This window comes from Shewanella sp. 1180_01 (assembly GCF_052850535.1).
The window spans coordinates 1-52,822 of sequence record NZ_VXCT01000036.1 but is presented as its reverse complement, the minus strand read 5'-3'; the positions used below and the strand labels follow the sequence as shown (position 1 = coordinate 52,822).

47 protein-coding genes, 1 other RNA gene and 1 riboswitch are annotated in these 52,822 nt (G+C 47.0%); of the genes, 17 read left to right on the top strand and 31 right to left on the bottom strand.

Annotated elements, in window-relative coordinates; all coding sequences use genetic code 11:
- Positions 1–448: 448 nt before the first annotated feature.
- The 7 genes from thrS to FW758_RS16930 form a co-directional block, all read right to left on the bottom strand.
- On the bottom strand, positions 449–1,648 hold the full coding sequence (gene thrS / locus FW758_RS16960; protein ID WP_413471838.1) for a threonine--tRNA ligase: 1,200 nt from the start codon (positions 1,646–1,648) through the stop codon (positions 449–451).
- A gap of 667 nt (positions 1,649–2,315) precedes the next feature.
- Positions 2,316–5,204: an aminomethyl-transferring glycine dehydrogenase gene (gene gcvP / locus FW758_RS16955; protein ID WP_071939925.1), complete on the bottom strand. Its 2,889-nt coding sequence runs from the start codon at positions 5,202–5,204 to the stop codon at positions 2,316–2,318.
- Between the two features lie 122 nt (positions 5,205–5,326).
- On the bottom strand, positions 5,327–5,716 hold the full coding sequence (gcvH, locus tag FW758_RS16950; protein WP_006080188.1) for a glycine cleavage system protein GcvH: 390 nt from the start codon (positions 5,714–5,716) through the stop codon (positions 5,327–5,329).
- A 25-nt stretch (positions 5,717–5,741) separates the two neighbouring features.
- Positions 5,742–6,836, bottom strand: a complete 1,095-nt coding sequence (gene gcvT, locus FW758_RS16945) for a glycine cleavage system aminomethyltransferase GcvT (protein ID WP_259482970.1) — start codon at positions 6,834–6,836, stop codon at positions 5,742–5,744.
- A 254-nt stretch (positions 6,837–7,090) separates the two neighbouring features.
- Positions 7,091–8,314, bottom strand: a complete 1,224-nt coding sequence (locus tag FW758_RS16940; RefSeq protein ID WP_446445990.1) for an FAD-dependent monooxygenase — start codon at positions 8,312–8,314, stop codon at positions 7,091–7,093.
- 44 nt (positions 8,315–8,358) lie between these two features.
- The gene (ubiH, locus tag FW758_RS16935; protein WP_446445989.1) at positions 8,359–9,585 is read right to left on the bottom strand and encodes a 2-octaprenyl-6-methoxyphenyl hydroxylase; all 1,227 of its coding nucleotides are present in this window, start codon (positions 9,583–9,585) and stop codon (positions 8,359–8,361) included.
- Between the two features lie 212 nt (positions 9,586–9,797).
- Positions 9,798–10,373, bottom strand: coding sequence for a UPF0149 family protein (locus tag FW758_RS16930; protein ID WP_006080183.1), 576 nt, complete (start codon positions 10,371–10,373; stop codon positions 9,798–9,800).
- Between the two features lie 235 nt (positions 10,374–10,608).
- On the opposite strand from FW758_RS16930, the gene FW758_RS16925 reads away from it, so the two are divergent.
- The 3 genes from FW758_RS16925 to FW758_RS16915 all read left to right on the top strand — a co-directional run bounded on the left by FW758_RS16925 (position 10,609) and on the right by FW758_RS16915 (position 11,925).
- Positions 10,609–10,911, top strand: coding sequence for a cell division protein ZapA (locus FW758_RS16925; RefSeq protein WP_006080182.1), 303 nt, complete (start codon positions 10,609–10,611; stop codon positions 10,909–10,911).
- 117 nt (positions 10,912–11,028) lie between these two features.
- Positions 11,029–11,209: non-coding RNA, 6S RNA (gene ssrS / locus FW758_RS16920), on the top strand.
- Positions 11,210–11,217: 8 nt separating this feature from the next.
- A complete protein-coding gene (locus FW758_RS16915) occupies positions 11,218–11,925 on the top strand; it encodes a 5-formyltetrahydrofolate cyclo-ligase (protein ID WP_446445988.1) in 708 nt (235 codons plus the stop codon).
- 31 nt (positions 11,926–11,956) lie between these two features.
- On the opposite strand, the gene folM is transcribed toward FW758_RS16915, so the two are convergent.
- Positions 11,957–12,703 (bottom strand): dihydromonapterin reductase, encoded by a 747-nt coding sequence (gene folM / locus FW758_RS16910; protein ID WP_446445987.1) that lies wholly within the window; start codon positions 12,701–12,703, stop codon positions 11,957–11,959.
- Between the two features lie 254 nt (positions 12,704–12,957).
- Between folM and FW758_RS16905 the strand changes: the two genes are divergently transcribed.
- Positions 12,958–13,356, top strand: a complete 399-nt coding sequence (locus FW758_RS16905) for a thiol-disulfide oxidoreductase DCC family protein (protein WP_446445986.1) — start codon at positions 12,958–12,960, stop codon at positions 13,354–13,356.
- 104 nt (positions 13,357–13,460) lie between these two features.
- Here FW758_RS16905 and mdh read toward each other — a convergent pair whose 3' ends face one another.
- On the bottom strand, positions 13,461–14,396 hold the full coding sequence (gene mdh, locus FW758_RS16900) for a malate dehydrogenase (RefSeq protein ID WP_011845758.1): 936 nt from the start codon (positions 14,394–14,396) through the stop codon (positions 13,461–13,463).
- A gap of 294 nt (positions 14,397–14,690) precedes the next feature.
- Between mdh and argR the strand changes: the two genes are divergently transcribed.
- On the top strand, positions 14,691–15,161 hold the full coding sequence (gene argR / locus FW758_RS16895) for a transcriptional regulator ArgR (RefSeq protein ID WP_006080175.1): 471 nt from the start codon (positions 14,691–14,693) through the stop codon (positions 15,159–15,161).
- Positions 15,162–15,301: 140 nt separating this feature from the next.
- Here argR and FW758_RS16890 read toward each other — a convergent pair whose 3' ends face one another.
- Complete coding sequence (locus tag FW758_RS16890) at positions 15,302–15,934, bottom strand: NAD(P)-dependent oxidoreductase (protein WP_259214836.1); 633 nt, start codon at positions 15,932–15,934, stop codon at positions 15,302–15,304.
- A gap of 106 nt (positions 15,935–16,040) precedes the next feature.
- On the opposite strand from FW758_RS16890, the gene FW758_RS16885 reads away from it, so the two are divergent.
- A complete protein-coding gene (locus tag FW758_RS16885; protein ID WP_012588568.1) occupies positions 16,041–16,943 on the top strand; it encodes a LysR family transcriptional regulator in 903 nt (300 codons plus the stop codon).
- Between the two features lie 72 nt (positions 16,944–17,015).
- Here FW758_RS16885 and FW758_RS16880 read toward each other — a convergent pair whose 3' ends face one another.
- The 5 genes from FW758_RS16880 to FW758_RS16860 all read right to left on the bottom strand — a co-directional run bounded on the left by FW758_RS16880 (position 17,016) and on the right by FW758_RS16860 (position 23,859).
- Positions 17,016–17,951, bottom strand: a complete 936-nt coding sequence (locus FW758_RS16880) for a Dyp-type peroxidase (RefSeq protein WP_446445985.1) — start codon at positions 17,949–17,951, stop codon at positions 17,016–17,018.
- Between the two features lie 246 nt (positions 17,952–18,197).
- Positions 18,198–19,910 carry a gamma-glutamyltransferase gene (gene ggt / locus FW758_RS16875; protein WP_446445984.1) on the bottom strand — a complete coding sequence of 571 codons (1,713 nt, stop codon included), beginning with the start codon at positions 19,908–19,910 and terminating at the stop codon, positions 18,198–18,200.
- Between the two features lie 177 nt (positions 19,911–20,087).
- Positions 20,088–21,137 (bottom strand): ABC transporter ATP-binding protein, encoded by a 1,050-nt coding sequence (locus tag FW758_RS16870; protein WP_446445983.1) that lies wholly within the window; start codon positions 21,135–21,137, stop codon positions 20,088–20,090.
- Positions 21,137–22,768 (bottom strand): ABC transporter permease, encoded by a 1,632-nt coding sequence (locus FW758_RS16865; RefSeq protein ID WP_446445982.1) that lies wholly within the window; start codon positions 22,766–22,768, stop codon positions 21,137–21,139. The genes FW758_RS16870 and FW758_RS16865 overlap by 1 nt, the downstream gene beginning before the upstream one ends.
- A gap of 83 nt (positions 22,769–22,851) precedes the next feature.
- Positions 22,852–23,859 carry a Fe(3+) ABC transporter substrate-binding protein gene (locus FW758_RS16860; RefSeq protein ID WP_446445981.1) on the bottom strand — a complete coding sequence of 336 codons (1,008 nt, stop codon included), beginning with the start codon at positions 23,857–23,859 and terminating at the stop codon, positions 22,852–22,854.
- Positions 23,860–24,078: 219 nt separating this feature from the next.
- Here FW758_RS16860 and FW758_RS16855 point away from each other — a divergent pair, with 219 nt between their 5' ends.
- Positions 24,079–24,489: a hypothetical protein gene (locus FW758_RS16855; RefSeq protein WP_446445980.1), complete on the top strand. Its 411-nt coding sequence runs from the start codon at positions 24,079–24,081 to the stop codon at positions 24,487–24,489.
- A gap of 14 nt (positions 24,490–24,503) precedes the next feature.
- Here FW758_RS16855 and FW758_RS16850 read toward each other — a convergent pair whose 3' ends face one another.
- From FW758_RS16850 to FW758_RS16840, 3 genes are all read right to left on the bottom strand, one after another.
- Positions 24,504–25,100, bottom strand: coding sequence for a glutathione S-transferase N-terminal domain-containing protein (locus FW758_RS16850; RefSeq protein ID WP_011845907.1), 597 nt, complete (start codon positions 25,098–25,100; stop codon positions 24,504–24,506).
- Positions 25,101–25,184: 84 nt separating this feature from the next.
- A complete protein-coding gene (locus FW758_RS16845) occupies positions 25,185–25,934 on the bottom strand; it encodes a ferredoxin--NADP reductase (RefSeq protein WP_259514235.1) in 750 nt (249 codons plus the stop codon).
- Positions 25,935–26,047: 113 nt separating this feature from the next.
- Entirely contained in the window at positions 26,048–26,674 is a 627-nt protein-coding gene (locus FW758_RS16840; protein WP_446445979.1) for a DUF5610 domain-containing protein, read from the bottom strand.
- A 226-nt stretch (positions 26,675–26,900) separates the two neighbouring features.
- On the opposite strand from FW758_RS16840, the gene FW758_RS16835 reads away from it, so the two are divergent.
- From FW758_RS16835 to FW758_RS16825, 3 genes are all read left to right on the top strand, one after another.
- On the top strand, positions 26,901–27,518 hold the full coding sequence (locus FW758_RS16835; protein WP_446445978.1) for a histidine phosphatase family protein: 618 nt from the start codon (positions 26,901–26,903) through the stop codon (positions 27,516–27,518).
- Positions 27,519–27,529: 11 nt separating this feature from the next.
- Complete coding sequence (locus tag FW758_RS16830; protein WP_446445977.1) at positions 27,530–29,020, top strand: FMN-binding glutamate synthase family protein; 1,491 nt, start codon at positions 27,530–27,532, stop codon at positions 29,018–29,020.
- 151 nt (positions 29,021–29,171) lie between these two features.
- The gene (locus FW758_RS16825) at positions 29,172–29,381 is read left to right on the top strand and encodes a hypothetical protein (RefSeq protein ID WP_006080153.1); all 210 of its coding nucleotides are present in this window, start codon (positions 29,172–29,174) and stop codon (positions 29,379–29,381) included.
- Between the two features lie 157 nt (positions 29,382–29,538).
- On the opposite strand, the gene FW758_RS16820 is transcribed toward FW758_RS16825, so the two are convergent.
- Both FW758_RS16820 and FW758_RS16815 read right to left on the bottom strand, forming a co-directional pair.
- Positions 29,539–29,799 (bottom strand): hypothetical protein, encoded by a 261-nt coding sequence (locus FW758_RS16820; RefSeq protein ID WP_259563388.1) that lies wholly within the window; start codon positions 29,797–29,799, stop codon positions 29,539–29,541.
- A gap of 80 nt (positions 29,800–29,879) precedes the next feature.
- Positions 29,880–31,676, bottom strand: coding sequence for an ABCB family ABC transporter ATP-binding protein/permease (locus tag FW758_RS16815; RefSeq protein WP_446445976.1), 1,797 nt, complete (start codon positions 31,674–31,676; stop codon positions 29,880–29,882).
- Between the two features lie 483 nt (positions 31,677–32,159).
- Here FW758_RS16815 and FW758_RS16810 point away from each other — a divergent pair, with 483 nt between their 5' ends.
- Positions 32,160–32,336 carry a hypothetical protein gene (locus FW758_RS16810; protein WP_006080150.1) on the top strand — a complete coding sequence of 59 codons (177 nt, stop codon included), beginning with the start codon at positions 32,160–32,162 and terminating at the stop codon, positions 32,334–32,336.
- Between the two features lie 103 nt (positions 32,337–32,439).
- Here FW758_RS16810 and aroG read toward each other — a convergent pair whose 3' ends face one another.
- From aroG to FW758_RS16785, 5 genes are all read right to left on the bottom strand, one after another.
- The gene (aroG, locus tag FW758_RS16805; RefSeq protein ID WP_446445975.1) at positions 32,440–33,495 is read right to left on the bottom strand and encodes a 3-deoxy-7-phosphoheptulonate synthase AroG; all 1,056 of its coding nucleotides are present in this window, start codon (positions 33,493–33,495) and stop codon (positions 32,440–32,442) included.
- Between the two features lie 376 nt (positions 33,496–33,871).
- Entirely contained in the window at positions 33,872–35,065 is a 1,194-nt protein-coding gene (locus FW758_RS16800; RefSeq protein WP_446445974.1) for a tetratricopeptide repeat protein, read from the bottom strand.
- A gap of 126 nt (positions 35,066–35,191) precedes the next feature.
- The gene (locus FW758_RS16795; RefSeq protein ID WP_446445973.1) at positions 35,192–35,530 is read right to left on the bottom strand and encodes a hypothetical protein; all 339 of its coding nucleotides are present in this window, start codon (positions 35,528–35,530) and stop codon (positions 35,192–35,194) included.
- 214 nt (positions 35,531–35,744) lie between these two features.
- Complete coding sequence (locus FW758_RS16790; RefSeq protein ID WP_259574983.1) at positions 35,745–36,995, bottom strand: ammonium transporter; 1,251 nt, start codon at positions 36,993–36,995, stop codon at positions 35,745–35,747.
- 10 nt (positions 36,996–37,005) lie between these two features.
- Positions 37,006–37,344 (bottom strand): P-II family nitrogen regulator, encoded by a 339-nt coding sequence (locus FW758_RS16785; RefSeq protein ID WP_006080143.1) that lies wholly within the window; start codon positions 37,342–37,344, stop codon positions 37,006–37,008.
- Between the two features lie 344 nt (positions 37,345–37,688).
- On the opposite strand from FW758_RS16785, the gene FW758_RS16780 reads away from it, so the two are divergent.
- Positions 37,689–38,231, top strand: coding sequence for a hydrolase (locus FW758_RS16780; protein WP_427650234.1), 543 nt, complete (start codon positions 37,689–37,691; stop codon positions 38,229–38,231).
- 149 nt (positions 38,232–38,380) lie between these two features.
- On the opposite strand, the gene nrfA is transcribed toward FW758_RS16780, so the two are convergent.
- Positions 38,381–39,784, bottom strand: a complete 1,404-nt coding sequence (gene nrfA, locus FW758_RS16775) for an ammonia-forming nitrite reductase cytochrome c552 subunit (protein ID WP_259583250.1) — start codon at positions 39,782–39,784, stop codon at positions 38,381–38,383.
- Positions 39,785–40,009: 225 nt separating this feature from the next.
- On the opposite strand from nrfA, the gene narQ reads away from it, so the two are divergent.
- The gene (gene narQ, locus FW758_RS16770) at positions 40,010–41,845 is read left to right on the top strand and encodes a nitrate/nitrite two-component system sensor histidine kinase NarQ (protein WP_311905942.1); all 1,836 of its coding nucleotides are present in this window, start codon (positions 40,010–40,012) and stop codon (positions 41,843–41,845) included.
- Positions 41,838–42,467 carry a response regulator gene (locus tag FW758_RS16765; RefSeq protein WP_006084162.1) on the top strand — a complete coding sequence of 210 codons (630 nt, stop codon included), beginning with the start codon at positions 41,838–41,840 and terminating at the stop codon, positions 42,465–42,467. Before narQ ends, FW758_RS16765 begins: the two co-directional genes overlap by 8 nt.
- Positions 42,468–42,557: 90 nt before the next feature.
- Here the strand turns inward: FW758_RS16765 and FW758_RS16760 are convergent, their stop codons facing one another.
- Positions 42,558–42,932 carry a YacL family protein gene (locus tag FW758_RS16760; protein WP_006084163.1) on the bottom strand — a complete coding sequence of 125 codons (375 nt, stop codon included), beginning with the start codon at positions 42,930–42,932 and terminating at the stop codon, positions 42,558–42,560.
- A gap of 197 nt (positions 42,933–43,129) precedes the next feature.
- On the opposite strand from FW758_RS16760, the gene FW758_RS16755 reads away from it, so the two are divergent.
- Positions 43,130–44,095 carry a zinc transporter ZntB gene (locus tag FW758_RS16755; RefSeq protein ID WP_446445972.1) on the top strand — a complete coding sequence of 322 codons (966 nt, stop codon included), beginning with the start codon at positions 43,130–43,132 and terminating at the stop codon, positions 44,093–44,095.
- A 102-nt stretch (positions 44,096–44,197) separates the two neighbouring features.
- Here the strand turns inward: FW758_RS16755 and FW758_RS16750 are convergent, their stop codons facing one another.
- From FW758_RS16750 to FW758_RS16740, 3 genes are all read right to left on the bottom strand, one after another.
- Complete coding sequence (locus FW758_RS16750; protein WP_446445971.1) at positions 44,198–45,319, bottom strand: succinylglutamate desuccinylase/aspartoacylase family protein; 1,122 nt, start codon at positions 45,317–45,319, stop codon at positions 44,198–44,200.
- A gap of 1 nt (position 45,320) precedes the next feature.
- Positions 45,321–46,676, bottom strand: a complete 1,356-nt coding sequence (lysC, locus tag FW758_RS16745) for a lysine-sensitive aspartokinase 3 (protein ID WP_446445970.1) — start codon at positions 46,674–46,676, stop codon at positions 45,321–45,323.
- Between the two features lie 150 nt (positions 46,677–46,826).
- A riboswitch (Lysine riboswitch) is annotated at positions 46,827–47,001 on the bottom strand.
- Positions 47,002–47,102: 101 nt separating this feature from the next.
- Positions 47,103–47,537, bottom strand: a complete 435-nt coding sequence (locus FW758_RS16740) for a DUF3293 domain-containing protein (RefSeq protein WP_006080129.1) — start codon at positions 47,535–47,537, stop codon at positions 47,103–47,105.
- A 588-nt stretch (positions 47,538–48,125) separates the two neighbouring features.
- Between FW758_RS16740 and arcA the strand changes: the two genes are divergently transcribed.
- Positions 48,126–48,842 (top strand): two-component system response regulator ArcA, encoded by a 717-nt coding sequence (gene arcA, locus FW758_RS16735; RefSeq protein WP_006080127.1) that lies wholly within the window; start codon positions 48,126–48,128, stop codon positions 48,840–48,842.
- 98 nt (positions 48,843–48,940) lie between these two features.
- Here the strand turns inward: arcA and FW758_RS16730 are convergent, their stop codons facing one another.
- Positions 48,941–51,256, bottom strand: coding sequence for a S9 family peptidase (locus FW758_RS16730; RefSeq protein ID WP_446445969.1), 2,316 nt, complete (start codon positions 51,254–51,256; stop codon positions 48,941–48,943).
- Between the two features lie 266 nt (positions 51,257–51,522).
- On the opposite strand from FW758_RS16730, the gene FW758_RS16725 reads away from it, so the two are divergent.
- Entirely contained in the window at positions 51,523–52,515 is a 993-nt protein-coding gene (locus tag FW758_RS16725) for a class 1 fructose-bisphosphatase (protein ID WP_446445968.1), read from the top strand.
- Positions 52,516–52,822: the final 307 nt, after the last annotated feature.

Sequence of the window (52,822 nt, the reverse complement as noted above, 5' to 3'; positions counted from 1 at the left end):
TTACAGGGGCGATTTTATTTAAACATAAGTACGGCGTGTCACTGGTGTAACTAATATAAGAGAATGCGAAAGCCTGCGGCAGGCAATTGGGAAATACCGTTGCCCAAAGCTACGATAAAACCATTTCGCACCACTCAATTCTGCAGAATTAAAACTCAGGCAATAAAAAAGCAAACCGCCAAGGGTTCGCTTTTCATCAAACGTTAGAACTAAATAACGTCGCTATTCAGCCCTTACATAATCGCGTCGCAGCCGAAGCTAACCCCCAATAAGGTCTTGCAGTCGCAAGCCCAATGATCAACTGAATTCGAGTTGGAAACTCACTAGGTCAGCAGTGTCACTGCCCCTTTAATGAGCCAACTCATTGTTAAGCAGAGTAACAAAATGAGTAAAGGCTAGCCACGGAAACCATGGCTAGCCCTAGGTAACAAACACAGTCTTCCTTAGGTTATAGCTTGCCTTCTAGCTTATCCGCAAGATAGTCACCTAACTCAGCAAGAGGGACGTGAGTAATGACGCCGTCTTTTCGGCACCTAACTGAAACCCTATTTTCAACTTCTTCCTTATCCCCAACAGTTAAGATGTAAGGCACTTTTTGCTTGTGAAAGCGTTTCATTTTGCGGGCAACTGAGTTTTGACTGATATCAACCAACACTCGCATGTCACGTGCTAAACATAATGCGGCTAACTGACGGACAAATTGGCTGTTTGACTCATTCACTGAGGCGATAGCAACAGGCACAGGATGCAACCAATCCGGCAGGTTGCCCTGTGATACTTCCAAGAGAATACCAATCCAACGTTCGATAGAGCCATACATAGCTTGATGCATAATCACTGGCCGTTCGAATTCACCTTGCTCATTTGTGTAGTGAACATCGAATCTTTCAGGCAAATTAAAATCAAACTGAATTGTTCCACACTGCCAACGTCTTCCCATAGAATCTGTCAGTGACAGTTCAATTTTGGGACCATAGAAAGCCCCTTCACCAGCTTGATACTCGGCATCAAAGCCCTCACTATGGCAGGCTGAATCCAATAGCTTTTGTGCTCGACACCATTGCTCATCGCTGCCTAATGCCTTCTCAGGTTTAGTCGATATTTTTACGTCTAAATTATGGTAGCCGTAATCACCATAAACCTGCTTTGCCCGTTGGAGAAAACCACGTATCTCCTCCTCTGCCTGAGACCAGCAGCAAAAAACATGGGCATCATCCTGAGTGAACTGGCGTGCGCGCAGGCAACCATTTAACGAGCCTGAGGATTCATTACGGTGCACCAAGCCAAACTCAAATAGTCGCAGTGGCAAATCTCTATGGCTATGTACCCCGCGCTTAAACAGCAAAATATGGGCAGGACAAGACATGGGTTTTAACACATATTCATCGATGTTTTCCTTTCCGCCACCGAAAAACATGTTCTCTGCAAACATGTCCATATGCCCAGACGTTTGCCATAACTCCTTCTTCATAAAAACAGGCGTGTTCACCTCTTCAAAACCATTTCGACGGTACACGCGCCTCATGTGCTCTTGAATATCTCTGAATAACGCCCAGCCATTCGGGTGCCAAAAAATCATGCCTGGTGCCTGTGGTTCAGAGTGAAACAGGTCAAGTTGTTCTGCAATTTCGCGATGTGTTTTCATCATTCTCTCCTGAGTTAAATCTGAGCGAAATACAAAACCAAGGTATAAAAAAACCCTCTGGCGATGTCGCTCAGAGGGTTTTTTTAAAGACGCAAAAAACTACCCCCCGAGAATTCTCGTGGTGGTAGTGGTGGTGTTAATTGCGCTTACGTATATTTTGTTCATGCGTCAGTAATAACAAATCATCCATATTGCGGCAAGCATTTTGTTTAGAAATTCCACAATATCGCGTTAGCTTCTAGTCACTTGCCTGTTGCCAATAAAACACAGGGCATCGCACATGAGTATTGACAAGTGACCGTTGGCGGCATGGCCGCTCATTCACATCCATATGATCGCGGCATTCGCATATCCATATGCAGCAGATGCCGCCGTCGAGCCCTCTGGGATGCTTCTTGTGAAATAAAGGGGGGGCGTGTCACAGGAATGCCAGTCCTTAATCATTGGGACTAGGTCATAGAACCTTTAAGACATAAAAAAAGCGACCTTTCGGTCGCTGTTTAATGCTTCAAATTCGCTGAAGCCAACTACACCATAATTGCGTTGCTGGCGAAGCTAATGCAAGGCGGATTGAAAGCTTTCGCGCGGAGTTGACTGCTGTCAAACTCTCGATTTCGAGCTATGCGAAAGCCTCATTCAACGCCGCAGTAGCTAGCCTAAGCAGCAATTATTATTCGTAGTCTGATAATGGTGCACAGCTACACATTAGGTTGCGGTCACCATAGACATCATCAATACGATTCACGGTTGGCCAGAACTTGTTAGTGCGTACTGCTGCACTTGGGAACACGGCCACTTCGCGGCTGTATGGACGCGTATCAAACTCTGGGTCCATGATATCGGCCATAGTGTGCGGTGCGTTGTGCAGCGGGTTGTTGTCCACTGGCCATTCACCTGATTCCACTTTGGCGATTTCAGCGCGGATTGACACCATAGCGTCGATGAAACGATCGAGTTCCACCTTAGATTCAGATTCCGTCGGCTCAATCATCAGGGTTCCCGCAACAGGGAAGCTCATGGTTGGTGCGTGGAAACCGTAGTCATTCAAACGCTTAGCGATATCCATTTCGGTCACGCCTGAGGCTTCTTTCAGTGGGCGTAAGTCGATAATACATTCGTGCGCCACGCGATCGTTACGGCCACGGAACAATACTGGGTAGTGTTCAGACAGCTTCTTCATCACGTAGTTAGCGTTTAACAGCGCAGTTTGGGTCGACTTTTTCAGGCCTTGTGAACCTAACAGCTTAATGTACATCCAGCTGATAGGCAGAATGCCCGCGCTACCGTAAGGTGCAGCAGATACGGCACCGTTGTGGTCACTTTCACGGCCCGGTTTAACCACAACGTGGCCCGCAACGAATGGGGCTAAGTGCGATTTCACGCCGATTGGGCCCATACCTGGACCACCGCCGCCGTGTGGAATAGCGAAGGTTTTATGCAAGTTAAGGTGTGATACGTCGGCACCAATAAAGCCAGGAGACGTTAAGCCAACCTGCGCGTTCATGTTAGCGCCGTCTAAGTACACTTGACCGCCGTGCTGATGCACTATGTCGCAGATTTCGCGGATAGATTCTTCATACACACCGTGGGTCGATGGGTAAGTGATCATGATGCAAGACAGGTTTCCAGCCACTTCGGCGGCTTTAGTCTTTAGATCTTCTAAATCGACGTTACCTTGCTTGTCACACGCCGTCACCACCACTTGCATACCGGCTAATTGCGCCGATGCAGGGTTAGTACCGTGGGCAGATTGCGGGATCAAACAGATGTTTCTGTGCGCATCGCCGCGTGACTCATGGTATTTCTTGATGGCTAACAAGCCAGCATATTCACCTTGAGCGCCTGAGTTAGGTTGGATACACACAGCGTCGTAGCCTGTGATATTCACTAACCAAGTCGACAACTCTTCAATCAACTGGGTGTAACCTTTGGCTTGATCCAGTGGGCTGAATGGGTGCATGTTGGCAAATTCTGGCCAGCTCACAGGGAGCATTTCAACCGCTGCGTTTAACTTCATGGTGCATGAGCCCAGTGAAATCATCGAGTAGTTAAGTGCTAAGTCTTTGCTTTCGAGACGTTTGATATAACGCATCATCTCGGTTTCGCTTTGATAGCGATTGAAGGTTGGGTGGCTTAAAATCGCATCTTGGCGCACGAGTGCAGCAGGAATCGATTGGCTACCTTGGCTCACGATTTGCGCGTCTAATGCGGCAACATCTAAACCATGGCCAGCGCCTAAGATCACATCAAACAGCGCGTCGATATCTGTGCGCAATGTGGTTTCGTCTAAGCTCACGCCCACTGTGCCGTCGGCATCGAAACGTAGGTTCATTTCAGCAGCCAGTGCGCGTGCATTAACGGCAGCAACATCTAAGCCTTTGATGCTGATGGTATCAAACCAAGTGCTGTTGACTAAGCTCACGCCCTTCGCTTGCAAACCAGCCGCTAAAATATCGGCGAAACGGTTAATGCGTGATGCGATGGTTTTCAAGCCATCTGGGCCGTGGAATACGGCGTAGAAAGACGCCATGTTCGCTAACAGAATTTGTGCAGTACAAATGTTTGAGTTGGCTTTTTCGCGGCGGATATGTTGTTCGCGAGTTTGCATCGCCATACGCAGTGCGCGGTTACCACGGGCGTCTTTTGACACACCAATGATACGGCCAGGCATAGAACGTTTGTGTTCGTCACGGGCAACAAAGAAAGCCGCGTGTGGACCACCAAAGCCCATTGGCACGCCAAAACGCTGTGCACTACCAAATACCACATCGGCGCCCATAGAGCCCGGTGATTTCAGTAATACCAAAGACATAATGTCGGCTGCCACAGTCACAATCACATTCTTCGCACGCAGAGTTGCGAATAATTCGGTGAAGTCAGTGATTTGACCGAAACGGTTAGTATATTGGAACAAAGCACCAAACAGCTCGTAGTTAACGGCTTCGCTTGCAGGGCCAACTACCACTTCAAAACCAAAACACTCAGCGCGGGTTTTCACTACGTCTAAGGTTTGCGGGAACACATCATCGGCAACGAAGAAGATATTGGCTTTTTTCGCTTTAGAAACACGCTTTGCCAGCGCCATCGCTTCGGCAGCAGCGGTTGCTTCATCTAACAAAGAAGCAGAAGCCAAATCTAAACCCGTTAAATCCATCGACACTTGTTGGAAGTTTAGAATGGCTTCTAAACGGCCTTGGGCGATTTCTGGCTGATATGGTGTGTAAGCCGTGTACCAACCTGGGTTTTCAAATACGTTACGCAGGATCACGTTTGGCACTTGTGTGCCATAGTAACCCATACCTATGTAGCTCTTAAATACTTGGTTTTGGTCCGCTAAACCACGAATGTAGGCAATGCCTTCGGCTTCGCCGCAGGAATCACCAATGCTCAGGTCTTGGCTTAAACGGATCGACTCAGGCACGATTTGCGCGGTCAGATCTTCCAGTGACTCAGCACCAACAAAATTCAGCATAGCTTGCTGTTGGTTGCTATCTGGGCCGATATGACGACGTAAGAATAAATCGTGCTGTTCTAACTGAGTAAGGGTTTGCTTGGTCATGATAAACCTTGTTCCAGATTTGCCGAAATTCAGAACTGTAGGGTACTGATAAACGGACTGTTGTTATGTCAATCTTGCGCTAAAACAAACGAAGCCCCTCAGGGCTTCGTTAGCGTCGACGATTAATCTTCGTCGATTACAGCTTGGTAGCCTTCGGCATCCAGCAGGGCGTCGACTTCTGATTCGTCAGAAGGCATCACGCGGAAGAACCAGCCTTCGCCGTAAGCGCTGCTGTTAACGAGTTCTGGAGAATCTTCCAGCGCTTCGTTCACGGCAATCACTTCGCCAGAAATAGGGGCATAAATATCAGACGCCGCTTTTACTGATTCAGCTACAGCACAGTCTTCACCAGCTGTTACAGTGTCGCCAACTTCTGGGAGTTCAACGAAAACCATGTCACCTAACAGCTCTTGGGCGTGCTCAGTGATACCAACTGTGTAGCTGCCGTCTTCTTCCTTGCGGATCCATTCGTGTGAAGAGGCGTATTTCAGTTCTGTCGGAATATTGCTCATTGTTCTTGTTCCTTGTTCCGTTTTTTTAAAATGCTTGTTTACCGTTGCGCACAAAGTTTGGCGCTACTACTCTAACAGCCACACGTTTTTTACGCATTTCGACTTCCGCCGTATCCCCAATCGAGTTAGGAACACGCGCCATCGCAATAGAATAGCCCAATGTTGGCGAGAAAGTACCGCTGGTAATCACGCCTTGGTGCTCAACACCGGCCGAGTCGGTGAAAAATACTGGCATATCATGGCGTAACACGCCCTTTTCTTCCATCACTAGACCAACAAGTTTGTCGGTTCCCGCATCGCGAAGTGTTTCGAGGGCTTTACGGCCGATAAAGTCACGGTCGCTCGGTTCCCATGCGATGGTCCAGCCCATGTTGGCGGCCAATGGGTTGATGGTTTCGTCCATGTCTAAGCCGTAGAGATTCATACCGGCTTCAAGACGCAGTGTGTCACGGGCACCGAGACCACAAGGTTTAACACCTTGATCTAACAATGCTTGCCACATGGCTTGGGCTTCATCTTCTGGGACGATAATTTCGTAGCCCGCTTCGCCTGTGTAACCCGTTGTCGCAATAAACAGAGAACCGGCTTGCTTGCCGAAGAAAGGTTTCATGCCTTCGATGGCGGCGTTTTGCTCGACACTGAGCACGGCAGCGGCTTTCGCTTTAGCGTTAGGACCTTGAACGGCGATCATCGCCAGTTCTGGACGCTCAGTCACAGTGACGTCAAAACCTTGGGATTGCTTGGCGATCCAAGCGAGATCTTTTTCGCGGGTCGCTGAGTTCACTACCACGCGGTAGTTAGTGTCAGTGAGGTAGTAAGTGATGAGGTCGTCGATGACGCCAGCATTTTCGTCTAACATGCCGCCGTATAAGGCTTTACCTGGAACTTTAAGCTTAGCCACATCGTTTGCCAGCAACTTACGCAGAAATGCACAAGCGTCGTTACCAATCACATCAACCACAGTCATGTGGGAAACGTCGAACATACCCGCGTCTTGACGCACGGCATTGTGTTCTTCGATTTGTGAACCATAGTTGAGAGGCATGTCCCAACCGTGGAAGTCGACCATCTTAGCGTTTGATTCTAAGTGCTTGTTAAACAGAATAGTTTTGTTAGCCATTGTTATCCCTTTTTTGCGGCCTTTTTCAGGTCTCTGCCTAGTGTAGGGTGTAGATACTAGGGTCTAAAATGCGGCGAAATTATACCTTGCGTCACAAATTTGTATACAGGAGATTTTTCTAATCCGAAGTCAGTGCCATTAGATTTTCTCATCTTTAACATGTAATTTTTTTACATGCGAAGACCAGATTTGCGCAGCTTGTAGTCAATGTGCTGATATTAGCGGCAATTCTGATCACATTAGCGCAACCGAGGCTAACGACATAACTTAGGCAGCGCCGACTTATTGCCCATGGCCTGTTGTATGAACACTGTTTTCAGCCCAGCGACATTATCAACCAGATTTAAGCCCAGATCGCGGATCACTTTTTTCAGCGGATTCGTCCCTTCGAATAAGCGCTTAAAGCCTTCCATCGCCGCGATCATCTCCATCGCATCGGCTTTACGCCAACGTTCCAGCGCGCGCAGCTGGGCATAATCGCCGATATCTTTACCCGCTTGCTGTAATTCGCTGATGACTTCGATAATGCTGGCTGCATCTAAAAAGCCAAGGTTCACCCCTTGGCCAGCCAGCGGATGGATAGTGTGGCCGGCATCGCCTGCCAACACTAAACGGTGGCGGGCAAAATGGCGGGCGTAGCGCATCCGTAATGGGAAAGCTTGGCGCTCGCTTTCCAGCTGACAAATCCCCAAACGACCATCGAACGCCGCGGTTAAGTTGCGCTCGAATTGCACTTTGTCCATCGCTAATAATTCATTGGCGCGCTCAGGCGGCACCGACCAAACGATGGAGCAGAGATTGTCTTCATACAAAGGTAAAAATGCTAACGGGCCATCCTTTAAAAACACTTGGCGGGCGGTGGCAAGGTGCGGCATTTCGGTGCGGATCGTTGCGACAATTGCGTGGTGGCCGTAATCCCAAAATGTCAGCGGGATCTTGCATTGCTCACGCACCCAAGAGTTGGCGCCATCGGCAGCGATTACCAAGGCAGCACTCACACTTTCTATTCCAGACTCGGCACCATTGGCGAGGGTCAACCAAGCTTCGCGCTCACCAAAGGCAATGCGTTCTAAGCGTTGGTTTTCAATATGAGTGATATTGTCAAACTCAGCGACGCGTTTCGCCAGCGCAAAGCTAATGGCATCGTTTTCGATAATCGCGCCAAGACTGGTTTCGCTGATGCTGTTGGCGTCAAAGGCAATTTTGCCGAAACCGTCTTTATCCCACACCGCCATTTTTTGATAAGGCGTGGCGCGGGAAGTGTCTAAATAAGTCCATGCACCTAAGTTTTCTAACAAGCGCTGACTCGCCTTATTGATGGCGCTCACCCGCAGGCGCGGCTCGCCGACAACGGCATCGGTGTGGCCCGCATCGATAACGACGACATTCAGATCGGCCTGCGCCAATCCAATCGCGGTGGCGAGTCCCACCATGCCGCCACCCACAATGGCGATGTCATAGGCTTGTGAACTTAACATGGGTACATCCTTTTCGCGTTGCGATACCAGTAATGAAAAGCGGATTATTTCCAGCCCATTGCCTTATGAGCAACAGGGGTTTTAAGTGGCGGAAACCAAGATAACAAGCGCAAGCCTAAGTTACGACCCAGCGCCATCGGCCAGTATTGGTTTGAAAAGCCACGGACTAAAAATTCGATATTACGGATAGTGCTGTTTCTGTCGTGCTCGCGGGCATTGAGATAAGCATGGGTCACGGCGGCGGAGCCAATATCATCACCCTGCGCTAGCGCCGTATTTAGCACCTCAAGTAAGCTCACTACATCACGCAGGCCTAAGTTAAATCCTTGCCCCGCAATAGGATGCAGCGTCTGCGCCGCATTGCCGATAAACACACATCTGTGATGGATTGGCCTTGGCATATACGACAAATTAAGCGGATACGCATGGCGCGCGCTGACATCGATAAACGTGCCCGCACGATAACCAAAGGCCTGCTGCAGCGCCGCTAAAAATTCCGTTTTCGGCGCGGTTTGCATCTGTTTAGCCCGCGCATCATCGAGCGCCCACACAAGTGATAAGCGAGGTTGACCTTGGCTATCAGCCATAGGCAACAACGCTAAGGGACCTGTTTGGGTAAAACGCTCATAGGCCAAATGTTGATGCGGCTTGTCGGTTTGAATATTGGCAATAATCGCAGTTTGCTCGAAGGCCACTTGGGTCACGGGCAAAGCAAAACTGCTGCGCACTTTGGATTGCAGACCATCGGCGGCAACCACGAGTTTTGCTTTAAGGCGCTCGCCCGTGTCGAGCACTAAGGTGTGGCCTTCGACGGCGGGTTCCACTTGGGCAAGCTTGGCGGGGCAATAGAGTTTTACCTCGCTCTTGTTCAACTCGTTAAACAACACTTGGCCGACACGCTCAAGCTCAACCACTTGGCCTAAGGCCTCTAAATGAAACTGCGCGGCATTGAGTTCTGTCATACCAAAGTGGCCGCGATCCGATACATGGATATTTTCAATCGCAGTGCCCAAATGGGCGAGCTTTGGCCAGAGGCCTAAACGGGATAATTCGAAAATAGAACCATGGGCGATAGCGATGGAGCGAGCATCGAATCCGGGGTGTTGTTTATCGGGAAGGTGCGCCTCGATTAAGGCGATAGAAAGCGGCCTAGCTGCGGATAAAGAAAGACGCGCGAGAGCCAACGCGAGAGTCGCCCCCGCCATCGCACCGCCTACAATCGCGATGTCGACGTGTTGAACTGAAGTATCCATGTGATTTGTGGCCGTCATGGGGATCTCATTCAAGCTTTGGCATGGCACTGAGGCATGTAAACATAAAAGATGTAAACATCAGTGCTATGCACTCAAAAACACCAGTGCTATGGATTCAAAGGTAGGTTTGCCCGCCTTTGATATCAAATGAAGCCACTACTGCGTTAACTTATTGAACATTAAGCATTAAACTTAATCACTAAACCTAAGTATTAAACAACTGCGGTAAATTAATGCACCACCGCGGTATCGTCGGTCTCGCCAAGCGGGATTTCAGGGCCAAACTCCGAGTAACACATAATGGCGGCAATGCGCACAAACTCGAGTAGTTCAGTGTAAGCAGCTTCAGATTCTTCATCGTCGGCGACATCAAATTCCACTTGAGCAATTTCCGCCAAGTCTTTGATCACTTCACGCACTTCTGCCGAGGCTTGATTCAGTTTCGGCTGAATAATTGCCATGCCAGTCAAAAAGCTTTGGGTCCAAAGGGACAAGGCTTCAACACGTTGGCTGAGCGGCTCTTCTTCTTCGGGCAACAGCGGCATGAAACCAAATTCAAAATCCACTAAACGCGCGACAGAATCATTAAACAAATCACACACTAATTGGTGCAACTGCGCTGGCAAAGGTTGACCATCGTTCATCAAGTCAAATAAAGGCTTGATCCAAGTGTCGCCAGTTTGCGCTACACCACCGCAAATTAAACCGACTAAAGCACCGTGAACTTCTACCGGATGTTGGCCGATTTCAGCCGCATCTAAGGCGAGTTTTAAGCTGTCGATACGTAACGAAGGAGGGGTTGCCATGTCAGATCCCAATAAGATTTTTCCAGCAGCAATGCTAGCAGAGATAAAGACTTGAACCAATACTGAATCCCAATAATGGCGAAATCGGCCACACCCTGATAAAAAATTATCCAACTGTTCACACAAACAGCAAACAAAACCGCCAAAGACCAATCCATTTGCGGCTTACCTTGCACTTTTAATATCAGCCCTATATAGTCCGCCCTAAGAGGCTAACGAAAGGATCACCCGCGACATGAGTAACAGTGCTGTTGAAATTACCCTACTTGGGCGCACCTACTCTATCGCTTGCCCGAAAGGTCAAGAGGATGCCTTACGTACGGTAGCATTGGGAGTTGAACAACAACTCACAGCGTTAAAAACCCGAACCAATAGCCTAAGCCGCGAAGAAATTGCCATTATGGCGGCGCTGAATATTGGACACGAGTTGTTCCAAGAAAAGCAAAAAAATAAGCATTACATGCAACAGATGGACGACAGGATCAGCTTGCTGCAGTCGACCCTCGAAAATGCCTTAGTTGAGCGTTCAACTAAATAGATTTAAACTGTGCGCCTTGGTGATTTAACACCATTTGAGTTAAACCGACTGACGCACAGTGAATGGCTAAACTGGCTTATCTATATAAACCAATGTTTTAGCGATTCAATACCGTTTTGCTCCCTGGGATGCATGCCAACTGGTAATGTCCCTGTGCCGATAATTTTTATCTCAGGGTGAATGCTTTACTGACATTGTGCATGCTCGGCTTGTACCGAGAAGCCTTAGGAGGTAATCATTTACCCGCCTTGAACCTACGGTTCAAGGGCTACACCGGTAGCGGCATTCTGGGGAGCATCTTAATTTATGTCTACATCCTCCAAACTTTCTCATTTGAATACCCAAAGCGACACGGCGCACCTTGCCGTAGAGGTTGCTACTGTTGGTGAAATGACTGATGTCGCAAGCCATGCGGCAAATATCGCCATTCATACGCAAGAAAGCCGCAATCAGTTACGCAAAAGCATTCGTACCGCCCGCAAATCCCTTTCAGAAACCGAGCAAACCCAAGCAAGCTTAAGCGCCAGCCAACGAATGCTCGATGCATTGCAGGTCCAAAATGCGCAACATGTGGCGCTGTATCTCACCCACGATGGCGAACTCGCCACGCCGCCGCTGATCGCTGCGCTGTGGCAATTGGGCATTCACACCTATCTGCCAAGGTTGCATCCCTTCAATGCTGGGCAACTGTTATTCCTGCATTACAGTGCTGACACGCCGATGCAGGCGAATCAATTCGGCATCTTAGAACCTAAGTTAGATGTGCGCGCCATTATCCCAGTAACTGAGCTAGATGTGGTTATCACGCCCTTAGTGGCGTTTGATTTAATGGGGAATCGCATGGGCATGGGCGGCGGTTATTACGATAGGACGCTGGCAAACTGGCAGCTCAAAGGTAAACCTTTGCCTATGGGTTACGCCCACGACTGCCAGCAAGTTGTGAGTTTACCCTGCGAGCATTGGGATGTGCCTTTGCCATTCATCATCACCCCAAGTCGCGTACTGACGTTTTAAGCCATTAGCTGTTGCTCGAAAAATCAAATGACTATTTTAACTGGCGGCCGCCATCGACATTATGACAACGACCTGTGACGTAGCGGCTATTAAGCAGGTAGTCCACGAGTTCGATAATCTCCGCATTCCCCGCCTCTTTCGGCAACAGCGCTTTGGCTAAGGTTTTTTGCTGATAGGCGGCGTCATCACCCGTATTAAATAGGATCATCGCTGGTGCAATCGAATTGACTTTAACCTCGGGCGCGAATTTGGCGGCAAAGGATAGCGTCATATTGTGCAGCGCGGCTTTACTGGCGGCATAGGCTATGTGCTTCTGACTGCCCTTCTCTGCCACGTAATCGGTAATATGAATCACATCACTGCCGCCGATTTCATCGCCAGCAGCGGCACGTAGCTGCGCCTCTAAGGCCAAGTTCAACTGATAGGGCACGCTCACATGCACTTGCATCATCCGCTGCAGCACTTGGCTCGGTGCAAAAGTGATACTCTTTAAAGGCTCATTATTTGTAAGAACAGGCTCCGGCAGCCAGTCCGAAGCATTGTGAATAATGGCGCGAATTTGAGGCAGTTGAGTTAACTCATCGATTAAGGCTTGCACTTGGGCATCGTCATAAAAATCGCAGGGATACAGAGTCGCACCTAAAGCGTTCAGCTCATCGATGCTATCGTAATGGCTGCGATAAGTACCAATCACCTGCTGACCTTGGGCTAGAAAATGTTTGGCTAAGGCGTAACCTATGCGTTTACCCACGCCTGTGATTATGAGGGGAGATGTCATACCTATCCTTTTGATTCGTCATTGCTCAGGTTTTACCTTGTTCACTTAAAGGTAAGCTGATGAATAACCAAGATGTTACTGTACTCGTTTGAATTTAACCTAATAAAAAGCCAAATGAGACACACATTAGATTTAAATCAGCTGCGATCTACAACCCTTTATTCTGCGTATTAGGGTAAAAGAAAACCAAGCTTAAGTGCGTAAGCCAAGAGCTTTGATCAAGTATTGTGGTCAAGTCATCAGAGGTGAACCCGATGGAACTGCGGATTTTTTACGATGGAAATTGTCCATTATGTAGCGCCGAGATGCGTCAACTGAAAGCGCGCGATCCGAAAAACTTGATTGCGCTTGAAGATTTAAATGCACCCGATTTTAGCGAGCGTTTCCGCCATATCGATAGAGACTACGCCAATACGATTCTCCATGGCGAAACCGCAACAGGCGAAGTGTTACTCGGGTTAGATGTCACTTGTAAAGCGTGGGCACTGACAGGTACTCGTACTTGGATCCAACTGTTACGCCTGCCCGTGATTAAAACTGTGGCCGATTGGTGCTATCTCAGATTCGCAAAACACAGATATCGCATCTCCTATTTACTGACGGGTAAAGCCCGCTGCGACGATAACTGCCAAATTCCCACCAGGCGCCGCTGATCGATTAAGTTAAATTGAGCAAGTGTAAAACTGAGGCATAAAAAAACGGAGCTCAATGGCTCCGTTTTTTAATTCGTCATAATCTAAAAAGGTTATCCGAAAGATTATTTAACGAAATCAACGCCTAGTTTGATATCGCCTTTCAGCGTATCTAACATAGAATCACGAGCGTTAGCTTCGAATGCACTCACTTCACCGTAAGGCAGTACTTTTTCAATACCGTTTTTGCCTAACAGCACAGGTTGTGCGAAGAACTCTGCGTGCTCGCTGCCGCCGTCAACATAGGCGCATTCAACGATGTTAGCTTCGCCTTGCAGACCACGAACCAAAGACAGACCGAAACGGCAAGCCGCTTGACCCATAGACAGAGTCGCGCTACCGCCACCGGCTTTAGCTTCAACCACTTCTGTACCCGCGTTTTGGATGCGAGTTGTCAGACTTGCCACTTCTTCGTCAGTGAAAGTCACGCCTTCAACTTGAGACAGTAATGGCAGAATGGTCACGCCGCTGTGGCCGCCGATCACATTGACTTTAACGTCAGCAACGTTCAGGCCTTTTAATTCGGCGATGAAGGTTTCAGAACGGATCACGTCTAATGTCGTGATACCGAACAGACGGTTCTTATCGTAAACACCCGCTTTCTTCATCACTTCTGCAGCGATAGCGACAGTAGTGTTGACTGGGTTAGTGATAATGCCAACCAAAGCCGTAGGGCAAGTTGCCGCTACTTTTTCGATCAGGTTGCGAACGATACCGGCATTGATATTGAACAGATCTGAACGATCCATACCAGGCTTACGCGCAACACCAGCAGAAATTAGAACAACGTCAGCACCCACGAGGGCAGGCGTTGGATCTTCACCAGCAAAACCTTTGATTTCAACAGCAGTAGGGATGTGGCTCAAGTCAACCGCAACACCCGGAGTAACCGGTGCGATATCATATAGAGACAAATGTGAACCCGCAGGCAGTTGAGTTTTTAACAGTAGGGCAAGAGCCTGGCCGATACCACCAGCAGCACCAAGTACAGCAACTTTCATAGTTATCTCCGTTATTTCTCGGATATGTGTGACATGGATCTAATTTACGTTGGCGTCACATTACTGGAATGTCACAACAATTTCAATTATCCCTTAGTCGTGGGACAAAAGAATTCCGGAATAACTTAGAAGCAATGTAGAACAATTACTCAAATTGGTATTTTTACGCCCCCAGCAAACGCTTAACCACAGGGAGTTAGTGAATTTTTATTCAACCAATCTGGTTATTTGTTGACAATTTTTCTAAAAATATTCAAAATGGGCCTGTTTTTTTGAATAACGAATAATAATATTATGCAAACGACCAAGAATCAGGATGACCTTGTTAGAATTTTTAAGTCGATTTTAAAAGAAGAGCGCTTTGGCTCTCAAAGTGAAATCGTCACCGCCTTGCAAGCTGAAGGCTTTGGTAATATTAACCAATCAAAAGTATCACGCATGCTCAGCAAGTTCGGCGCAGTGCGGACTCGCAACGCTAAGCAAGAGATGGTGTATTGCTTACCGGCCGAATTAGGCGTACCCACCGCGGGTAGCCCGCTGAAGAATTTGGTACTCGACGTCGATCATAACCAAGCGATGATCGTCGTGCGAACTAGCCCAGGTGCTGCGCAGCTGATTGCCCGTTTATTGGATTCTATCGGTAAACCAGAAGGCATTTTGGGCACAATTGCCGGTGATGACACTATCTTTATTTGTCCATCGAGCATCCAAGATATCGCCGATACCTTAGAAACCATCAAATCTTTATTCAATTACGCAGAATAAAAAAACAGGTCAGCTTGCTGACCTGTTCTATTTCATCTGTACGCATTTCTGTCCAATCTTGCGCTGATTATTTGGCCATTGTCCCGATTACGTTACACATTTAAGCCAATCTCGCGTGCACCGATGTTTATACGCCAAGGTCAGTAAGCCACACTGATGCGCTGATTTGCGTGAGTGCCCTGTTCAGCCTCATCTAACATGGCTTTAGCGTAATCTGTAACAGAAATGCGGCTGCGACCATTAGCATCGGTAAAGAAGCTGTCGCCACCAAGACGATATGGGCCTTCACTCTCACCAGGATAAATCTCAGCGGCTGGGCTCACAAAGGTCCAATTGATTGCAGTTTGCGCCGCACGAAATACCTGCAAAGCTTCACCCTGAGCTAACGCCTCATCTTTATATGCTGCGGGGAAATCTGGGCTAGAAACCAGAGTCACACCGGGTGCCACTTCTAAGCTCCCTGCGCCACCAACCCACAATAAACGTGGCACCTTAGCGTTAGGCAGCACATCCAGTAAATGCTGAACCGTACTCGCCACTAGGCCATGATTTTGTTGTGCGCGCCCACCAACAGAGGCAATGACAACATCTACGCCAGCAAAGGTTTGCGCAACTAATGGCTGCTCTAAATCCACAGCATGCACAGCCACATCAGTAGCGGATAACTTGCTCGGATCACGCACTAGCGCTGTTACTTGGTGCCCACGGCTCAATGCTTCTTTTAAAATTGCACCACCAATCCAACCTGTTGCACCTAAAATTGCGATTTTCATTTCGTTAACTCTCTCTGATGATTTACATTGAAGCCAGTTTACTTGCAGTATTTCCCGTGATAAACATCAATAAATGAGCATGATTGTTTCAGTTTGAGGTACTAATGTGGATAAAATTGCCGCAATACGCAGTTTCGTCGAAGTGGCAAACTGTGGCAGCTTTACCAAAGCTGCCGAGCATTTAGACCTCAGCCGCCTGCAGGTGTCCCGCCATATTCAAGAAGTAGAGCAGTGGTTGAGTTTACGCTTACTACACCGTACCACCCGCAGCGTCAGCCTGACTTTGCAAGGCGAAGAAGCGCTGCAATTTTGCCAGCGGATCTTAAGTGAAGTCGCCGCCATGGAAAGCCGCGCCCACAGCCATAACAGTGAACTGGTGGGCAGTATTCGCATCGCCACACCGATTGGCCTTGGACAGCACAGCCTGTTTGATGTCGTCGACCGCTTTATTAAAATTCACCCTAAGGTCAGCATTCAGCTGGTGATGTCAGACAGTTTTGCCCAATTGGTGGATGAGCGAGTCGATGTGGCACTGCGCTATACCGAGCAGCCCGATGATAATTTGATTGCCCGCCGTTTAATGACCATAGATGCCGTGATCTGCGCTGCGCCGAGCTACCTTGATAGCAACACACCACTTGTCGAGCCCATCGATCTACTGGCTCACAACTGCCTGATACACTCGGCGCAACAAAATTGGCCTTTCCTGAAAGAGCTGCAAGCCGAGCATGTAAAAGTCACCGGCAATCTTAAAGCCAACGATATGGGCGTATTGGTGAGTGCGGCGCTGCGGGGACATGGCATAGTGCGTTTGCCCTGCGACTTAGCCAATCAATACCTTGCCAGTGGCCAGCTCAAAGAAGTGTTACCCGACTTTACGACGCCAGGCCAAACCTTATGGGCTGTGTACTTGTCCCGCAGTTATCAGCAAAATCTGGTGCGCGCCTTTATCGATTTCACTGCCCAGCAATGGCAACTCGATATCAAAAAATGGCTCCCAGCGCATTAGCATAAAAAACGCACTTAGGCGTTAGCGTAAGTGCGTGTTAATTGATGCTGAATCTGCTCAGATATCGAAAGCTTATTCGTCGAATTGCAGCATAAAATCCAATGCGGGGGCAAAGAAAGATGAGCCTGTCATCGCCTTGGTAAAATGCATCAAATGATCATGGTTACCTTCGCCATCACCAAACATCATACTATGCAGCATCTTTTCAAAATGCTCAGGCGTGCGGCAGTTAGAGATAAACATCAATCCCTGCTCTTTTAGTGAACCATAAGGCATGCTCTGGCGCAGGATCTCCATCGACTGACCGTTCTCATCTTTAAGATTCACTCGCTTGATATGGCTGGTCAGTGGCTTATCTTCTGACTCATACTCGATATTATCTTGCTTAGTGCGACCGATAATATCTTCTTGTTTTTTAACCGGTAATCTATGCCATTTACTCAGGTTATGGGCATACTTTTGCACATGAATATAGCTGCCGCCCCTAAACTCAGGATCTTCATCGCAAACCAGAGCGACTTCTTGACGGTGACGCCCCTTAGGGTTTTCGGTGCCATCGACAAAGCCGGTTAAATCGCGGCTATCCATAAATCTAAAGCCCCGTTCTTCATCGACTAATTCCACTAAGTCTTCAAACATTTGGCTGATTTCATTAGCGACTAAATGCAGAATATCGTAACGGTCGCAGCGGATATGCACGAACAAATCATATTCAATTGCCGGCGCTTCGCGGCTGCCGACTTGCATCGCAGGGAAAGGCTTGAGCATTTCAGGGCGAGCATTGGGGTAGAGGCTATCCCAATAATTAGCGCCAATCCCCACAAAACCATTGAATGCACTGTCAGAGTATTGATCTGTCAGCTCATAAATATACTGCGCAACGTTGGCAAGACAGGGACGTAATTGCGACTCGACATTGTCATTGGCATTAAACATCAAATAGACACTGTGTAAGTTCCCCTCTGCACACACACCCAACTGTTCACGCGGCATATTTTGTATATCCATTTGGTTATCACCCTTTTTCTAAATTCATTTTCGGCAATATTATCCGCAACTTTACCTGAAAATGACATTAACTAACGCACAGTTTGTTCTGGTTTATCATGATAATGCTCATTACGCAGCTTTATCGCGCCCAAGATCCCTAAATGTAAAAATTGACGAGACTGTAAAAGTCTCGTCAATCAGTTTAATCGAATAAATGAAGCAAAGCTTACTCTGCCTCAAGCTTACCTTAGTGTGACGCTGAAGTTAATAACCGGCGGCATGACCATCTTTACGGCTCTCAGAAGCCGCACGATACACGCCCGTTTCAGCATTAAATCCAATAGCTTGATAGCCGCCAAAATCGCCAAGGCCGTCACGCAGCACATGACCTTTCTTGATAAGCTCACGGCGCGTTTCCACAGGGAAGCCCGATTCCAGACTGACGTAGCCGCCGTCATTCATCACTTCGCCGGTGGGCTCAGTTGAACCCATATGCAAAATTCTGGGGGCATCGCCCGCTTCTTGCAAGTTCATTTTAAAATCAATCAGGTTCATTACAATCTGCGCGTGCATCTGTGGTTGAGTCGCGCCGCCCATCACCCCAAAGCTGAGCCAAGGTTTACCGTCTTTGGTCACAAAAGCGGGAATGATAGTATGGAAAGGACGCTTGCCCGGTGCGTAGGTATTAAAACGCCCCTCAGTTAAATCAAACATTTGCCCACGATCTTGCAGCACAAAACCGAGATCCGGCGGCGTCATCCCTGAACCCATACCACGGTAATTACTTTGAATGAGTGACACCATGTTGCCGTCTTTGTCGGCGGTGGTCAGGTACACAGTATCGCCATGTTGCAACGCTGGATTACCCGCATCGACACTCTTGGCCGCTTTATTGGGATCGATTAACTTAGCGCGATCATAATTGTATTGCTGCGAAATCAACTCGTTAACTGGCACTTTATTAAAGGCCATGTCGGCATAAAACTTAGCTCTGTCGGCAAAGGCGAGTTTTTTGGCTTCGACAAATAAATGCACATATTCGGGGCTATTAAAGCCCATAGCAGCCACATTAAAGGGTTCCATGGTTTTTAGGATTTGCAGCGCCGCAATCCCTTGTCCATTGGGCGGCAGTTCCCATACATCGTAACCACGGTAGTTCACCGAAACCGGCTCTATCCAGTCGCTAGTATGGCTGGCTAAGTCATCATAACTTAAATAACCACCTTGGGATTTCATGTACTTATCGATACTTTTGGCGATATCGCCTTTATAGAAAGCATCGCGGCCACCCTTGGCAATTTTCTCATAGGTATTAGCAAGCGCTGGGTTTTTAAAGATTTCGCCCACCGCTGGCATCTTGCCATTAGGCATATAAGTTTCTTTAAAACCGGGGAATTTTGCGAGTTTTTTACCGCTACCCTCAAGATAATAAGCAATCAATTCGGACACAGGAAAACCATCACGGGCATAGTGGATTGCGGGCGCGAGATTATCGGTCATAGCTAATTTGCCGAACTTATTATGCAGCTCATACCAACCATCCACAGCGCCGGGCACTGAAACAGGCAAGGGCCCAAGCGGTGGCAAATAGTCTAAGCCGAGGGATTTAAGCTTTTCTAAACTTAAGGATTTTGGACTGCGACCCGAAGCGTTAAGGCCATAGAGGCGTTGATCTTTCGCGCTCCAGACGATGGCAAATAAGTCACCACCAACACCCGAACCCGTTGGTTCGACTAACCCTAGCATGGCATTGGCGGCAATCGCCGCATCGACCGCGCTGCCGCCCTGCTTGAGTATATCAATAGCGACTTGCGTGGCGAGTGGTTGACTGGTCGCCGCCATTCCATGGGTGGCATACACTTCTGAGCGCGTCGCAAAGGCTTTACCCGTGATCCTATCCATGGCCATCACTCCTGAAGACGATATTGCCGTCGCTACTGTCACTAAGGTACAAATTGATTTTATTGTTTTTATCATAATTCCTCCCACTCTGGAGAAATTAAGGTAACAAGGATGGTCTAAAATATCACCAACCAATACCGCATAGGCCTAAGTTAAACGTAAGCAAAAATGTCGTACTTTCGTTGGTGATAGCTTATCGCCGTGGCATTAATACCTGACCGCTTAGATTTGCTCTGCACAATATCAATATGTCTAAGATTCAAATAGTACCAGCGAGTGCAGCTCTGTCGTGACCCCGACTTTTTGGCCGATAGTGAGCTGCATCATTTGGCTTCGCACTTCGACATAATAAGCGTGAGAAGCGGCTTCAATTTTGACCCAGTAATGACAAAAAGCGCCTAAGAAACGCCGCTCTGTGATCGTGCCCACACCTTGCTCATCGGCGCTGAGCGTCAATTGCTGCGGGCGCAAGAATACCGTACCGCTGAACTCGCTCGGCAACCCTAATGGCGTAAGGCTGGTTAAATGACCGATAGGAGTGGCAACTCTGTGTCCATCGAGCACTGCGGCGGGTAAGTAATTACCGCTACCTAAAAAGTCCGCCACATAACGGCTGTTTGGCGCGGCATACAAGGCTTCAGCGCTGCCATACTGCACTATAATGCCTTGATTAAAAATCGCCAAAGTATCAGCAAATACAAAGGCTTCATCCTTACTGTGGGTGACAAACACCGCGCTAACATTACGCTGTTTTAAAATGCTGCGAATTTCCGCCATCATCTCGTAGCGCACTTGGGCATCGATATTAGAAAAAGGCTCATCGAGCAGTAATAACTGCGGCTCATAGGCAAGTGCCCGCGCAATCGAGACGCGCTGCTGCTGACCGCCAGATAACTCATGGGGATAACGCTGAGCTAAGCCTTCCAGTTTGACTAAGGTTAGCATGTCATCCAACCGTGCCTGACGCTCGGCGGCCGACAATTTAGCCACGCCAAAAAGGATATTCTCAGCCACAGTTAAATGGGGGAAAAGCGCATAGTCTTGAAAAATCATGCCGATACCGCGCTGTTCGCTAGGCACAAACTGGCTGTCGCCACTCACAACGCGGCCATTGATCTGAATTTCACCTTGGCTAATCGCCTGTAAGCCCGCAACCGCTCGCAATAAGGTCGTCTTGCCACAACCGCTGGGGCCTAATAGCGCAAGGATTTCCCCTTGGTCGAGAGCCAAGCTCAAGCCTTTGAGTACTTGCTGGCCCAGATAATCGCTATGAACTTGCATAAGTTTGAGCGTGTTTGTCATCAGCTGTGTAGCTCCAATGAACGGTTTAAATAAATCAGCGGCACTAAGCCCACCAGTACAATGACAATCGCGGCTAAGGCGCCGTGCTCGAGTTTTTCATCGGACACAAACTGGAAAACATAGGTTGCAAGGTTTTCAAAACCGATAGGTCGCAGTAATAATGCCGCGGGCAATTCCTTCATGCTTTCGATAAACACCAATAACGCGCCCGCAAACAATCCCTTACCAAGTAGAGGTAAATGCACTCTTTGCAGTAACTGCCGTGGACCTTGGCCCATAGTCAGGCTCACCATGTCCAGCGATGGCGAAATGCGTTTATAGCTGCTTTCAACGCTGCCGATAGCAATTGCCACAAAACGTACGCAAAAGGCAAAAATCAACGCCACTACGCTGCCCGTCAAAATAAGTCCTGGGCCGTCTAAACCAAGTAGATCCGCCAGATCGTTAATCGCAAAATCGAGCATAGTGAGCGGCACTAATACGCCGATAGCGAGCACAGTGCCGGGCAAGGCATAACCCGTCGAGGCTAAACGTGAGGGCAAGGCATCACTGGGTCTTGGGCTTATCCGGCGTACAAACATGAGCAGCAAAGCGATTAAGCAACAAATTAAGCTAGTGATCAGCCCAAGGCTGAGACTGTTAAGGCTTAACTGCCAAAAGCTCTCATCCCAGCTTTGTTCAAAATAACCAATGGCATAGGATAATATAATCCCAAAGGGCAGCAAAAAGGCTAATAGCAGCAGAGTGGCACAAAAGCTCAGTGCAACTGCGGTTTGCACTGCCGAGAGTCGATACAAATCACTGGCTTGGATGCGCGATTGTTTTTGGAATAACTGCTGTTTACGGCGGGCAAAACGCTCAAATCCAATCAGGCTAAACACCACCAGCAAAATAATCGCCGACAACTTAGCGGCGGCGGTCAGATTGCCATAACCCAACCAAGTGTCATACACGGCCGTGGTTAAGGTTGGCACGGCAAAATAGTTAACCGTCGCAAAATCGGCGGCGGTTTCCATCGCCACCAAGGCCACGCCAATCGCGAGTGCAGGCCTTGCCATAGGCAAAGAAAGCCGCCAAAAACTCTGCCAGGGTGAACAGCCCATAATGCGCGAAGCATGGGCCAAACTTAAGGATTGCTCCATAAAGGCGGTACGCGCCAAGAGATAAATATAGGGAAATAATACCAGCGACAACATGCACGCCGCGCCGCCTAAGGTGCGAATATCGGGGAAGAAATAATCCTGCGATGAGCTCCAGCCAAATATTGATCTCAAGCTGCGCTGCACTGGCCCCGCATAATCGAGCAAATCGGTATAAACGTAGGCAACAATATATCCCGGCATAGCGAGGGGCAGTAATAGCGCCCATTGCAAATAACGCCTACCGACAAATTCACAGCGAGCCATCAACCAAGCACAAGGTAACGCGAGTAATAACGCGCCCAAACTCACCCAAAAGATCAGCAATAAACTGTTGATGATATAAGTTGGCAGAACCGTTGCCATCAAGTGGCCAAACACGGCTTCATCAGGCTGCAAAGCCTGCAATATCAGCGCAACCAGTGGCAACACCAGTATGGTGGCGACCGCATAACCAGCAAGCGACCAGCTTCTGGCTAATCCTAAAATCATGTCAATCCTTAAAAAGTCACAGCGCCAATCAATGGCGCTGATAACCTAATCTGCAATTTTTCACTCGCACTTAAAGCAAAATGCTAGAGATCAAACTGCACTTCATCTAATAACTTAACCGCCGCTTGGTGATATTCGGCCAGTTTGAAAATAGGCAATTGATCCGACTTAAACTCGCCCCATGAAGCCACTAAGGTTGAAGGTGTCACATCTGCTTTCACTGGATATTCCATATTCACATCGGCATAGGCCTTTTGAGCCACATCGGCGGATAAGAATTCCATCAATTTGATCGCATTGGCTTTATTCGGTGCATGACGGGTTAATACCATACCAGACACGTTCACATGGGCACCGCGATCGGCTTGGTTCGGGAAGTTAATCGTCACCGCTTCAGCCCAGCTTTTTTGCTCTGGGTCTTGCATCATGTTGCCGTAATAATAGCTGTTGCCGATGGCGATATCACATAAGCCTTCTTTTACCGCTTTCACTTGGGCTCTGTCATTACCCTGTGGCTTGCGCGCTAAGTTACTCTTCACGCCTGCCAACCAAGTTTTGGCCTCAGCTTCACCGTGGTGGGCAATCATAGATGCCACTAACGCTATGTTGTAAGGATGCTTACCGCTGCGGGTACAGATTTTGCCTTTGTATTTAGGATCGGCGAGTTCTTCATAGGTAATTTGCTGCGGCCCTAAACGGTCTTTCGCCGTGTAGAGATTTCGCACTCGCATAGTCAGGGCATACCACTCGCCGTCAGGATCGCGATACTGGGCAGGAATATTGCTTTCGAGTTGGGTATTTTTAACTGGTGAAGTCAGATCTTTATCGACTAATTCAACCAGACGTGAGAAATCAGAGGTCAGCACCAGATCTGCAGGGGATAAACGACCTTCACGGGCGAGACGCTCGGCAATGCCGTCTTTTGCAAAGACCAAATTCACACCTATGCCGGTTTCTTCGGTGAAACGCGTCAGGATAGGCTCCACCAAGAAGGCTTGGCGATAAGAATAAACGGTTAATTTATCATCAGCATTCGCCGAATGCCCAACCGACATTAACCCAACTACTGCTGCGCAAGTTACCAATTTCATTACCGATTTCTCCCCAAAGTGATGACGTGTTCAGCGAGTGTGAACATGGCTGCATTAATGATAATGCTTATCAGTTGCGCAAGAGTAATAGATAGATAAGTGGAGGGCAATAGTCTATTTAACTTTTTGTTTTTAATGAGTTTAAAATCAAAACTGGTGATTATCTCAAATCAAACTAAACTGAACCTTAATTTGCTTAAAATGCTTTTAGGAGGCGTTATGTTAACTGTTTTGCTGCTAGGCGTAGTCGCAGTGACGCTATTTGGCTTATTTAAACTCAACACTGGCCACAAACGGCATAAACACTATGCTAAAGCTGTTATTCCATACACTGACGGGACTAAGCTGCATCATCATTTTCACAGTGTAAGCATAGTGAATGACGGCAGTTGCTGTAAGCAAGTTGAAACATTCTCTGGAAAACGTTTTCTATCGAAGGATGCGCCGGAAATCCCGATGGAAGAATGCACTATGACCCACTGCCAATGCCGCTATCAACACCATGAAGATAGACGCCAAATAGGGAATGATCGCAGAGTTGAATACGGGGTCACGCGGGATTTATTCGGCGCTTTTGGAGAACAAAACCGCCGTGATAGACCAAAGGGAAGACGCGCAACCGACGGCTGAGCATCTTCATCCAATTACTGGGGGCGAGTTTGAATAAATGCGGGTAGATCACGCATCTCACTAAACCAAAGTGCCGTCGCTGGGGCAACCTTGCGCCAATCTAACTCTGGATGTCTAAAGTCCACATAATCAAGCAAGCAAATCAAGGCTAATTGCGGTGCCTGAATCGTGGTTTGGGTGATCACGGTTTGCAGTTCAACCTGCATAAGTCCACGCAACAATGCTTGTTCAAAACGGGCCGTCCAAAAAGCCGATCTCACACCTTCATCTTCACGCATCTGCTCTTGGCGCAATTTTACCGCACTATCGATTAAGCCTTTTATCAAGGAATACTGACACTCCAACACCCAGTTATTACTTGAGATGCCAAACATCTTACGATCGCCAAGCTCAGCATCTAGGTAACGCATAATCACTTCGCTATCGAATAGTGCCACGCCATCGTTGGTGATAAGACAAGGGATCTGTCCTAACGGGTTCGCATCGAGTAATTCGGCACTGTTTTCAAAGGGATTGACTAGCAGCTCTTCAATATTGTTAATCCCTAAATACTGGATTAAGGCTCTAACACAACGGGCATAGGGTGAAGCTTGAGAACTTAACAACTTCATCAAAAATTTCCTTTTATTTGCATTAAACGCTATGGCTATTAAGGGGTGAGAACTGTTTACTCTCACCGCCCATATAAAATGCGATCACCAATATTTCTCTACGGTAATTTGTCCCGGAGCACGACGTAAATTCTTCACCAATCCCTTATCGAGTAAGGCACTTTGGGCGCCATTTATCATACCGGGATTGCCGCAAATCATGACTTGGGAATCAGCAGCACTTAAGGTTAATCCTGCCTTTTGTTCGATTTCCCCCGAGACTATGCCCTCGGGAATACGACACTGCAACGCATCGGCCAAGGGTTCACGGGTCACACTCAAAACTAATATAAACTGTGCTGGGTATTTGCGTTCTAACTCACGCAGCTTATCAAGGTACGCCAAATCCTGCGCCTCGCGTACGCCATAAACAAGCACCACTTTTTCAAAACGCTCCCAAGGTTCATGGGTGTCGAGCATAGACAAAAATGGCCCTACCGCTGTACCTGTGGCCAAAAACCATAAGTGCTTGCCTTGAAGTTCACCCTTAGGAATTTCCGCTAAGGTCATAAAACCGGTCGCGGTTGAGGTGATTTCAATTTCATCGCCTATGACAAGGTTGTGTAATTGCGGCGATAACAGACCGTCCTCTACCGCAACGGCGAGCACTTCGGCATAGGGTTTATCGGGGGAATTTACTAAGGAGTAAGCTCTGGCCACACGCTTATCATCTTGCATTTGACTTAACTTGATAAACTGACCAGGAATAAATGGGGCTAACTCGGCGGCGATGCGCAATGAAAATAACTTATCGCTCCAATCAATACGTTCTATAACTTGTCCCCTAGTCCACATAACTTGCCCTCAAGCGAAACGTTAAATAGACTTCCAGCATAGACTTTTTTCCGCATAACAAAAACCCCTTATGATAAGGGGCTTATGACGATAGAACCGAAAACAACAGAGCGTTAACTGGCACTCGATTGTGTCTCATCTGTCTTCTTGTTAAAGCTATCTCTAAAGGCCTGTAATCCCTCTTGCACTAAACCGTAGGTTTTATCGACACCATCGGCAATATCACCCTGCAACACTTTAAGACCAGACAGAATATCTTTCGCTTCTTTAAAGCCGTTATCAATTGCACCACCAATGATTCCCATAAAGCTATCGAGTTGATCGCTTAGACTCATACCCGAATTTTGTTGCTGGTGAATGCTAAAAAATTGCGTCGCAAAACTCACGATACGATCTGCAGTCGCTTCTTGTGATGTATCTACGCCATTATCGTAAGCAGTTTGAATCGCGTTCTCGCCCATAGTAGGCGCTAACTCTTTATTAATCGACTCTATCGCAGCGCGATAAAGCAAGGTCATAGACTGATCGCCTGACTTGATATTCACATCTTGCTGTGCCGATAGAATCGCTTGATTCATCAGCTGCTTACTCGTTTGCTGCGCGGTTTGTTTCGAGGTCAATTCTGTGGTTTTCGCGTCCTTCGAATCACTCACTTCGGTACCCTTAGGCGCCGTATTTTCAGCATATTTTTTCTGCGGCAAAGGGGTACTTTGCACTTGAGGAGATTTATTAATTTCCATGATGACTATCCATTCAATTCGGGTCGACTTTATTATCGACCAAAATTTAACCTGCTTTAGTAATTTTTAGAATTGAAGTACCATCGTGACCACAAGGCCATGATAAGGCCCGTATAAATTGAGTGGGTTTATTCTGTATAAATTGCATAAAGTGCCAATCCACCCGCATGCAGCTCATTGCTATCGTCGAGCTTAGACAAAAGCTAATAGAAAAGGATGTTACACCATGGCAGCAGGCCGCAGTTTGAGTCATTTCCGCTTTCACGCGTTTACACAAATACTTAAGCGCTGTACTGAGCACTATATGGGCATCAATATTAAACGCCTTAGTTTGCTCACTGGTCTTATTATCTTAACTTGTCTCGGCCTCTCGCCGATTAGCCAAGCCCATGCGGAAGACAGGCTGATTATTTTAGTCAGGCATGCCGAAAAAGCCGACACGCCAGCCAATGACCCGCAGTTATCGCCCAAGGGGGAAATGCGCGCAACGTCACTGATCACCGCCTTGAGCCGCACGCCGTTGTCGCAACTCATCGCGACTCAATACCTGCGAACCCAGCAAACACTCACGCCCATCGCCGAGGCTCGCCATTTGCCAGTGACGATAGTCGAAGCAGCAAAGCCTATCGAAGAACATATTCAGCAGATTGTCGAACAAGTACATGCGGTACAAGGTAATACGCTCATCGCTGGTCATTCAAACACAGTGCCATTGATCATAAAAGCCCTGGGTGGACCTGAGATCCAAGCGATCGGCGAAGAGGACTACAGTCAGCTGTTTTTACTCTCTCTCAATGATGGCCAACCCGCAAGCTTGATCTCCACCCGCTACGGACAAGAATAAGGATAAATAACATGAGTGAACTCAATTGGTTTATGTGGGGACTCGATCTGTTGTCAGGACTGTTTTTAATCGTTATAGGACTCGCAGTACTCGCGGTTATTTACATGTATATCGCAGATAAAATGCAGACCAAACAAGCGGTAAGACATAACTATCCCGTGATTGGTCGTTTTCGATATCTGTTCGAAAAACAAGGTGAGTTTTTCAGACAATACTTTTTTGCCCAAGACAGGGAAGAATTGCCCTTCAACCGTGCTGAACGCAGCTGGGTGTACCGCGCCGCCAAAAATGTCGATAGAACCATAGCCTTTGGTTCGACTCGTCCCTTGGATGCAGCTGGTACTATCATGTTTATGAATACCGCCTTCCCAACCCAAGATGAAGATATCACTCCTATTCATCCTCTGACGATTGGCACTCACTGTCGTCAACCTTATACGACTCAAGCCATTTGCCATATTTCAGCCATGAGTTTTGGCGCCCTATCTCGTCCAGCCATCACCGCCCTTTCCCATGGCGCAGCGCAAGCGGGTTGCTGGCTTAATACGGGTGAAGGCGGTTTGAGCCCATATCATCTCAAAGGTGGCTGCGATCTCGTCTTTCAAATTGGAACAGCAAAATACGGTGTGCGAAATGAACAAGGACATTTAGACGATGAAAAACTGAAAGCGATAGCGATTCATCCTGAAGTCAAAATGTTCGAAATTAAAATGAGCCAAGGCGCAAAACCTGGCAAGGGTGGCATTTTACCCGGTATTAAAGTGACCGCAGAAATTGCCCATATTCGCGGTATTCCAGAGGGACACGACTCAATCAGCCCCAATGGCCACATCGAATTTAAGTCAGTGAATGATATTTTGGATATGGTCGAGCGAGTACGTGAAGTTACTGGTAAACCTACCGGCATCAAAGCCGTACTCGGGGATGTGCAGTGGCTGGAAGATTTATGTAATGAAATTGAACGCCGCGGCGAAGACTCAGCCCCCGACTTTTTCACCTTAGACAGCGCCGATGGCGGCACGGGCGCAGCGCCGCAACCGTTAATGGATTATGTAGGATTACCGCTGAAAGAAAGCTTACCTATCCTAGTCAATATCTTGATCCAACGAGGCTTGCGTAAACGTATCAAAGTCATCGCCTCGGGCAAACTTATCGTCCCATCCAGAGTCGCTTGGGCTTTGGCATTAGGCGCCGACTTTATCGCATCGGCACGTGGCAACATGTTCGCCCTCGGCTGCATTCAAGCCTTGCAATGTAATAAAGATACCTGCCCAACGGGTATTACGACGCACAATCCAAAACTACAACAAGGGCTAAATCCTAGGGACAAATCGACGCGTGTCGCTAGCTATAATCATAATTTACATCATGACTTAGGGCTGATTGCACACTCTTGCGGAGTGACAGAGCCAAGACAGCTCAAGCCTTCACATGTACGAATTGTGCTCGATAGCGGCTTATCCATCTCACTCGACAAATTCTATTCGCACATGGATAAATAGCCGCAAATCCTTACCGTTATTAGCCAGTACAACTTTTGTCTATATGGGTTTTACATCAGGTATATTTGAATGCGCATCACAAAAGAGGTAAGATTCGTGAGGTGAGGCGTTATTCAAATACCTTACCCACAATAGAACTTAAGGAAACACTTTGAAATCTAGCTTCGTAAGCCAACTGCCCCCCAGTAAAACTGTAAGCACGAGCTGTAAGAGCTGTAATCGCCTAACTGAGATCGAAGGCGAGCTTGTGTGTTTTCGTGAAGGACAGATCATCCGACTCACATTGATCGATGAGTCAGCGCCTAAATTGAATCTTTTATGCGAAGGTTGGAAAGCTGGCAAGCTAAACGGCGTAGCTTAATTCGGTAATATTTATCGAGAGTCGCATTTATCTAGAGTAGTTCTAGAGCAAAATCACTCTTCCTTGAGCATCGAGAATAGAAGCTCACCTCTATCCTCACACATTCTTATCTAACGCGTGCTTTCTAACGCATTTTCTAGCGTATGGTCTATGATTTTTAGCGCATGCTCATCATATAATCACTTGTCGGCACGTTCATATCGCGGATCACACCCGCAAGTACCATCTCTGGATTGACCTTAGCCAAAGTCAGGCGCCGAGTCGTCACCAGTAGGCCCGCATTCAATTCAGCATGAATACGTTGCAGCGAATCATAATCAACACCACGTTTTTTCAATGTCGCCATGATGGCATCCCAATCAGTGGCGACTTTTTCTTCTTTGCCTTCAATGTTAACTCTCAGTGCAATATTTTCCATGCCAGATCTCTTCCGATTGATGTGTTGGCATTTGAGTATAGAGAGCCAAAGCTGAATAAAGACTGAACTGTATTGCGCTATTAACTGCTCAGAGGAGTATGTTGTTGCTCATTTTGTATACGCCATAATTTGGCATATAGACCATCTGCCAACAGTAAAGTTTGGTGATTGCCTTGCTCAACAATTTCACCTTGGCTCAAGACGACGATTTGGTCAGCATCGACAATAGTGGATAATCGGTGAGCCACCACAAGGCTGGTATGCCCTTTAGCGACTTCCCGTAGTGCCGATAAAATCGCTTGCTCGGAACGGCTATCGAGTGAAGATGTCGCCTCATCAAACACCAGCACGGGTGAGCCCTTCAAAATGGCCCTCGCTATCGCGACCCGCTGTTTTTCTCCGCCAGAGAGTTTTAAGCCGCGCTCACCCACCTTTGTATCCCAACCAAGGGCAAGCGATGCAATAAATTGCTCTAAGTGCGCCAGTTTAATCGCGTTGCGCACCTCTTCATCCGTCGCGCCCGGGCGACCATAACGTATGTTCTCAACTAATGAATCGTTAAACAGCACTGTATCTTGCGGCACGATAGCGATGGCCCGTCGCAACGCATCTTGCGTAAGATGACGGATATCTTGTCCATCGATTTTAATCGCGCCTTGGTCCACATCGTAAAATCTAAATAGCAGTTTAATCAGCGTCGATTTACCGGCACCACTATCACCGACTACGGCCACTTTTTTTCCCGCAGCAACCTTAAAACTCACGTCCCGCAAAATTTGCCGCTCGTCGTAGCTGAAATTCACATTTTCAAATACCAGCTCGCCCTTGGTGGGCTGAAAATCGAGTGCTTGGGGTGAATCGACTATCATGGGATGTTTATCGAGCAGGCTAAACATACGTTCAATATTGGCTAAGGCGCCGCGAATTTCGCGATACACGAAACCTAAAAAGTTAAGGGGTAAAAAGAGCTGCATCATAAACGCATTAATCAACACAAAATCACCTAAGGTCATATCGCCATAGGTAACTCTGTATGCCGCCAGCGCCATCATTGCTGTCATCGCCAGAGCGATAATCACAGCTTGTCCGCCATTAAGCGCAAACAAAGATAAGCGGTTTTTACGTTTAGTGACTTCCCACTGTTCTAGCGCTTGATCGTAGCGCTGCGACTCATACTTCTCATTATTGAAATACTTAACGGTTTCGTAGTTCAGCAAACTATCAATCGCCCGCGTATTTGATAAAGAGTCAGCCTTGGCGGCATCACGTACATACTCAGTGCGCCATTCGGTCGCGACCACAGAGAATATGATGTAGGCCAACACAGCAATAAAGGTGATTGCCGCAAACACAATCCCGTAGTTATAGAAGAAAATGCCAATCACCATGACAATTTCGAGCAAGGTCGGCACTATGTTGAACACCATAAACCGCATGAGGAAACTCACGCCACTGGTGCCGCGCTCAATATCACGGGATAAACCGCCGGTTTTGCGCTCTAGATGAAAATCGAGATCAAGTCGGTGTAAATGCTCGAATACCGCTAAGCCTAAACGGCGGATCGCCCGCTCAGTCACCCGACCAAACAAGGTATCGCGGATCTCCCCCGTAATCGCCGTCAGTAAACGAATCGCACCATAGGCCAACACCAATCCCACGGGCACACTGAGGGCTTGCGCGGTTTTATCGGCATCTAAGGTGTCGACCAAATGCTTCAAAATAAAAGGCAAAGCCACGCTGGTCAGCTTAGCGATGATGAGGCATGACATCGCCAGCGCAATACGGCCTTTGTATTCCAATAAGTAAGGCCAAAGCAGCTTCATGACGTGCCAGTTTAATTTATCGACTGGACCTTCAAAATATAACGTTGGGCGCATAGGACATAACCTTGAATGAGTTATGCCAATTGTAACAGTACAAACCAGACATAAGCTAAACGAAACGAGCAAAGCTTGAATAAAATCAATCAGATTTTCCTGACAGACAAATAGACTTATTCACGACACAATCCGTTGCTATTCTGATCCTATTAAAAGCTAAAGCATCATACTTACGTATTACACTGGCATATTCATAATAAATGAATTTATACTGATTTCTGTGCTGGTATAAATACCGATAGCTTGCGTTTGACTTGACCTCTGCGCCGTATAACAGAAGACAAGTTTGCTATGGGGGAAGGCTTAGCTCAACCTTACTGCTGTTGATTATTTTTGCAGTTTTGCCCAAAATGCCATGGAGGCGGTTATACAAATCGATAGAATTTGTTAACCTCTACGCGCTAGATTTGGCGATTCATACGCCCAAGCTCTAGCGAGAACATTAAGACAAATAAATTAAATAAGATCAAAGGAAGCTTTATGTTGGATTCCGCTAAAGTTCAATACCCGCCATTACCACTGATCCAAACTTGGGTGTGGATGATGATCGAATCAGGCAATCCAGAGATACAAGATAAAGGTAGAGACAACCTTATTGCCGCCTTTGGTAGCTTAGCCAAAGCAAATGAATACATTGTTGAAATAAGCAATAAATAGATAAAACAAAGGCGCCGGGATAGCGCCTTTGTTTTTACTTTACCCGCAATCGTTAACGACTAACTCAGGTATAGTTGCGTTTTATGTTCGCACGAGCAGACAATTAAACCTGACGGCGTTCGATAATACTCTGATTCAGAATGGCCAACAGGCTCTCAGTATCATCCCAACCGATACACGCATCGGTAATACTCTGGCCATAACACAACACTTGACCTTCAATTAAATCCTGACGACCTTCCACTAAATGGCTTTCTACCATAACACCAAAAATAGCAGTATTGCCCGTCGCTACTTGGCCAGCCACATCTTCGGCAACCACTAACTGTCGTTGATACTGTTTACTACTATTGGCGTGGCTAAAGTCGATCATGATGTTGTCGGCAAGTTTAGCTTTTAATAACTGCTGGCTAATTTCAGCGACATGCGGCGCACTGTAATTAGGCTCGCGACCACCACGTAAAATAATGTGGCAATCAGGATTCCCTTTCGTCGAAACGATCGCCGAATGACCCAACTTAGTCACAGATAAAAAATGGTGCGGTGCATTGGCAGCACCTATCGCATCGATGGCAACTTTGATGGTGCCATCGGTTCCATTTTTAAAGCCCACTGGACAAGAAAGACCTGAGGCTAATTCTCTGTGCACTTGTGATTCAGTAGTACGGGCACCAATGGCTCCCCAGCACATTAAATCTGCCATATATTGTGGGGTGATCATATCAAGAAACTCACCCGCGGTTGGCATGCCGCTATCGTTCAAATCCACCAATAACTTACGCGCAGTGCGTAAACCATCGTTGAGTTTAAAGCTGTTATCCATGTAAGGATCGTTGATAAGCCCCTTCCAACCCACTGTGGTTCTTGGCTTTTCAAAATACACTCGCATCACGATTTCGAGTTGATCCTTATAACGCTCACGCAGCGCAACCAGACGTTGACCATATTCCAACGCCGCTTTGGGATCGTGGATAGAACAAGGCCCAATCACCACTAACAGGCGATCATCAGACTTAGCCAGAATATTGTGGATACTATTTCGCGCATTAAACACAGTCGCAGAGGCTTTTTCAGAAGCAGGAAATCGTTCTAGAATCGCGATAGGAGGAAGTAACTCTTTTACTTCTTTAATGCGAACGTCATCATTTTGGTAATACATAATTTTACTGCTCCAACTCTGGTGTTTTAGGCTATTTCTATCGCTGCGATAAGGGATCTCAACTGCAATACTGAGTTCAATTTATCGAGTCTCAAGCGCCAATGCAACCAAGTTGTCTCCATTTCAAAAAATCAAATATAACTTATTGTTTTAATATATTTTAAAAAAATAAAAATTCAAATATGCCAGCTAACTCACAGCCTTGATGAACAAAATCGAATACGGCGGATAAAAAGCAAGCGGGGAATGCTTGCGGCAAGTACGAGTGAGCTATCCATGCCTGTCAGCTAAGGTATTAACGACTAAACGCTTGAATGAGTGCAATTGATGCCAGCCCTCTATGCAAGAGAACTGGATGCTAAAGAGCTAGCCTATACTAATGGTGCAGCATGACTTGTAACTTGTTCTGATAACGGTGACGCTCTGAATCATCACGGCTCAAAGCCAGCGCTTTTTCCATATTCAATTTGGCACGCTTTTCATCCCCCAGCGCCCAATAGGTTTTTGATAAACCGAAGAAGAATTCATGCCGATAATCGGCCTTAGCCAACGCCCTTTGATACCAAGCCAAAGCCTCGTCGTATTGATGCTCATCAAAGGCTTGCTGCGCCATATCATAGTAGTAATAGGGATTATATATTCTTGCTAATTCAAGTACTTTATTGATTTCGGCCCACTCATCAAGCCGCCCCTGATCCCCTAAAATCAAAGCTAAGTTATAAAGCGTGGTTAAATTTTTCGCCTCAAACTTAAGCGCATAGCGATACACTTGTTCGGCCCGTTTCTCATCCCCTTTATGCCGATAAATAATGGCGAGCGTATTGAGTGAGGGGACAAACTGACCGACATTTAAACCCGCTTTGATGAGAGCATAGGCCCTATCTAAATCGCCATTCACTAAAGATTCTGCCGCCATGTTATTGTAAAACATGCTGATCAAGGTTTGCTTATTCACTCGGGTCTTACCATACCCTCGTAGGGCGCGCTCGGGCATGAAGTCCACTAAGATTGCTGCGGATGACACATAGACTGAATGCAAATTCTCGGGCGGAAGTAAGCGTAAGTTCACATGACCATTGATTAAATAGAAATCACCTTGCTTGTCCCATACGGGTTCAATGGCGATATCTTGATACTCAGCGCCCACATTCAATATATCCGCCAACGCAGAAGTCATGACCACTAAGGACATGCAATTCCCTGCCCTTTGGGCGTAGGTTTCACGGGCAATTTGGGTCAGGTTATCTTGGTAGCGAAAATCAATTTTAGCACTATTGGTTTGGCTGGCATTGATATAACTGGCTAACCATTCGTTGGCTAACATGGCGTTATTATGGGAAAAAGTGTATTTGTCATAGCTACGCTTTACGTCTGTCACCACCTCTGGCGGCAAATAAAAAATATCCGCAACTGAAGGAATATCGGCGACAGGGGAAAACAGTGAATCGGCAAATAGCGACTCAAGATCAGACGGATCAGGCTCGATGGTCGTCGAGCTACAGGCAAACAACTGACTGAGTACAGTGCCCATGATGGCACTCAGGTATACGGCTCGGAATAGTTTCGACATATGTCCTCCCACACCATTAGCTCCTATTTGAGCTTATTACAAATGGCGAAAAAGACGACATAAAATGGTTACAAAAAATGACAATCGTATCGTTAAAAAATAACGGTAAGTGATTTAGCAAGTTAGCTACTGCGAAGGTCGATCAACCTCTATGTATAGCTCGCGCTGCTGGTAATGGTATGGCCGATAGTTATGTTCTCCACAGGTGAAATAGCGATAGGGCTTCATCACAGTAATACAACCTAAAGGTAAAGCCTGCAGAATTTGGATCTGCTGCTGACGACGCAGCGACTCCTGCCACTCAAAATCCTTGAGCACTTGATCGCGCACAGCAAAGGCATCGACTGGCTCACTCGAGCGGTTAACTATGATTTCCCCTGCTAAGGCAGATACTGATATCAAGCCAGAAATGACGATAAGACTGAGTCGCGTAAATTGACCGACAGCAGTGGCATTTAAGCTCATAGTTCACTCCTTTATTCTTGCAGTAAATGGTGCAGGTAAATAGTGCTGCAAGGAAGCAGTAATGCGCGGCAACCGACTTATGCCTTCCCCCTTAAACTAATTGAGCTTCAACCATTGCGATGATCCATAAAAAAAGCAGAGCCTAAGCTCTGCTTTACTATCCCTCGATCCACGCTAGGCATCAAGTTGAATCACCATTCATTCGCCAGTTTACTTAACCAGCATTTTTAACCGTAACAAACTCTGGGTAAGCATCGATACCACAATCAGACGCATCCATACCATTGTATTCTTCTTCCTCAGTCACACGGATCCCCATGGTTTTCTTAATCGCATACCAAACCACAAAGGATGAACAGAATACCCAAGTAAAGATGAAGGCTGCACCGGTCAACTGCCCAGTAATAGTCGCATCAGCGTTGGATAATGGCACACACATTAACCCAAGGAAACCCGCCACGCCGTGTACTGAAATCGCGCCCACAGGATCGTCGATCTTAATGCGATCTAAGCCCACAATAGAGAACACCACTAAACCACCAGCAACCACACCAATCACGCCCGCCATTAACAGTGAAGGTGATAGCGGATCTGCCGTAATTGCCACTAAACCCGCCAGAATACCGTTGAGTATCATGGTTAAATCCGCTTTACCCCAAATCATCTTACATACGATAAGCGCAGAGATAGCACCAAATGCCGCCGCAGTATTAGTATTAACAAACACTTTTGCCACTGAGCTCGCATTCGCCGCATCCGACACCATTAATTGCGAGCCACCGTTGAAGCCAAACCAGCCCATCCACAGAATAAACATACCTAAGGTTGCCATTGGCAAGTTAGATCCTGGGATAGGATTCACTTGACCGTTAGGGCCATATTTACCCTTACGTGCACCAAGCAATAATACCCCCGCAATCGCTGCAGTCGCACCAGTCATGTGCACAATACCGCTACCGGCAAAGTCCACAAAGCCCAGTTTAGAGATAAAACCTTGGCCCCAAGTCCAATACCCTTCTACTGGATAGATAACCGCAGTCATTACCACTGAGAAGAACAGGAAAGCCCATAACTTCATCCGTTCCGCCACGGCGCCAGAGACAATTGACATCGCCGTTGCCACAAACACCACTTGGAAGAAGAAGTCAGATTCTAATGCATGGCTCGCATCCGATGATTGAGAACCGATTAAGGTACCAATCGATGGTAACCAGCCTCCTTCAGTGTTATCGACATACATAATGTTGTAGCCAACCAATAGGTACATCACACAGGCAATCGCGTACAACACAACGTTCTTCGTTAAAATTTCAGTGGTGTTTTTAGAGCGAACTAAACCCGCTTCTAACATGGCGAATCCCGCCGCCATCCACATAACTAACGCACCAGAAATCAAAAAGTAAAAGGTATCGAGTGCAAAGCGTAGTTCAGTGACTGTGCCGCCTAATTTTGTTAATTCTTCCATTGTCAGCCCCTTATAGCGCTTCTGTATCGAGTTCACCCGTACGGATACGGATAGCTTGTTCTAAGTCGACGACGAAGATCTTACCGTCGCCAATTTTCCCCGTATGGGCCGCAGTGGTAATGGCCTCAATCAACATGTCGAGATTTTCAGCCTTAGTGGCAATTTCTAGTTTTACTTTTGGCAAAAAATCCACCTGATACTCGGCGCCACGATACAGCTCTGTGTGCCCTTTTTGACGGCCAAAACCTTTAACTTCGGTCACCGTCATGCCTTCAATACCTATTCCGGCGATAGCTTCACGGACATCATCCAACTTAAATGGCTTGATGATAGCGCTGACTAGTTTCATCCTGACCTCCAAAAAAACGCGATTGTTATTAACTTGTATCAAAGGTAATTCAATCATCAGGCCAACAATTTAACTTACTGATTATTTTAAATTTTAACTAAACAAGGTTATTTTCAAAGGTTAAAAATGCACCATGATCGAGCACAAACAAGTGCAACGCACTCTTTTAGTGAGCAGTTTAAGTGCAACAGCTATTCGACCTTAGGCCTATTGGTAACAAGGTTAAATTGGGGTCTACTGGGGGAAGCGTAAATCGAGATGAAATCTGAGCATCACAGCACAAGCTCTTAGACAAAAGCGAAGATCATCACTAAGACAATCATCAAGCGCAGAAGGAAGGCCCGATGTTAAAACCCGAAGAATGTGTTCTCGTTATCGTCGATGTGCAGGGAAAACTTGCACAAATCATGGATAACAGTGACAAGCTGCACCAACAACTACAGACCTTAATCCAAGGTGCACAATTATTCGAAATACCCATACTGTGGTTAGAACAGCTACCCGATAAACTCGGAGCAACCAGTCCTGGGCTTCAAACCTTGCTGGAGAAAACCGGCTCCCCCATTGCCAAGCAACATTTTAGCGGCTGGCACTGTGAAGAGTTTGCGCAGGCACTCACCAAGACAAATCGTAAACACGTCATACTGGCGGGCATTGAAACCCATGTGTGTGTTTATCAAACCTGTTGTGACCTTATAGGACAGCAATATTCGGTGCATCTCGTCGCAGATGGCGTCTCATCACGCAGTGCCGATAATAAACAACTGGGTATTCAGATGATGACGGCCAGAGGCGCCTTATTAACTAACGTGGAATCGCTATTATTTGAATTACAACATCAAGCCCAAGGCGAGCGCTTTAGGGCATTATTAAAACTGATCAAATAGCAATTCATTCCTTGGCTCTAATGAAGTAAACAGCCCTTGGTTCAGGCATGACGTTGACATTCACTCCCATAAAAAAGCCCTCGCTGAGTCAGCGAGGGCTTTTGCTTACATGAGGGGGTTAGCTCAGGTTAAAAATGATTTGTTAAACACTATTTATAAGTGGCTTCGCGTTTTTTCGCTTCTTCATCCCACTTAGGTAACATGTCTTTCTTAAATGCTTCTTTCTCTGCATTCATTTTGTCCATGTCCATACCTAAAGCGGCTTGTGCCTTGGCTTTAGTAGAAATATCTGGGATCGCGATAGGATCTGTGATGCCTTTTTTCGCTAACAATTGCGCTAATTTAACCCGCGCATCTGCCGCTTTATCTACCGCTGTGCCTAGGATGCGTAAGACTTCTTCAGGGGCATGCGCAGCAGCGCCGTGTGAAGCAATCGCATAGTCCCAACGCCATTGTGAATGACGGATATCGGTTAGAATAGGCTTCATTTCCGCTTCAGTTGCACCCGCTTTCCAAGCGGCTGCGGCTTCAAAGTGCGCTTTCACCAGTTGTGCTTCGGCGCGGCCTTTAAGCTCTTTTACTTTCGCTTTACGTTCGTTGGTCAAGCCGACTAAGAACTCTTTACTTTGGCTGTGGCACGTCGCGCAGGTTTCTTCAAAACGATCAAATGGGTTACCCACTTTATGATCTGTGTACTTACGACCCTTGTCGTTAGTCACTTTTGGCATGTGACAATCAACACAGCTCACATCGTTCTTACCATGAACACCGAGTTTCCAAGTTTCATAACCAGGGTGCTGCGCTTTTAACATAGGGGTTTTAGACAGCGCATGCGTCCAGTCGGAGAACTCAATACCGTCGTAATAGGTTTCCATTTGCTCAACGGTTGTGCCCATATCCCAAGGGAATTTAACGAAACCTTTTCTGCCTTCTTTTTTCTCGAAATAGTATTCAACGTGACACTGACCGCAGACCATAGATTGCTTGTCTTTTTTAGACGCTTTGGCAAACGGTGTACCTAATGCTTCCATACCACGTTCAGCAAAGGGGCGAGAGATACGCAGTTTAGGCGTGCCTTTCTCATGGCAGTCGCCGCAGCCTATAGTATTGACGACTTCTGGGCCGCCCTTGGCCCATTTACCTTTAAAGTAACCATCTTCGCCTTGCTCTTCAATTAAGCGAGGTACATCAGGGCTCTTACAGCTCCAACAAGCCATAGGCATTGGACCATCTTCCGCGTTGGCTGGTGCGCCAGTTCGCAGAGTGTTACGCACATCCGTAATGGCATACATGTGGCCACGTGGTGCGTTGTAATCTTTCGCAAAACCATAACCTGCCCACAGCACGACTAAGCTCGGGTCCGAGGCTAACACATCGGTATTTTCAGTGCTTTTATCTGTGTCATGCCAGCTAGCGTATTGATTAGCAAATTTGTCTTTATAAACTTCGTTGCGAGGCTCAGTTTTATCACTCGCCATTGCGCCCGCCGCCATGAAGCTGGCGGCAACCAGTGCACTTAGTGCAAAGGACTTACCTGTCATCTTCTTCATCATCTCATCTCCGTGTTGCATTATTGTTGTAAATCACGACATCTCCATGGTCAAACTTAGTGACTTAATCCCGCTAAACATATACCTCTTAGGGGGTATCTAGGTCGAAGTTTGCGCTAGATCAAAATGTAAAGGTGTTGTTGTTCACACTTCTATACTTTTGTTAATGTATTACATTATTTTCTAATGTAAAAACCACTGCAAAGTGCCATAACAGCGGCCATTAAAATGAATAGCGGATTAATGAAACGAGGCAGTCTAACCTCAAAAATCTTAGGATTAATGTTAGTACTCATTCTGCTTTCTAGCAGTTTATCGACCTTTGCTATCATCAATTTGTCTTACAGCTTGGGCGACGCTAAGGCGATTAACGCCTCGGGTTCTTTGCGGATGCAAAGCTACCGATTGATGTTTTACGCCAACTCTGGCAGTGATGCTGCGCTCGATAAAATCATCGAATTCGAAAACACCCTCTATTCCGATACCTTAAAGCCTTCAGATAGTTGGTTTAGTCCACGTAAGATTGCCGATCAATATCAGCTCGTGATCGATAAATGGCTGGTGATGAAATACTACATAGAGCAAGAAAACTCCCGCGACTATGTGGCGTCACTTAAGGACTTTGTCGACACCATAGATTTACTGGTATTGGAGATGGAGCACCACGCCGCCTTTAAACTCAGGCTCCTCGCCGCCAGCCAAATATTAGGCTTAAGCGTCATGCTCATTATCGCCTTTGTGGCGGTGCGTTTTACTAAGAAGAAAGTGGTAATCCCACTGCAAAAGCTTATGGAATCGGCGAATACTATTTCTAAAGGCAATTTTGAAATCGAAATGCCCGAAACCGAATATATCGAACTCACAGCGCTCACCCATGCCCTGCAAAAAACCGCCAAGGAACTCGCTATGCTTTATGGCGATTTAGAGTCGCAGGTGGCAGAGAAAACCTTAGCACTCACTCGGGCCAACAATGAGCTGGCATTTTTATACGATAACCTACTGACATTAAACGCAAATAAGCTCGATTACAAAGCGCTCAAAGCGGCACTAAATCAGTTAAAAGGCTATGAGTCACTCGACTACCTTAGGCTCATTATCCAGTATCCAGAGCAAGAGCTTGAAGTGATTGAGGCCGATGGCGGCTGGCCAGATATGACTCAAGAGAGTACCCGTTTCCCGCTACAATTTGAGCAAGCAAATCTGGGCTACTTAGAGTTGATTGCCGATCAAACACCGAATATCGCGCTATTTAAAAATTTCGCGATTATGCTGACTCGCTCAATCGTGATCCACAACGCCACAGAGCAAAGGCAACAACTGGCACTGATGGAGGAACGCGGCGTAATCGCACGGGAATTACACGACTCCTTAGGTCAAGTGCTGTCCTTCCTTAAAATCCAAATTAGCTTATTACGCAAAAACTTAGATCACAGCTGCCGCAACCCAACAATTGAGGCTCAATTAACCGAAATCAATGAAGGCGTGAGCACTGCCTATGTGCAGCTCAGGGAATTGCTGTCGACCTTTAGACTCACAATTAAAGAACCCGATCTAAAAAGTGCCCTAGAGGCTATGCTCGAGCAGCTCAGAGCCAAGACGAATATCAAGATCACCTTAGACTATAAACTTGCACCACAATGGTTAGAGGCAAAGCAGCATATTCACATACTGCAGATCACGCGAGAAGCGACTCTAAACGCCATCAAACACGCCGAGGCCAGCCTCATCAATATCCATTGTTATAAGGATGACGAGGGCATGGTCAATATCAATGTTTGCGATAACGGCATAGGTATTGGACATTTAAAAGAACGAGATCAACACTTTGGCATAGGGATTATGCATGAGCGAGCCAGCAAACTTTCAGGTAAAGTCATATTTAGCGACAACGAGATAAGCAGATTTAAACCTGCTACGGCAACCACGATTGAGCAAGGATGCAACGAACAAGACGATACACTCAAGCCTAACCATTCATTCAACCTTGTGCAGCACAGCAAAGGTTCAAGTGGTACTCGAGTGACACTTATTTTCCCCTCTCAACAGGAGCCTTCAAATGGGTAAACCTTATTCCGTACTTGTGGTCGATGACCATCCCCTGTTACGCAAAGGCATCTGCCAGCTCATTGCCTCAGATCCTGATTTCAGCCTTTTTGGTGAAGCTGGTGGCGGTTTAGACGCATTAACCGCCGTCGCCACCGATGAACCCGACATCATTTTGCTCGATCTGAATATGAAAGGTATGACGGGCCTAGATACCCTCAATGCCATGCGCCAAGAGGGCGTCACCTCGCGCATAGTGATACTCACAGTTTCCGATGCCAAACAGGATGTGATCCGCTTATTACGCGCAGGAGCCGACGGCTATTTGCTCAAAGATACTGAGCCCGATTTACTGCTCGAAAAGCTCAAAAATGCCATGCTTGGCCACAGAGTTATCAGTGATGAAGTGGAGGAATACCTCTACGAGCTAAAAGATGCGACCGATGAGCAAGAATGGATTTCGAGCTTGACGCCAAGGGAGCTGCAAATTCTAGAGCAACTGGCGGAAGGCTTAAGTAATCGGATGATTTCAGAGCATTTACACATTAGTGAAGGCACAGTCAAAGTGCATGTGAAAAACCTACTGCGTAAAGCTAATGCCAAGTCGAGAACCGAAATGGCGGTACGCTACCTTAATCAGTAATCCCTGAGTTTAGCGAGGTATCGCGCAAACAATAAAGGCAATCCCATGATTGCCTTTATGTTTTTAATCGAACTGGACTTAAATGGATGATTACAGACCTTTCTCGACAAACTGCTGCCAACTCAGTAGCGCCTGCTCAAAGTCCTCTAAGCCACAATAGGCCTCAGACTCAGCATCATAGAGTGACATAGCCTCTTCTAACTCATACTCTTGCTCAAAACCTAACGAATTCGCAAACACCCGCGCCTGCTCACGCTCTAACTCTAAGGTGAAATCATTACCAACGAGGCGCCATGCACCGCGTTTATCGGTTTGAATGTCTTTAATCATGCCCAACACTTGCTGAATTTTGGCTAAGTCTGGCCCTAATTCTTCTGTAAACCACTGCCCCAGCACTTCATGATCCATGCTAAAGCTGGCCAGAAAAGTGCCGGTTAAACTGTTGCGCCGAAATTCGTATTCCATTTTATTGTCTCTTTGCTCTAAGCCTACTAATGCTAATTTTAACCTATCCTTGGCGAAGTTGCTCGCCTCCCGCAGCACAGCAGATTTAGGGCGCTCAGGGCAAGCCTCTTATCCGTTAAGCACAAGTACTGACTTCATTTTCATGACAAAATCAGTTAGCTTGTTTATATGATTTTGAAAGAGATATGGAATGCGATATGCACGAAGGATTTATCTACAGCTTAGTGCTGAGTGGTGCCCAAGCGGGTTCTACCTTAAGCCTAGAGCAAATTGAAAAATGGAACCCGCAGGATGGCCTACTCTGGTTGCATCTTCGCTATCGCAATAAAAAGGCGCGCCACTGGATACTCAATAGCGGCCTACCTAAGGTCGAAAGTGATGCCTTACTGGCCCAAGACACTCGCCCCCGCGCAGTGATTACAGGCGAAGGCATATTACTCGCATTACGCGGCGTCAACCTCAACCCAAACTCGGCACCAGAAGACATGGTGGCCGTGCGTATCTATGCCGATAAACAGCGGATCATATCCACCTGCGATCGCGAGTTACAGTCGGTCAAAGATGTCGCCGAACTGATCCTTGAGGGAAATGGGCCGACCACCACAGGTGACTTTATCGTCGCTGTCTGCGAGCGACTCACTAACCGTAAAGTCGAGTTCATCGATAAATTAGAAGAACAACTCTCAGATTTAGAAGAGCTCGTTGTCTCAGGCAATGTGAAAGACTTACGCACCGATATCGCCGAACTGCGTCGCCAAACCGTTGCCATTCGCCGCTATTTAGCGCCCCAGCGTGAAGCATTTTCGAAAATGATTTCCGAACAACTGAGTCTATTTAACGATATAGAGCGGCTTAAACTCAGGGAAACAAACGATAAGCTTATTCGCACTATTGAAGATCTCGATGCCCTGCGCGACAGAGCCAATGTCACTCAGGAAGAATTACTCAGTCAGCAATCGGAGCAGCTCAATAAGCGCTTATATTTCTTATCCTTAGTGTCGGCCATCTTCTTACCATTGGGTTTTTTAACGGGCTTACTCGGAGTCAATATTGGCGGCATTCCGGGCGCTGACAACACTTGGGCCTTCGCCACCTTCTGCGGCATATTAATCTCACTCGTCGCCCTGCAAATGGCACTGTTTTATCGATTTAAGTGGTTATAGCTACCTTAAAAAAACAATGCCAATCGATTAGGATTGGCGTTGTTTGCTCTCAGTCCGATAAGCTGAATGTTATGAGCTAATGCTTATGCTCTAAGCGGGCGATTATGTCGTCGGCAACTCAAACACATGAGTCATGACTTTATAAAGCTCTGTCCCTTGGTGCACAGACGCCGAAGCAAAGTGCAAAATAGGCACACAGTCCTGCGGCAAACTGACCGTCTTTAGCTCATCTGCCGTACCGTATAAATCCATTCGCAGTAAATTGACTAAGGGCTGTCCCGCAGCCAGTGGTTCACCCACTGGAGCGAGGTATTCCACTAACCCTGAACTTGGTGCGTGATACTTTTTATAGTCTTTAAGGTAACAACCAAAGCGCTGCATTTTAGCGGGCGCAACGGTTTCAGCGATCACGCCTCTGTGGCTTAAATACGCCAAAATCCCTTGGGCATCAACCAACGCATCCTCAAGACAGACACGCTCTTGGCTCGCCAACTCCAAGGTTAACGCTGACACAGCAACGGCTAAATCTCGCCCCTGCGCTTTTGCAAAATCACTTAATTGCCACCAAGGACAAAACGCTGCCTCATCCATAGCACCACCAAAGGTGTTGGGGATAACAAGCGTATAAGGGATCGACAAAAACTGCGCGGCAGCTAAGTCATATTCAGGACAATACAAGTGCTTACAGGATTTAGGACCCGTATGCAGATCGAGCACTATATCCGCGCCGTGGGCCATAATCTGCAGATTAACCGCAAGCCTATGCCCGGTTGTAATTCCCCATTCGTGACGCAACTTTTGCTGACAGGCTTCAACCAAAGTACTGCGATAAGCTTGGATCAGCTCGCTATCACTCAGCTTGGCATGTTCGCTATACCAAGTCGGCAAATCGATAGCATGATTCAAATACTCACGATTCCAGTTCGCCCCCGTAATAGGGTCAAATCGGCCGAGGGTAAACTCACCACTTTTTTGATTGATCCCAAGGGGATTGGCTAATGGTACTAAGGTGATTTCACCGCGGATGTCACAGAGTTCGAGCTGCTTCATCAACTGATAAATCACCGCATTACCTTGCACTTCAGCGCCGTGGACATTGGCCTGAATATACACTTTGGGGCCAGTCGCCTTATCGTCGCTCGGCTTAAAATGGTAAATAGGCAAGGTGAGCGCTTGCCCTGCGGCAAGCTCGCCAATTTGCAGAGACGATGTTGTCAGCAGCATATTAAGCGCCTTCGAACAGATTTTGATGCAGCGATTTCACCACTTGCGCCGCTTCCGATTCTGCCACTAACACACACAGGTTATGTGGGCTGGCGCCTTGGCAAATCATCCGCACATTGTGTGGTTCTAACACTTCAAACACACGGCGACAAATACCCGGCGTGGTCGCAATGCGGTTACCGATAATCGCCACTAAGGCTAATCCATCTTCGACGCGCACCCGGCAATGCTGTGATAATTCTTGCAACAATGCCTCACTCAACAGACCTTGACCGCTAGAATCTGAACCGGTTTTATCGAGGGTTAGAGACACGTTCACTTCTGAGGTGGTAATTAAATCCACACTGATCTTATGTCGCGCCAATGTCGCAAAGGTTTCCGCTAAAAAGCCCTGCGCATGCAGCATTTGCAAACTGTGAAGATTTAACAGCGTTTGGTCGCGGCGCAAAGCCACAGCGCGAAATACGGGCGCATCTTCCACTTGATGACGGATCCAAGTCCCGCCCTTTTCAGGCTCTTTACTTGAACCAACAAACACTTGAATTTGTTGACGAACAGCAGGAAGAATGGTCGCAGGATGCAATACCTTGGCACCAAAGGTCGCCATCTCGGCGGCTTCATTAAAGCTGATCTCGGCAATCGGAAAGGCATTGGGCGCAAGGCGAGGATCGGTTGTATAAATCCCCGCTACATCGGTCCAAATCTCGACCGCTGAGGCGCGTAACGCTTCGGCTAACAGCGCAGCAGAATAATCACTACCACCGCGGCCTAATGTGGTCGTTTGACCTGCTTCATCGGCACCGATAAAGCCTTGCGTCACAATCACTTGTTCCGCTAACAGTGGCTGTAGATAATCACGAGCTAAAGTCGCAATCTGCTCAACCTGGGGTTCCGCGCGGCCAAAATGGCTGTCGGTACGTAATACTCGACGCACATCGAAGGCACTAGAGTTAACACCTTTCTCGCGGATGACGGCTGAAAACAACGCCGAAGAACATTGCTCACCGAGGGACAACAACTCATCCATGGTCGCTTTGCTGCGTTGTGATGCGAGCGCTTCACTCAATACTGACATGCGACTCAATAATTTATCTAATGCGGCGGCCACATCGTTAGGACGACCTAGCTTATCTAAAATCGCATATTGAATTTGGGCAATTTGTTTTAATCGCTGTAATCGACCATCGTCGTTGATGGATTCTTGGGTCAATTCCACTAACAGATTGGTCACGCCACTCGATGCGCTGATCACGACTAAACGGCAATGAGGATTAGCTAACACTATGTCGGCACAGCGATTCATAGCGTTATAGTCGGCGACTGAGGTGCCACCAAATTTTGCGACAACGAGGGACATTAGCGCACCTCCGTGAAACACGTAGGGCAAGAAATAAACGCAGATTGAATAAAATATTGATTAACTAACATGATCACACTCCGAACTAACTTCGTTCGAAGAGCCTGGTGCTCAATGATAACGCACCCCAAAAGAAGGGAAACAGCAATCGTCACCAGAAGCTCTCCACCAATTACAGGTGACAATCGTCAGGATTCAGCCTGAGCGACCGACATAAACATGCAACAACCATATCTATGCCTCGGCGTTAATCTCCCTCATCAGTCATCGCTGGAGTTTGTGCTCCTCTGACCGACTACCTAGTTAACGCTCCTCTTCTGTTCCTTTCCTAGGGAAAGGGACGAAAAAAGTAGCAATAAACCCCTAATGAAGTCAATGCTAATTTCATAACAAATGAATAATTTAAATAAAATCTTTTGAAAACAACTAAGTGCTTAAATCGGGTAACTCGTATACCAGCTGCACATAATCACTAAATTTGCCTAAACACACTTCATCATGTCCGGCCAAGGTGCAAGGCACTAAGCTCACCTCCCCTTGTTCGACCACATAAATCGCGTATTGATTAAATTTCTTCCCCAATTGCAGCGCCATCGTTCTATCGATAAACACGGCCCAGCTTTTTTCCATGTGGGATAAATCCGGCGCCGCACCCACTAAAGCACGATAGGGACTGCCGAGTAATTCAATTTCACGGAGAAGTTGGCGATCGAGTAAACGGTTTTGACTGGGAGAAAGCAGCTTTGAAGCTGGATTATGAGCGGTAATAACAGCAAAGGAAAAATCACAGGATAATGCTTGAGTCAGCAAAAATAACGGCGCTTGGTAACATTGCCACAAATCTTGAGTCGTATTGTCCATTGGTAGTCTAATCGAAAAATGAACCCAGGCTAGTGTAGCAGAGTGATTGTAAAATCCAAAGAGGCGTGAACTGGCTCACAGGAATGGCAAATACATTAGTTATACTAATCAATAGCTAAAGTAAATATCATGGTAAAAACCCCGACTCACCTAAAATTTGTTAACATTTCATTTGTTAACAAATGACTAAAACGAGTACAATGTACGTACTGGTGAGTTGAAACAGATTGAGCAAGATGCTTATCGTTCAATACAGTTTGTTACATATATCGCTTTAAGTAACGTGAACTGACCGGGCATCTGTTTAAAATGTGTTCTACATTTGATTTGTCTTTTAAACATTTAAAAAAAACAATAGTTAAGGAACTTATTCTAACTATTGCTTATCGAAGTTGGTACTGATTACGTTTTCTCGTATTACACTTAAACGTGCACTTAATCTACATCCAGATATAGATGTCACCGTAAAGATTTTCCTTTTGAGCACAAAGCAGTTCAAGGAAGTATCAACGCTTTTATGAATATAAGAGCCCGAAGTAAGTTGCTCTTATTGGTTAGTATAAACTGATTAAAATTTAGGTAAATAATATGCAAAATCCGCACATTCTGATCGTTGAAGATGAAGCCGTTACCCGTAACACGCTGAGAAGTATTTTCGAGGCAGAAGGGTATGTGGTAACTGAGGCCAATGATGGCGCAGAAATGCATAAGGCTATGCAGGAAAACAAAATTAACTTGGTCGTTATGGACATTAACTTGCCAGGCAAGAATGGCCTGTTGTTGGCACGTGAACTACGTGAAATCAACAACATCGGTCTGATCTTCCTGACAGGTCGTGACAACGAAGTCGACAAAATCCTTGGACTTGAAATTGGCGCGGACGATTATATTACCAAGCCGTTCAACCCACGTGAATTGACGATTCGTGCTCGTAACCTTCTGACTCGCGTCAACAGCGCTGGTGCCGAAGTCGAAGAAAAGAGCTCAGTAGAATACTATCGCTTCAACGATTGGAGCTTAGAGATCAACAGCCGTTCATTAGTGAGCCCGCAGGGTGAGTCTTACAAACTGCCACGTAGCGAATTCCGCGCTATGCTGCACTTTGTTGAAAACCCAGGCAAAATTTTGACTCGTGCCGATCTACTGATGAAAATGACTGGCCGTGAACTTAAGCCACACGATCGTACTGTAGACGTGACTATCCGTCGTATCCGCAAGCATTTCGAAAGCTTGCCAGATACGCCAGAAATCATCGCGACTATTCACGGTGAAGGCTATCGCTTTTGCGGTAACTTAGAAGGCTAATTGCCCGCTAAGCGACACTCGCATTAGCAACAGGATTGATTCGATAAGCATCAATTCACAAAAAAACCAGATCTTAGGATCTGGTTTTTTTATGTCTGTTACTTAGCGCTTTTCAGCTGTCTATCGAGGAAATCCGCTAATGAGCGATATAAGTGATTACGCACTTTCTCGCCACGCATCGAATGTTTAGATCCCGGATAATCGATCATCTGGAATAATTTACCTTCATCCTGCAGCGCTTTATAAACCCGAGTGCTGTTTTCAAACAAGACGTTATCGTCAGCCATGCCGTGATACATCAACAGACCTGCTTGATAGTTTTTCACGTAAGGAAACACGCTGCTGGCTTCATAACCCTTTTCATTACCTTCGGGGTGACCTAAGTAACGCTCAGTATAATGGGTGTCATACAAGCGCCAGTCGGTCACAGGTGCGCCCGAAATCGCGGCTTTAAAGTAATCCGGCGCCTTAAATAAACTCATCAAGGCCATATAACCACCGTAGCTGTGGCCGTAAATCGCCACATTATCGGCATCGACAAAGGGCAGACTCCGTAAATAATCCACCCCCACTTTTTGATCATTCACTTCAGCTTCGCCCAAATGACGGTAAATCACCTGCTCGAACTGAGTGCCTCTGTGCGCACTGCCGCGGTTATCCAACTGGAATACCACATACCCTTGTTGCACCAGATACTGGGTAAAGTAGTCCTGCTCGCTCCAACTATTAGTCACTAACTGGGCGTGCGGCCCACCGTAAACTCGCACTACGACAGGGTATTTCTTGCTTGCATCGAAGGGAACGGGTTTGAATAAGCGGGTTTGCAGCACTTGGCCATCTTCGGCTTTCAGTTCACCAAATTCAGGGATTTGCCACAGCCCTGCATAATCATATAAAGGATGACCTTGCTTAACCGCATTTTGCTCGACCCAAGCCAGTTGCTGGCCCTCGTCACCGTGTAAACTGATTTGCGGTGGCTGAGATAAGCTGTTGAAATAATCGAGATATACGCTCTGATTATCGGCGAAAACAGGATTGTGCATCCCCGCAAGCTTGCTCACGCGCTCAACCTTGCCGCCCGCTAAAGGCACGCGATAAAGCTGTTTCTCAATTGGCGTGTCTTTACGGCCGGTGAAATACACCCAGCCTGCGGTTTCATCTATGTATTCCAGCTCATCGACAGCCCACTCGCCCTTAGTCAATTGTGTTTTGAGTTTACCTTTTAAGTCAAAAAGATACAGATGATTAAAGCCGTCACGCTCAGATGCCCAAATAAAGGCAGACTGCTGTTTTAAGAAATGCAGATCGTTATTGAGGTTTACCCAAGCATCACTGCGTTCTTTCACTAAGGTTTTTGGCTTAGTCAGCGCATCTAACGCCACTAACTGCAAATCGAGCTGATGTTGATCGCGGCTCTGCCACTGGAACGACAAGTGTTTGCTATCGGGCAACCAATCGACACGTGGCAGATAAATGTCTTTGCTCTTGTCTTTGCTATTCTCTTCGCGCAGGCTCACCCAATTGATGGCCTTATCTTTTAGCGTGACCACACCTAATGCGATGTCGACGTTGTTTTTACCTGCGGCTGGGTAACGCTGCTCGGTGAGTTTAATACCATCGGCATAGATCTCATTGCGCGTCACTTGCTCGACCGCAGATTCGTCGATACGGGTGAAGGCGATAGCCGATTCATCGGGCGCCCACCAGTAGCCAGTCATGCGATCCATTTCTTCTTGAGCGACAAACTCAGCCATGGCATTTTTAATTGCCCCGCCGCCATCGGTCGTCATAGCTTGGAGTTTTTTCGTCGCCAGATCTAACACATACAGATTTTGATCCCGCACGAAAGACACAAAATTGCCCTTAGGCGATAGGCGTGCATCTGTGGCGAACCCTTCATCAATCGGCAATTGAGTCACACTCTTGTCGACAAGGGAAAAGTAATACAGATTCCCAGCAGCGGGGATTAATAGCGCTTGGCTATCATCGGCCCAGAAGTACTCCATAATGCCTTCGCCATAAATACGTTGGCGCTCGCGGCGGGCTTTTTCTTCATCGGATAATTCATTGCTTGCCAGCTTATCGGCATTTAATAGCAGGCTCGACTCACCGGTTTTGACATCCATCTGCCAGAGATCATAAAAGCTTTGATTATCTTTACGGCCAGCAAGATAGGTAACCCGCAGGCCATCGGGGGACAATTTCAAACCACGGGGACTGGTGCCCGCTAAGGCAGGCGAGGCATTCATTCGCTCAATCGTCAGTGGCTGTTTGCCACCTTCCATTGCCAAAGCTGGGGTCGTTGCTGAAATCATAGCTGTCGAAATCATGGCCATTTGGCTCGCTATCAGTAGGGGAACAGCGCGCACCTTAAGTGAGCACGCAGGGAACCAAGTTAACCTATTTTTAATCATTATTATTCCTTGGAAGTATAATCGCCTAAGATGTCAGCGATTAAAAACAAGCCAACATTGTGCCAGAGGCAAACCCCAAATAGAAATAGCATGCAATATGCCGATACAAATTAGGATCATCTCGTAGACTCAGTCCAAATAATCCCTAAAAGCGCCAATATTCGCTAAAAGCATCTGCAACATCGCTGAAATTGTCGACTAACTGGGTTATCATTCGCGGCAAATAACGAAATTGACCTCATTGTTGAACCTCTAAAGGACATAACATGCAGACTCTGGCCCAGCACCTGACCTCACAGGCAGTGAACGACTCTCTCTCCCACCTGATTTTAACCTTAGCCGACACCTCAAAAGCCATTAGCCATGCCGTTCGCCACGGGGCGCTTGCAGGCGTGTTAGGCGCGACTGAGCAAGAAAACGTCCAAGGTGAAACCCAGAAAAAACTGGATATCATCACCAACGACATGCTCAAAGATGCATTAAAAGCTGACGGTACAGTGCGCGGTTTAGCGTCGGAAGAAGAAGATCATGTGGTTGAAGTCAGCCAAAATGGTCAATATCTGGTGTGTTTCGATCCGCTAGATGGCTCATCTAATATTGATATCAACTCGTTAGTCGGCACGATTTTCTCTGTCCTACCCGCCCCTGCTGGCGAGTTGACTGAAACCAGCTTTTTACAATCTGGCCGTGCGCAATTAGCCGCAGGTTATGTACTTTATGGTCCATCGACCATGCTGGCACTAACCACAGGCCAAGGCGTGCAACTCTTTACTTTGCACCCAGAAACCAATGAGTTTTTACTGACCAACGCCGCCATGAGCATTAGCCCAGATACCCAAGAGTTTGCCATTAACATGTCGAACCAACGTTTTTGGGAAGCGCCAATGCAGACCTATATTGCCGATTTACTGCTCGGTAAAATTGGCCCACGCGAAAAATCCTTCAATATGCGTTGGATTGCGGCCATGGTTGGCGATGTACACCGCGTGCTATCCCGTGGCGGTATTTTCACTTACCCAACCGACAATAAAGATCCTAAAAAGCCGTACAAACTGCGCTTGATGTACGAAGCCAACCCAATGGCTTTTTTAGTCGAACAAGCCGGCGGTAAAGCTTCAACCGGTTATGAAACCATTTTGGATATTCAACCAACGCAAATTCACCAACGTGTTGCGGTGATTTTAGGTAGCAGCAACGAAGTCGACGCTTGCCTGAGTTATCACGGTATTGATTACAGTGAAGAACCCTATATAGAGTAAGCAGAATCGCTTAGATTCTGATTTTTAGGATAAAAGCCACTGACCACAGTGGCTTTTTTATTGTCGGAGAATGCGACATTTTTAATTTTTATGCGGCCTTACCGCTGAAAAAATTGCGGCCTAACGGCCGAGGCAAGTCAAAGTCGTGGGTCTTCAACCCACACCCGACCAAGAGGGGATCAACAGCAATTCCCTCTTGGAGCTCCCTTGCCGCCCCTTGCGAAGTTACATGCATTAGAGACTGGCTTAGTGCTTATTCGAAAATCGCTAACGCTTCCGATGGTACATCCTGTACCCCGAAAGCTAA

Bases quoted from the DNA above. Each gene is read 5' to 3' on its own strand.
- thrS (WP_413471838.1), bottom strand. From the start codon at position 1,648: ATGATGAAAACACATCGCGAAATTGCAGAACAACTTGACCTGTTTCAC.
- gcvP (WP_071939925.1), bottom strand. From the start codon at position 5,204: ATGACCAAGCAAACCCTTACTCAGTTAGAACAGCACGATTTATTCTTA.
- gcvH (WP_006080188.1), bottom strand. From the start codon at position 5,716: ATGAGCAATATTCCGACAGAACTGAAATACGCCTCTTCACACGAATGG.
- gcvT (WP_259482970.1), bottom strand. From the start codon at position 6,836: ATGGCTAACAAAACTATTCTGTTTAACAAGCACTTAGAATCAAACGCT.
- FW758_RS16940 (WP_446445990.1), bottom strand. From the start codon at position 8,314: ATGTTAAGTTCACAAGCCTATGACATCGCCATTGTGGGTGGCGGCATG.
- ubiH (WP_446445989.1), bottom strand. From the start codon at position 9,585: ATGACGGCCACAAATCACATGGATACTTCAGTTCAACACGTCGACATC.
- FW758_RS16930 (WP_006080183.1), bottom strand. From the start codon at position 10,373: ATGGCAACCCCTCCTTCGTTACGTATCGACAGCTTAAAACTCGCCTTA.
- FW758_RS16925 (WP_006080182.1), top strand. From the start codon at position 10,609: ATGAGTAACAGTGCTGTTGAAATTACCCTACTTGGGCGCACCTACTCT.
- FW758_RS16915 (WP_446445988.1), top strand. From the start codon at position 11,218: ATGTCTACATCCTCCAAACTTTCTCATTTGAATACCCAAAGCGACACG.
- folM (WP_446445987.1), bottom strand. From the start codon at position 12,703: ATGACATCTCCCCTCATAATCACAGGCGTGGGTAAACGCATAGGTTAC.
- FW758_RS16905 (WP_446445986.1), top strand. From the start codon at position 12,958: ATGGAACTGCGGATTTTTTACGATGGAAATTGTCCATTATGTAGCGCC.
- mdh (WP_011845758.1), bottom strand. From the start codon at position 14,396: ATGAAAGTTGCTGTACTTGGTGCTGCTGGTGGTATCGGCCAGGCTCTT.
- argR (WP_006080175.1), top strand. From the start codon at position 14,691: ATGCAAACGACCAAGAATCAGGATGACCTTGTTAGAATTTTTAAGTCG.
- FW758_RS16890 (WP_259214836.1), bottom strand. From the start codon at position 15,934: ATGAAAATCGCAATTTTAGGTGCAACAGGTTGGATTGGTGGTGCAATT.
- FW758_RS16880 (WP_446445985.1), bottom strand. From the start codon at position 17,951: ATGGATATACAAAATATGCCGCGTGAACAGTTGGGTGTGTGTGCAGAG.
- ggt (WP_446445984.1), bottom strand. From the start codon at position 19,910: ATGATAAAAACAATAAAATCAATTTGTACCTTAGTGACAGTAGCGACG.
- FW758_RS16870 (WP_446445983.1), bottom strand. From the start codon at position 21,137: ATGACAAACACGCTCAAACTTATGCAAGTTCATAGCGATTATCTGGGC.
- FW758_RS16865 (WP_446445982.1), bottom strand. From the start codon at position 22,768: ATGATTTTAGGATTAGCCAGAAGCTGGTCGCTTGCTGGTTATGCGGTC.
- FW758_RS16860 (WP_446445981.1), bottom strand. From the start codon at position 23,859: ATGAAATTGGTAACTTGCGCAGCAGTAGTTGGGTTAATGTCGGTTGGG.
- FW758_RS16855 (WP_446445980.1), top strand. From the start codon at position 24,079: ATGTTAACTGTTTTGCTGCTAGGCGTAGTCGCAGTGACGCTATTTGGC.
- FW758_RS16850 (WP_011845907.1), bottom strand. From the start codon at position 25,100: ATGAAGTTGTTAAGTTCTCAAGCTTCACCCTATGCCCGTTGTGTTAGA.
- FW758_RS16845 (WP_259514235.1), bottom strand. From the start codon at position 25,934: ATGTGGACTAGGGGACAAGTTATAGAACGTATTGATTGGAGCGATAAG.
- FW758_RS16840 (WP_446445979.1), bottom strand. From the start codon at position 26,674: ATGGAAATTAATAAATCTCCTCAAGTGCAAAGTACCCCTTTGCCGCAG.
- FW758_RS16835 (WP_446445978.1), top strand. From the start codon at position 26,901: ATGGCAGCAGGCCGCAGTTTGAGTCATTTCCGCTTTCACGCGTTTACA.
- FW758_RS16830 (WP_446445977.1), top strand. From the start codon at position 27,530: ATGAGTGAACTCAATTGGTTTATGTGGGGACTCGATCTGTTGTCAGGA.
- FW758_RS16820 (WP_259563388.1), bottom strand. From the start codon at position 29,799: ATGGAAAATATTGCACTGAGAGTTAACATTGAAGGCAAAGAAGAAAAA.
- FW758_RS16815 (WP_446445976.1), bottom strand. From the start codon at position 31,676: ATGCGCCCAACGTTATATTTTGAAGGTCCAGTCGATAAATTAAACTGG.
- FW758_RS16810 (WP_006080150.1), top strand. From the start codon at position 32,160: ATGTTGGATTCCGCTAAAGTTCAATACCCGCCATTACCACTGATCCAA.
- aroG (WP_446445975.1), bottom strand. From the start codon at position 33,495: ATGTATTACCAAAATGATGACGTTCGCATTAAAGAAGTAAAAGAGTTA.
- FW758_RS16800 (WP_446445974.1), bottom strand. From the start codon at position 35,065: ATGTCGAAACTATTCCGAGCCGTATACCTGAGTGCCATCATGGGCACT.
- FW758_RS16795 (WP_446445973.1), bottom strand. From the start codon at position 35,530: ATGAGCTTAAATGCCACTGCTGTCGGTCAATTTACGCGACTCAGTCTT.
- FW758_RS16790 (WP_259574983.1), bottom strand. From the start codon at position 36,995: ATGGAAGAATTAACAAAATTAGGCGGCACAGTCACTGAACTACGCTTT.
- FW758_RS16785 (WP_006080143.1), bottom strand. From the start codon at position 37,344: ATGAAACTAGTCAGCGCTATCATCAAGCCATTTAAGTTGGATGATGTC.
- FW758_RS16780 (WP_427650234.1), top strand. From the start codon at position 37,689: ATGTTAAAACCCGAAGAATGTGTTCTCGTTATCGTCGATGTGCAGGGA.
- nrfA (WP_259583250.1), bottom strand. From the start codon at position 39,784: ATGATGAAGAAGATGACAGGTAAGTCCTTTGCACTAAGTGCACTGGTT.
- narQ (WP_311905942.1), top strand. From the start codon at position 40,010: ATGAATAGCGGATTAATGAAACGAGGCAGTCTAACCTCAAAAATCTTA.
- FW758_RS16765 (WP_006084162.1), top strand. From the start codon at position 41,838: ATGGGTAAACCTTATTCCGTACTTGTGGTCGATGACCATCCCCTGTTA.
- FW758_RS16760 (WP_006084163.1), bottom strand. From the start codon at position 42,932: ATGGAATACGAATTTCGGCGCAACAGTTTAACCGGCACTTTTCTGGCC.
- FW758_RS16755 (WP_446445972.1), top strand. From the start codon at position 43,130: ATGCACGAAGGATTTATCTACAGCTTAGTGCTGAGTGGTGCCCAAGCG.
- FW758_RS16750 (WP_446445971.1), bottom strand. From the start codon at position 45,319: ATGCTGCTGACAACATCGTCTCTGCAAATTGGCGAGCTTGCCGCAGGG.
- lysC (WP_446445970.1), bottom strand. From the start codon at position 46,676: ATGTCCCTCGTTGTCGCAAAATTTGGTGGCACCTCAGTCGCCGACTAT.
- FW758_RS16740 (WP_006080129.1), bottom strand. From the start codon at position 47,537: ATGGACAATACGACTCAAGATTTGTGGCAATGTTACCAAGCGCCGTTA.
- arcA (WP_006080127.1), top strand. From the start codon at position 48,126: ATGCAAAATCCGCACATTCTGATCGTTGAAGATGAAGCCGTTACCCGT.
- FW758_RS16730 (WP_446445969.1), bottom strand. From the start codon at position 51,256: ATGATTAAAAATAGGTTAACTTGGTTCCCTGCGTGCTCACTTAAGGTG.
- FW758_RS16725 (WP_446445968.1), top strand. From the start codon at position 51,523: ATGCAGACTCTGGCCCAGCACCTGACCTCACAGGCAGTGAACGACTCT.